This window comes from Acidobacteriaceae bacterium (assembly GCA_028283655.1).
Taxonomy (GTDB): Bacteria; Acidobacteriota; Terriglobia; order Terriglobales; family Acidobacteriaceae; genus Granulicella.
In genome coordinates, this window is the sequence record JAPWKE010000003.1 from 2762910 (window position 1) to 2820580 (window position 57671).

General features: G+C 58.3%; 31 protein-coding genes (1 of these 31 only partly in view). 8 read left to right on the forward strand and 23 right to left on the reverse strand.

Going from position 1 to position 57671, the window contains the following annotated elements; all coding sequences use genetic code 11:
• From PW792_14535 to PW792_14570, 8 genes are all read right to left on the reverse strand, one after another.
• Positions 1-2091: the 5' portion of a TonB-dependent receptor gene (locus PW792_14535; protein ID MDE1163137.1), read on the reverse strand. It extends 1035 nt beyond the left edge of the window; 2091 of the gene's 3126 nt are visible here — the first part of the coding sequence; the start codon lies at positions 2089-2091; its stop codon lies beyond the left edge, outside the window.
• A gap of 261 nt (positions 2092-2352) precedes the next feature.
• Positions 2353-3912, reverse strand: a complete 1560-nt coding sequence (locus tag PW792_14540) for a VWA domain-containing protein (protein MDE1163138.1) — start codon at positions 3910-3912, stop codon at positions 2353-2355.
• A gap of 94 nt (positions 3913-4006) precedes the next feature.
• Positions 4007-5470 (reverse strand): hypothetical protein, encoded by a 1464-nt coding sequence (locus tag PW792_14545; protein ID MDE1163139.1) that lies wholly within the window; start codon positions 5468-5470, stop codon positions 4007-4009.
• A gap of 213 nt (positions 5471-5683) precedes the next feature.
• Positions 5684-9640, reverse strand: coding sequence for a hypothetical protein (locus PW792_14550; protein ID MDE1163140.1), 3957 nt, complete (start codon positions 9638-9640; stop codon positions 5684-5686).
• 104 nt (positions 9641-9744) lie between these two features.
• Entirely contained in the window at positions 9745-12204 is a 2460-nt protein-coding gene (locus tag PW792_14555) for a glycoside hydrolase family 95 protein (GenBank protein MDE1163141.1), read from the reverse strand.
• 60 nt (positions 12205-12264) lie between these two features.
• Complete coding sequence (locus PW792_14560) at positions 12265-13638, reverse strand: RICIN domain-containing protein (protein ID MDE1163142.1); 1374 nt, start codon at positions 13636-13638, stop codon at positions 12265-12267.
• Between the two features lie 117 nt (positions 13639-13755).
• Positions 13756-15198 carry a hypothetical protein gene (locus tag PW792_14565; protein ID MDE1163143.1) on the reverse strand — a complete coding sequence of 481 codons (1443 nt, stop codon included), beginning with the start codon at positions 15196-15198 and terminating at the stop codon, positions 13756-13758.
• Positions 15199-15347: 149 nt separating this feature from the next.
• Positions 15348-18785 carry a TonB-dependent receptor gene (locus tag PW792_14570; GenBank protein ID MDE1163144.1) on the reverse strand — a complete coding sequence of 1146 codons (3438 nt, stop codon included), beginning with the start codon at positions 18783-18785 and terminating at the stop codon, positions 15348-15350.
• A gap of 878 nt (positions 18786-19663) precedes the next feature.
• Here PW792_14570 and PW792_14575 point away from each other — a divergent pair.
• Complete coding sequence (locus tag PW792_14575) at positions 19664-20632, forward strand: hypothetical protein (GenBank protein ID MDE1163145.1); 969 nt, start codon at positions 19664-19666, stop codon at positions 20630-20632.
• Positions 20633-20731: 99 nt separating this feature from the next.
• Here PW792_14575 and bglX read toward each other — a convergent pair whose 3' ends face one another.
• The 5 genes from bglX to PW792_14600 all read right to left on the reverse strand — a co-directional run bounded on the left by bglX (position 20732) and on the right by PW792_14600 (position 27223).
• Complete coding sequence (gene bglX / locus PW792_14580; protein ID MDE1163146.1) at positions 20732-22990, reverse strand: beta-glucosidase BglX; 2259 nt, start codon at positions 22988-22990, stop codon at positions 20732-20734.
• A 40-nt stretch (positions 22991-23030) separates the two neighbouring features.
• Positions 23031-23663, reverse strand: coding sequence for a response regulator transcription factor (locus tag PW792_14585; GenBank protein ID MDE1163147.1), 633 nt, complete (start codon positions 23661-23663; stop codon positions 23031-23033).
• Positions 23660-25138, reverse strand: coding sequence for an ATP-binding protein (locus PW792_14590; protein ID MDE1163148.1), 1479 nt, complete (start codon positions 25136-25138; stop codon positions 23660-23662). The genes PW792_14585 and PW792_14590 overlap by 4 nt, the downstream gene beginning before the upstream one ends.
• A gap of 125 nt (positions 25139-25263) precedes the next feature.
• Positions 25264-26199 carry a ribokinase gene (gene rbsK, locus PW792_14595; GenBank protein ID MDE1163149.1) on the reverse strand — a complete coding sequence of 312 codons (936 nt, stop codon included), beginning with the start codon at positions 26197-26199 and terminating at the stop codon, positions 25264-25266.
• A gap of 31 nt (positions 26200-26230) precedes the next feature.
• Complete coding sequence (locus PW792_14600) at positions 26231-27223, reverse strand: GRP family sugar transporter (GenBank protein MDE1163150.1); 993 nt, start codon at positions 27221-27223, stop codon at positions 26231-26233.
• A 427-nt stretch (positions 27224-27650) separates the two neighbouring features.
• Here PW792_14600 and PW792_14605 point away from each other — a divergent pair, with 427 nt between their 5' ends.
• The 3 genes from PW792_14605 (at position 27651) to PW792_14615 (ending at position 31519) form a co-directional block, all read left to right on the forward strand.
• On the forward strand, positions 27651-28691 hold the full coding sequence (locus PW792_14605; protein MDE1163151.1) for a LacI family DNA-binding transcriptional regulator: 1041 nt from the start codon (positions 27651-27653) through the stop codon (positions 28689-28691).
• Between the two features lie 100 nt (positions 28692-28791).
• Positions 28792-30354 carry a VWA domain-containing protein gene (locus PW792_14610; protein MDE1163152.1) on the forward strand — a complete coding sequence of 521 codons (1563 nt, stop codon included), beginning with the start codon at positions 28792-28794 and terminating at the stop codon, positions 30352-30354.
• Between the two features lie 91 nt (positions 30355-30445).
• Complete coding sequence (locus PW792_14615) at positions 30446-31519, forward strand: hypothetical protein (GenBank protein MDE1163153.1); 1074 nt, start codon at positions 30446-30448, stop codon at positions 31517-31519.
• 75 nt (positions 31520-31594) lie between these two features.
• Here PW792_14615 and PW792_14620 read toward each other — a convergent pair whose 3' ends face one another.
• Both PW792_14620 and PW792_14625 read right to left on the reverse strand, forming a co-directional pair.
• Positions 31595-32338 (reverse strand): hypothetical protein, encoded by a 744-nt coding sequence (locus PW792_14620; protein ID MDE1163154.1) that lies wholly within the window; start codon positions 32336-32338, stop codon positions 31595-31597.
• A 113-nt stretch (positions 32339-32451) separates the two neighbouring features.
• On the reverse strand, positions 32452-35532 hold the full coding sequence (locus PW792_14625) for a TonB-dependent receptor (protein ID MDE1163155.1): 3081 nt from the start codon (positions 35530-35532) through the stop codon (positions 32452-32454).
• A gap of 530 nt (positions 35533-36062) precedes the next feature.
• Between PW792_14625 and PW792_14630 the strand changes: the two genes are divergently transcribed.
• A complete protein-coding gene (locus PW792_14630) occupies positions 36063-39356 on the forward strand; it encodes an Ig-like domain repeat protein (protein ID MDE1163156.1) in 3294 nt (1097 codons plus the stop codon).
• 362 nt (positions 39357-39718) lie between these two features.
• Here PW792_14630 and galE read toward each other — a convergent pair whose 3' ends face one another.
• The 5 genes from galE to PW792_14655 form a co-directional block, all read right to left on the reverse strand.
• Entirely contained in the window at positions 39719-40696 is a 978-nt protein-coding gene (galE, locus tag PW792_14635) for a UDP-glucose 4-epimerase GalE (protein ID MDE1163157.1), read from the reverse strand.
• A gap of 159 nt (positions 40697-40855) precedes the next feature.
• Positions 40856-44854 (reverse strand): Ig-like domain repeat protein, encoded by a 3999-nt coding sequence (locus tag PW792_14640; GenBank protein MDE1163158.1) that lies wholly within the window; start codon positions 44852-44854, stop codon positions 40856-40858.
• A gap of 73 nt (positions 44855-44927) precedes the next feature.
• Complete coding sequence (locus PW792_14645; GenBank protein ID MDE1163159.1) at positions 44928-48494, reverse strand: carboxypeptidase regulatory-like domain-containing protein; 3567 nt, start codon at positions 48492-48494, stop codon at positions 44928-44930.
• 91 nt (positions 48495-48585) lie between these two features.
• Positions 48586-49638, reverse strand: coding sequence for an alginate lyase family protein (locus PW792_14650; protein ID MDE1163160.1), 1053 nt, complete (start codon positions 49636-49638; stop codon positions 48586-48588).
• A 168-nt stretch (positions 49639-49806) separates the two neighbouring features.
• Positions 49807-51807 carry a DUF4962 domain-containing protein gene (locus PW792_14655; protein ID MDE1163161.1) on the reverse strand — a complete coding sequence of 667 codons (2001 nt, stop codon included), beginning with the start codon at positions 51805-51807 and terminating at the stop codon, positions 49807-49809.
• A gap of 167 nt (positions 51808-51974) precedes the next feature.
• Here PW792_14655 and PW792_14660 point away from each other — a divergent pair, with 167 nt between their 5' ends.
• The 3 genes from PW792_14660 to PW792_14670 all read left to right on the forward strand — a co-directional run bounded on the left by PW792_14660 (position 51975) and on the right by PW792_14670 (position 55083).
• A complete protein-coding gene (locus PW792_14660; GenBank protein ID MDE1163162.1) occupies positions 51975-53264 on the forward strand; it encodes an MFS transporter in 1290 nt (429 codons plus the stop codon).
• 48 nt (positions 53265-53312) lie between these two features.
• Positions 53313-54062: an SDR family oxidoreductase gene (locus PW792_14665; protein MDE1163163.1), complete on the forward strand. Its 750-nt coding sequence runs from the start codon at positions 53313-53315 to the stop codon at positions 54060-54062.
• 61 nt (positions 54063-54123) lie between these two features.
• Positions 54124-55083 carry an alpha/beta hydrolase gene (locus PW792_14670; protein MDE1163164.1) on the forward strand — a complete coding sequence of 320 codons (960 nt, stop codon included), beginning with the start codon at positions 54124-54126 and terminating at the stop codon, positions 55081-55083.
• Between the two features lie 185 nt (positions 55084-55268).
• On the opposite strand, the gene PW792_14675 is transcribed toward PW792_14670, so the two are convergent.
• The 3 genes from PW792_14675 to PW792_14685 form a co-directional block, all read right to left on the reverse strand.
• Positions 55269-56381, reverse strand: a complete 1113-nt coding sequence (locus PW792_14675) for a LacI family DNA-binding transcriptional regulator (protein MDE1163165.1) — start codon at positions 56379-56381, stop codon at positions 55269-55271.
• 106 nt (positions 56382-56487) lie between these two features.
• Positions 56488-56748 carry a hypothetical protein gene (locus PW792_14680; GenBank protein ID MDE1163166.1) on the reverse strand — a complete coding sequence of 87 codons (261 nt, stop codon included), beginning with the start codon at positions 56746-56748 and terminating at the stop codon, positions 56488-56490.
• 135 nt (positions 56749-56883) lie between these two features.
• The gene (locus PW792_14685) at positions 56884-57624 is read right to left on the reverse strand and encodes a hypothetical protein (GenBank protein MDE1163167.1); all 741 of its coding nucleotides are present in this window, start codon (positions 57622-57624) and stop codon (positions 56884-56886) included.
• Positions 57625-57671 lie beyond the last annotated feature (47 nt).

The window sequence follows — 57671 nt, forward strand, 5'->3', positions numbered from 1 at the left end:
CGCTGCGTTCACTACCGTGCTGGTAGCCGAAGAGCCAAGGCCGCTGTAACCCTGCGAAGCGTTTGCCGGGCCGAGATCATAGAAGAGACCGCCGCCTGCACGGAGGACCGTTTCATGGCCAGGCGTTTCATGGACGCGATATGCCAGGCCGAAGCGCGGAGCGAAGTTGCCATAGCGCGTCTTCCACAACGCCGTGCCCTTCGGGGCAACAGCAGCCGTGCGCGGATCAGCCGTTGTGATGGCGTAAGGATCGTTGCCGGAGTCATCGTGCGGCGCAGGGTTTACATCCCAGCGCAGACCATACGACAAGCTTAACCGCGGGGTGACCGTCCACTCATCCTGCAGAAACGCGCCGTAGTTGTTGTACGTCGGACGCATGGAGCCGGAGTACTTCTGCGCAATCACTGCAGACATCGTGTTCGAACGAAGACCTGCTTCGGTCAACGTATAAGCGAACTCATAAAGTTCAGGACGCGACTCCGATGTAAGCAAGCGGCGGTAATCAAAGCCCGCGTGCAGCGTATGGCGACCGAGGGAAGCGGTGAACGTATCGATAGCGTTGATCTGGCGCTGGCGTGTTGCCGCAGGAGCAACGTAGGTCAACGCATGAAGGTCATAAAAAATGTTGAAGATCAGCGAGTCGTGCGCTGGGTCAGCAAAGCCAGGCAGCGTACCTAGATCCAGCGGCGTGGCACCACCAAAGTTCGTGAGTGAGGCTGCGTTGTCCGCATTGTTGGCCGTCAGGTTGAATCGCAGGTCGTTGGTCATGCGCGGCGTAAAGATGTTCGTTGCGCCAAGAGTGATGAGCTTCGTCGATCCCTTTACCTGGTTCAGCACAGCAACGTTGCCCGAGTTACGCGTTTGAATGTTCGACGACGTGTAGGCTGCGCGACCGAAGAGGTGGAAGTGGTCATTGATGTTGTGATCGAGACGCAGCGAGCTGGAATCAAGCTGGCTGGGGCTGGAGTACGAAATCGAACTTGTCGCCAGTCCGTTACCCCGGTCCGTACCCGCATCGGGTGTCGGATAGGCGTTCAGGATCTTCCGCAACGTGGGATCAATCGTCGTATCGACACGTACCGATGCGCTTGGAACGCCAAGCAAAGTCGCGGCTACTGGTGTGCGAAGGCGCAGGCCCTCATAGGAGTAGAAGAAGAACGACTTGGAGCGACCATCGTAAATACGGGGCAGCCAGATCGGGCCACCAATGGTTCCCCCAAAGTCGTTCTGCTTTTCAGCAACGCGTGGCTGATCAATTGCTTTGTTGAAGGTGTTGTTCGCATCGAGTGCTTCATTGCGAAGATACTCAAACGCTGTGCCGTGCAGGCTGTTCGTACCAGAGCGCGAAACAATGGAAAACTGTCCACCAGGAGTGCGGCCGTTTTCTGCCGAAAAGCTTGATGTCGTCGCGCGGAACTCCTGCAATGCATCGACGGAGAGCAGGCTCTGCGTCGTGCCGAGCACGGTCTCGTTCGGCGTCTGCCCGCCAAAACCTGCACCATAGCCAATCGCGGAGGGAGAAGCGCCTGTATTCGCGGCTACGCCGTCAACGATGAAGTAATTGCCTTCAGTGCGCTGGCCGTTCACAGTGATTTCGCCGCTCTCACCTTGCCCAGAACTCGGTACCAGCGTTACGCCCGGAACGGCGGTCAGCAAGGACTGAAAGCTGCGACCGTTCAGGGGAATGTTATTCACGAACTGACGATCAATTACCGTGCTGACCGTTGCGTCCGTAGTGTTGATCGCAAGGTCTGCCGTGCTGACCGTAACAGTCTGCGTATCCGAGCCCACATGCAGCGTCACATCGAGCGAAAGCTTTCCTGCGACCTGCACCCGAAGATGCTCAAAGCTACGCGGCTGGAAGCCCGGAGCCTGCACCGTCAGCGTGTACTCGCCCGGAGCAAGAGCCGGAGCAAGATACAGTCCGCTCTCATTTGTACTTCCCTGCCAACGTACATGCGTCGCTGCATTTTCAATGAGGACCGAGGCGTGAGGCACAACGCCCTGCGTCGTGTCTCGAACAAGCCCTGATAGCTGTGCGCTTTGCGCCGCACAGACTCCGGTTGAAACTAGAAGCAGATTCGAGAGCAAAGCCGCTCTCCGTGATGTGAACAGCATAGTGAGCTTTCCTTTATTTCAAAACGCAGTCGTGCGAGGCCGCGCAAGCGCGGGCCAGGTTGCAGCCTTGACTGATAGTGGTGAACGACGTGCCGCTCTCTAAGCGAAACGCAGTTCCTTAAAAGTATGGACCCAAGGCAACTATACACGACCACAACAGTCGCATTTCTAAATGCGACTGTTTTTCGCCCAAAAGAGCCTGCTCAGAACGGTGCGAACCAGCAGAGCGACCGCTTATCGAACCAACTGATCAGCCGTTCCGAGCTTCCCTGTTCGCTCGTCGCGTATGACGAAACGTACCCTCGCAGCTTTACTCGATACCAGGAAAGGAAGGTCATAAACGACCTCGGCGTTCTCTGTTGCAAGGGGAGGCTTCACCAGCGTCTTTCGAATGAACACATAGCTTTGCCCAGTAGCCTTTCCCTGGGCCGAGAAGCTCACGGCAAACAGCGAAGCATCATCAGTAAACGTGCCGTTATCTTGAAACGTCCAGCTCAGATCCGCAGCCCTGACGTAGACCCGGTATCCTCCTGCTTCGGCCTTCTCCGTTGATTCGATATGGATTGCGCTATACCTCATCCGATTCGTTGCCGCATTGGCCAAATCGGCAACTTGTGTTTTCTGTTCTGCCTCTGTGATCTGCGTCTCTGTTGGAGCTGGCTTGGCTGATGCAACCGCGTTCGGAGCGTAGTATCCCTGCCGAGTCTGCACATAGAGCCCCGGGCGCTTCAGCAGCACACGGATATGACGATAATCCGCATCGTTGCCGTCGCTGCTATGCGGCACGTAAGACAAGGTGTAATAACTTGCACCTTCCCGCAGGCTGCTTTCGATCTGTTGATCGATGTCATTGCGGTTGTAGATAAACCGGCCGCCAGTAAGCGCGGCCAGGCTCCCGAAACTAAGCACGCCTTGATCAGGCGCATCCCCTGAAGTCGTTACGCCTGCGAGTGCTGTTGGATCGGTGTCATCTCCTGACAGAATCGAGGTCGGCACCATGCCTCCACCGACTAAGCCTTCCGGAGCAATGACAGAGAGTGCAACACGCGCGCGCAACATAACGTCTGTTGCCATTTGAAGAGAATCCTTAAAAGACTCCAGGGCCTGCTCGGAGATGCCATCGCCAGTAGGGTCTACCGCCGGAAAGCCCTTTCCAATCCAAATGATGTTCTTGCGGCCGGGTACTCCTAACTGAGACTTCGCAATCTGCTCCAACGCACCTAGCGTCATGATGATGCGCCTGCCACTTCCTGCTCCCATCCCGCTGACCTGTGGATTGACAGGCTTATAGCTCTGGATCGCGTCGAGCAGCGACTTGCGGTCTTGCGTATAGTCCCGCAGCACCATGAATTTATCTGACCGCACAACAAGCAGCATTGTCGGTTGTGCCAATACATCGGACTGCAGTTTTAAATACTGCTCAATGCACTGCCTTGAGTACGCTACGTCCGAAAATTTTGGAATCATTTCATCAAGAACAAGAATTGTGACGGGCGCCGTTCCGATGCTGGCCAAATCGGTAGAAGACCGTACTACGATTTTTCCGGCGTCTCCTGGTAGCTTGTGAGACTGAATAGTCTCAAAGTTCTTGATGACTTGCGTTTGCTTATTTTCAAGCACCTCGAAGTCTTCTTTTCGCAGGTCCGTGACGATACTGCCATTCTTATCGGTTACCACCACATCCAGAGATACAAGCTTTGAGTACACCTGTAACGCCGTGGGAACGTCACCCGTCTGCCCGTACATCGGAATAGCCAGGGCACTACAAAGCAGCGCAACTACGAATGATTTCATCGATCCTCGTCAGTACCTTTATGAGCCGAGCGCGATTTCTGAACAGTATGAAGGCGCCGTGGCCGCTCCATCCATGTAAGCCACGAAAGATTCGCTACTCAGGAATAAGCCGAAACTCTTGATTCACAGATGAGTTGCATACGGAGGTTGTGAGTATCTGCTGAGCAAGCCCGACGGTTAGACACTCTTCGCTGTCCGTATTGCCGCTGGTGGAGTAATCGGCAAGCTTGATGAACTCGTAGTACCCGTTACCCAGAGACACAACCTGCCACTGCTGATTTGCGGTCGCGGTTCCCGACGACGTAAGTTGACTCAGCACAACAGTTCCGTTTGTCCCATCCCATACTTCGCTGATGCCAGTACTCGGATTTGCCTGTTGATAGCTAAAGCTCTTTACGGTGTACAGCCCAGTACCCAGCGAGCTAAACATCCATCCCTGGTTGAGCAAGGTATTACAGGCGTTTGCAGAGGGAACAGTACCGGCATTCGTATCGATACATAGAGGGCTTTGCGCGGCATCGACGATCTGGTAGATAACGTTAGGTGAGACCGTTGGAGATAGGACGACAGAAAGATTCTGGATCCAGCTTGAGGTCGAATCAAGATTTGCAGATGTCCCTTGAGTCCAGAGCACGCCTCCACTGACCGGGCTACACGCCGTGGCGCTGCCTGCAGCAGAACAACTACCGGCGGCAGGAGTCAGTGTCGACAGCACCGCTCCACACGCGCTACTGGTAGGAGCGTTGCAGCTCGCAAGATCGGCCAACTCCGCGTTCCACTCCAAATCCGTAAGCAACCCGTCCGCAGTCACCGCGCTGACATACGGTGAAATATAGGGATAGATAGGAAGGTTGATCCCATTAGCCTGATTGATGGCCGTGTCACTAATGATTGACTGCGCCAGATTCTGATCCCAAAGTGCGTGTGTCGTCCAGCGTTGGTACATCGTTGGGGCAAAGAAATCAAAGGACGCAGCACCCCCCTTGAAGAGTTGCGCACGGATGGCATTGAAGCCTGAGCTACTACTCGGGATGTAATTACTGTTCCAATCGTAGTCATACATGCCGATTTTGGCATTGGGGTAAATAGCACGGGTCCAGGCAATCATCTGCAAAAGCAATGTCACGGCATTATTTGCTGCTGCCGTCGACGCCTCTTTGCTAACAACAAGATTTTCGTAATCAAAGATAATTGTGCTGCTCGACCCAAACGCCTTGACGTACGTTTGCAGACTCGCCTGGAATACAGCCTGCGTGGGCGCATTAGGACATCCCGTAGCAGAGCACGTTCCGGGCCAAGCCGTCTGGCTATAAAGAACGGCTGCACGCATGGTTCCAAGCGTTTCTAACACAGCAGAAGAGTTGGGGTAGTTTGTATTGTCGTAGACGACAAAAGGAGATGGAGTCGCCACAGATGCGGGCGTTGTCACGGCAGTGACAGAAGTACGGCCCCCACCGCAACCGCCACAGAACAGCATGACAACCAGCATGAGCGAGAAGCCGCTCTCCCATACCGAAACCGCATTTCTTGCACGAACAAACTTTCTCGTGATCTTCATGGGCTACACCTTTTATGTTTCTCGTTGTGCGGCGAATAACGCGTGCTTGCAATACTCAGACAGCCAACAACCGAATCCTTGCGTAACCGATATAACCCTAGCTCTGATTCACGAACCAGAAATGAGCGCACTGACTACAGCAGCATCGGGCCGCTCAATTGAATTCTTCAAACAGAAAGAGTGTTCAATTGAGCTACCCGATGCTGCTCCCTATCAATTCGACGATATTTTGAGGCTCATCGGAATAGTATGCGTTGTGCCTCCTGACGATTTAGCGATCAAGCTGAAGGAGTAGGTTCCATTTGGCGTAACCATAGTCGGACCACTTCCGTTACAACCAGTCAGACACACCAGCACCCCAATACAAGCAACAGCCATCGCAATTCTTCGAAGCGTGGAACGACGACGGAAGAACAGGCAAGCCATTAGTGCGGCGAACGCAATTCCTTCGGGGGTTCTGCGCGTTAGTGGATCTTTATGCAAAGATGCTGCCGAGCTAATTGTCGTTACGGTCAACGTGACTGTTTGCGCCACACCAGAGAGTGTGAGCGACGAGCCAGAAGAGAATTGGCACGCGGAGTTCGCCGGTAGACCGCTGCAGCTCAACGCAACCGACGTTGTCCCAAAGTATGGAGTGATCACAAGGCTCGACACTCCGGAGTTTGCTTCTGTTACAGAAAGGCTTGTGGGTGTTGCGGTGAAGATGAAATCACCAGGCTCGGTCACCGTTGCCGACGTTGAGGAAGAGAAGTTTGTTGTGTCCGGCACGAACTCTGCACTCAGTGTGGCGCTCGGAATTCCCTGGCCGCTAAGCGTAAGAACGGCTGCTCCTTGGGCGTTGATCGTTACGGTTCCCAAGGTGGTCGTGCCACTCAGGAAATTCACCGATCCAGTGACACCTGCCACTGCAGAGCTCACCTGTGAACTCAAAGTAACCGTCGGTGTCGCTGCCGTTAGATCTGTGGCTACGGACAAGGTTGTCGTTGTTGCGGCCGGAGTAATTGTAAGACTTAGCGAACCATTGCTCGTGGCGTACTGCGAATCAGAGCTATAGACAGCCGAAATCGTGTCTGAGCCTGCAGTCTGAGGGAAGCTATAAGCCGCTACGCCCCCGACGATTGCTACCGTGGCCGGCGTCCCTCCATTCAGCGAAACCGCAACAGTACCCGTGGGAGTACCCGAACCAGTTACCGGCGCCACCGTGATGGAAACTGCGATTGGCGTCGTCCCTGTATATGCGGATGGATTACTCGTAGGCGATACAAGAGTAATCGTCGTGCTGGTCTGATTGAGCACCACACCGCTTCCTGTCAGGTTGACCGTTGCGGCACCGTTTGTGCCAGCATCCGACGGAAATACCAGTTGTGCCGAATAAGAGGTCGTCGCCACCGGAGTGAACGTCGCTAACAGACTGCAGTATGTTGCCGCTGGAAGGCTGGATACTGACAGCAAGCAACCGCTGCTGCTGCTTCCAGTCCCAACGGTAAAGGCACTGGATCCGGTCAAAGTATCGATGGGTGTCCCACTGAAGTTGATGGTTGCCGTTCCTGCATTCATAAGCTCAACATTCGCAGTTCCGGGCGTCGTACCTACGTCGAGCAAGCCGAAAGCAACTGCAGCTTGCTGTCTGTTGTAGACCTTCACATTTCCCGCCCCCATATCCGCGACATAGAGATTTGCACGGCTATCAAGAGCGAGAGCCGAGGGTGCAGTAAGCCCCGTGGTAACAGAGTAGGCCGCCCCTGAAGGTGTTACGACACCTGCCTGCAATCCGGCACTATCCAACACATAAAGGTTTCCGGCAGCATCCAAAGCCATATCTGCGGGTGTATATCCCGTCGTGGTGACGGTCGTTTGCGTACCTGAAGTTGAGGGAATTTCGACAACTCGATTATTTCCCGAGTCCAGAATGTACAAATTGTCTGCGGCATCAAAGCTGAGACGCGTAGGGCTGCTAACGCTCGTCGTCAGTGTGCGAATCACACCAACAGATGAGATTTGAACGATACGATTATTTCCCGTATCAGCTACATACACGTGCCCTTGGCTATCGACAGCAACACCTTTAGGCGCGCTGAATGAGCCGGTAAAATATGCCGTCGTATTTGCAGCCTTGCTGTACTCTGCGATTCGATTATTTCCCGTGTCAGCTACAAATACATTGCCCAGGTTGTCAATAGCCACCTCGCTCGGAGAAGACAACCCTGTGCTGAGTGTCGTCGCCGTGGATGAGCCACCGACATACTCGATCAGTGATGCGGAAGCCGTGTCAGAAACAAACACATTTCCTGCGGGATCTGCAGCAACTCCTCCCGCTGAAAGACTAGTACCGAGATTCGACTCTGTTCCTGGATCAACAACCAGTTCGGCACCTGTAGCAGTGCCGCTTACTACAAGCTGACTGATAACGCTCCCCGCGGCATTCTCCGTGCGAACAAATCCGCGAATTACTCCAGGAATCGTTGGTGAAAATTCTAGATTCAACGAGCACGTTGCTCCAACGACCAGACTCGCACCAGAGGTGCAGGTGCCTCCCGTTGCAGTCTGAAAGTCCGTTGTCGTGACACCTTCCGCACCTTCGCTGGTCGCTCCCAGCGTCTGGCTGGTGAGCGACGAGAACATTACGGTCTGCACCGCTGACACAGAACCCGTAGCAACTTGCGAGAATACAGGATGGAACGATAACTCGTGCAACACCCCGTATGTTCCATCTGTCACATACAGATTTCCTTGACTATCAAATGTGAGATTTTGCCCAAGCAGACCGAGCACCCCTTGGACTGCAGGGCACCCATCACCCAACTTGTCAGTGGTTTTGCTGCCGTTTGCATTCGTCGACGAACAAGCCACTCCAGAACTTGTTGCAGTCTGCCCTCCAGTAGACGTTAGGGGGCCACCAGCGATTACCGTGGCGATCTGCGTTGCGGCATCAATTTCCCAGATACGCCCTGTACGATCCGCGACATACAGATTCCCCGCTTGATCGAATCCAAGACCGAATGTCGCGTAGTTCGTTGTTGCCCCGCTCGGAATCGTAAATTTTGCAGATAAGGCAGTCGTTCCTGAGGTGGAGATCGTACCTCCTCCAGCAATGAGGTAGATGTACCCCACCTGAGGGTTGGTAATGCCAGGTAGCGTTCCGCTACCGTTATAGACCGCGCGAACCTCTCCTGACTCTTCCTCCCCGATGTAGAGATTTCCATTTGAGTCAAACGCCAGGGCGTAGGGCAGGTTCATCTCTGCGCCACTGATCGGTCCTGAGTTACCAACGTCGCCTGCGGTACAGCTGGCCTTCGTTCCTTCGACGCATCCTGCCGATCCAATATAGGTAGACAGCAGGCCTGTTGAGGCGGTGATCAATCGAATCGCATTGTTTGCACTATCGGCAATATAGATATTTTCATTTGCATCGATCGCAATCCCACGAGGGCTATTCGTCTCCGCCACGCTTGCAGCAACCCCAGGAGGTAAACCGTCACCCGAGTAGCCACCGGTACTCGGTACAATAATTGCATAGGAGTATCCTGGCTTCGGCGTGATGGCAGTAGTCGGGTTAGCCCACACGGCGTTGAGCATCTTGGTATATTTCCCCGACGCATTTGAAACAAAGAACGATCGAAGCCGAACATTATCGCCAAAGAAAACATTTCCATCGCTATCAAGCGCCAACCCAACCGCTGCGCTCACAAGCACCGAGTCACCAACCGCACCGTTGACACCATTACCAGTGGCCGTGCCGCTACCAACAAGAAGGTAGATATAACCCGGCTGGACGGTAGTGACACTGTAGGCTGCATTCGCTGCAATAATTGCAGCCGACAACGCCGCTCCCGACTTGTAGATAACGCGTAACTCTTTGTCAGTCGAATCCGCGATGTAGATATTGCCAGAGCTATCGACAATGCTGGACTGTACTGTCCCAAGAGTTGCCTGGCTCGCCGGGCATCCATCCCCATAAGCCGTATAGTGCGCAGCACATACAGCGGTCACGCTACCACCTGCAGGAAGTCCTGCAACCGTTGTCATTGTTGGAATGGAAAGCAACGTTGAACTCTGCGCGGAGGCAGAAACCAAGCCGGCGAAGCTAATGAGCCCCGCGCCTATAGAGGCGGCTCGCAACACAGGAGTAATTACACGTAGGATTCTGGAGCGTATTTCTGCGATGCCCATACGGAGTACCTCGATACTGGAAGATAGTTTGCAGAGATTTGTTACAACACAGTGGTTGGCTATACGGCCGTGTCTAGTTCTGAACAACTTGAAAGCAATGGATACTAAGGGATTGACGTAATAATGTACGTATCCCCCGCAGTTGTATCTATGCTGATGTTTTCTTCATCAATACGATGAACAGAGATGGCTTCCCCGCCTGGCGACAAAACTTTGGCCAGCGCAATTTTGGGGTAGCGCATTTTGAGCAGCCCTCCTACCTTGGAAAGCACCTCAAAACGCTTGGCATGGCCATTCTCCCAATCAGCAGAAACCTCGAACGCCCCGCGTGCGAGCAGCCCTCGGTAGCTTCCGTTAGGCCACGCATGTGGAAGCGCAGGCAAAGGAACAACAACTTCCTCGTTGCTTTGCAGCAACAACTCTGCAACACCAGCAGTTACACCTAAATTCGCATCAATCTGGAACACTTTTTTCTTAAAAGAGTCAGGGTGGTTGTTCCAAAGGTTATACATCGCGTGGTGTGAGAGCCAATACTCGTAGAACTCGTAAGCCCTATCCCCGTCACCTGTACGGGCCCATGTCGCAAGCCGCTGAGCATCTGCCCAACCAGGAATTCCATTACCGATTCCTCTTCCATTTAAAGAGACTTTTGCTGCATTCAGCCAGGCTGGCGTACTCGAGTTAATCAACTGGCCAGGATAGAGCCCAAGCAGTTGAGACATATGACGATGCTTGGGATCTCCAATGGATCCATACGTTGTTTCCTCGCGATACTCTTTGATTTGTCCTGAGTCGCCAATAAGGATAGGGTCAAGCCGTGGCAGATCAAATTTTAGCTGCGGAATTAAAGGGTCTTGAATGCCGAGAACGCGGGCAGCCTCGATCGTATCCCGAAAGTTTTCATAGATCATCTGCTGGTCGAACGTTGTGCCGATTGATTGCAAGTTACTCGCATTTTCCGGTGAAGACGAAGGGTTCGCCAACAACTTACCATCCACATCCTGTACAAAACGAGAGAGGAAATTTGTCTGCCCACGCATTGCTGGATAGACGACGTTTTGCAGAAGCTTTTTATTGCGTGTGAAGTCGTAGTCGTCCCAGAACAGCATCGCAGTCCATGGTCCAGTACCAAAGCCCGAGTGCGACGTTTTTCCACTTGGTTCAAGCGGGCGCATTCCGTTCCCCAGAGCCCAGCCATTGTCTCCATCGCGAGCAAGACCTGCAGGGTGATACTCCTTCAAGTACTTCGTTGCGAGAGCCTGATGATAAGGAAGATAAGCACGATAAAAATCGATGTAGCTATCGAATAGTTCGGGCAAATTAGTATTAAACGCAAGCCAATAGTTCATCTGCTCGTTGACATTGTGCCAATAGCCGGCAGTCCACGGCGGATCCTGGTAGACATTCCAGACACCCTGCAGATTCGGTGGAAGAGTGCCAGCCCGCGAGGAAGAGATCAAGAGATAACGTCCATACTGAAAGGCCAGTTCGTCCAGATATTTACTGGCTTTACCCGCTCGAGAATCTTCGATCAGTTCATTTGTGCTGAGGCCAGAGGCCTCAGTATCAAGGCTGAAATCGACACGGCCATAGAGCCTTCCATAGTCCTTTTCGTGCCTCTCCAGCAACTCGTCATAGCTATGCTCGCTAGCGGAGGCGATGATCTCGCTAACTTTACGATGAGGAACAGGAAACCCCTTGAGCTTAGCCAATCGGTTTTCTTCAGAGAAAACCTGTGGGTTTGCAATTGGATAGTTCGTCCCCACGGCAACAAGGATTACCGCGCGGTTAGCTCCTTTAACACTGATGGATGCGGCACTTCCGTCTGAACTATTTTCCGCCTTCAAGGTCCCGCCTTGGGGTATTACCTTGAACTGCCCTTCAAACTTGATGCCGTAGTACTCCATCGTGCCCGACAGGATAATCGTGTTTCCATCTGCTCTTACAGTGCCGTGCTTTCCGCGGTTATCACCCCTTACTTTACGAAAGTCAGCAATGTACGGAATGGTTGGTCTAAGCGTAAAATCCAGTGCCCCTTCTTTTGAAGCGGATAAGCGGACGACAAGCACCTTGTCTGGATAGCTTGTGAAGTAATCTCTCTCATAATGAACGCCGCTGTTTTCGTAACGAACATGCGCAACGGCGCTGTTTAGCACCAGATCTCGTGAATAGCCCTTTGGAGCTGTTTGCGGAAAATCTAGAAACACTTCAGCAAAATTGTTTAGTCCACCGATCTTGTCTGCTGGAGAGTCCACCAGGCTGTTTTCCGTGATCTGTAAGCGGTCTTGCTGAACACCGCCAAACAGGTTGACTCCCATATATCCATTGCCCAGCGGTAGCGACTGACTGACCCACCCGTCATTATCATTTGCCGCAGGCTTGTCATACCAGAGTCGGAGGGGGACCTCGGCATCAGAGCCTCTATTTAATGATTTTGAAGCTGCGCTCTTTGCCAACCGTGCCTTGCTCGATCCAGCACCAGAAGATCCTGCGCAAGCGGACCATGCACAATTAGCTTGCGAAGCAAGTAGACCAACAGCAAGCATTGAAACAACTAATCGCATTAGTGAGCATCTCCTGGCTGTTTGTAGCATTCATTCGGTGTCTTAGGCCCCACATTGGCGCTAAAGCCAGATACTTCGCCCCAGCGGCACATAGCTATACCAATGGAGCCATACACTGTCATCTTCCTGTGTAGCGGTGAACGTAACCGCTTCCTTCTGCACCACAGAAGCGGTCGCTGTCGGCGCAACTCGGATGGAGTAGAGCTGTGATGTTGAAGTCGTTGTGCAGCTATTTATCTGCATTTGCACACCTGTCACTGTCGAAGGGGCCAGAACGCATAGGTTACTGGCATCCCCAATGAAGGTGTAATACCCCGCACCACCAGAAACTACATGCCAGGTTTGTGAAGCATCTGGCGTTGTGGAGCTTGCTTCATCCAGCTCAAGTCCGGCCCCTACCACCGTACTGCCGCTAGCCACGCTCAGGTAGAGCGTAGGCTCGCTTACATTCACAAGGTAATACGTGTCCAGTGTGGTCCGCTGCAACTGCCACTGCTGTGCGGGCGTCGCTGTCGTTGCACAAGTCGCCTGCGTCACAACGGAGCCCTGGGCCGCAGCACAAAGACCATTGTGCTCATTTTTGATAGCGAATACTTGCGTAGTATCTATAGGCGTGGAAAGTACTGCAAGCAAATCCACATACCAGGAATCCGTACTACTGATGCTCGTGCCATTTGAGGCATATTGAGTCCAAAGAATTGCACCATTTACTGAACCAATAAGGTCGCTTAGCTCTGCACTCCAATCAGATTCAGCCACTAGACCTGAGCTGAACACAGCTCCAACATACGGAGAGATAAACGGATAGATGGGCAAGGTAGAACTAATTGCCCGATCATTGGTGACAGCCTCCTCCATGTAGGTATTCCACGTAGTGTGGTCAGCCCACCTCTGATAGAGGGTTGGAGCAAACACGTCAAATCCGCCAGACGCATACAAGGCTGCTCTAGTTGATTGGTATGTAGTGGAGTAATCGTAGTCATACAAGCCAACCTTTGCACTGGGGTAAGCATTATGAACCCATGAAGCAAACTGGAGCAAAGCCGCCTTGTCGAGATTTGCCTGTGCCTGTGACGTTGCTTTGTCTACAACAAGGTTTTCGAAGTCGAGAACAATAAGGAACGAGTTGCCCAAGCCACCTTCAGCCGTGCTCGACGTGTCCGTTAGGTACGCCGCTACCTGCGCAAGGAACGTTGCTTGATCCGGAAGATTCGTACAGGCGGTTGCCGAGCAACTCATACTCCACTCGTCGTAGACGGTAGTAGCTCTCATCGCGCCATCGGTATCGAGCAGCCTGCGGTTTGCAAATTGAGTTTGATTGAAGAATACGAAGGGCTTGGGAAGCGTGGTTGCCCCGGCCTGAAGTGACGCAAAAACCAAAAACGCGACAAATATTGAATCCAACAGAATGCAAGTGCGATAACGAAGGCTCATGAAAGACCTCTTTCGAAATACAAGCTGATGGAACGTTGGGTTTTGAGTCACTACTTATGAGCAATGGCTCGTTGAGAACGTGCGCTGTGCGACATAACAATCAGACCTGAAACCGGGTTAGGTCTTTTTGAATACGATCCTGCTAGCGCAGCCTGCTGGAAGATCAATGCTGTTGGAGTTGAGCTTCCGATCCTCTTGATGGATCACCGCGGAATCCAATGCAAGCGAGCTAAGGATGTGTGCTTGATCTGCACGAAATCCAGAACCAACATTGAGAACAAGCTGCACTGGTTCTCGAGACATATTGAATTGCAATACTTCCAGACCTGTGACTGTTTGCACTCCATAAGCTCGGATTCGAGGGTCCGTGCAAGCCGTTTCCAGCAGGGTGCAACCTGCTGCATGTGCCGCCATTGCCATGCCTTGAAAAATTGGCCGAACAGTGTAACCAAGAGCAGACGTACCAGCTATCGGGGTGTAATAAGAATCGTCCGCACCCTTCTTTGCGGAACTGTCACCTGGCAACACTCCTCCAAGCGAAGCTTTAATTTCCTTCGAGCTGCCGCCATGAAAGTTGACCCCGGAGAAGCCTTCAGAAATCAGCTTGAGGGTTAGATCCCCGCCCCATAGCGTCGAAGCAAATGTATCGCTAACTCCCGGCTGTCCACCCTGATAACAGGAATTAACTTCTGTCATTCGGTAAGGAAGGCGTGTACGCGTCCCGGCAGTTTTCATCACGTCGATTTCTTTTTCAACCTTTAGATTATGCAAAAGGTGATCGATGTCAGACGCCGGAATTCCAGGAGGGCCCTCGGCATAAAAATGGTCTGTCAACTCTACCAAGGATTTTCCAAATCCACTTGAAAACTTCTCGGCAAACGGATAAACCCAGGCAGGATCAGCAGCCATATCAGGGCCTCCCAGCTTCGCATGGGGAAGGCGAGCGAGAATGGCTTTCGCAAAATCCGACCATTGCTCCATGAAAATTTCCGGCCCCCAGGATGCAGGGCGAAGCTGATAGCGAACATAGTTATTCGCCTCATTTCCGATTTGCAGGTACTTCAGACGCGGACCAAGAATCCGGGATACTACTTCAGCTTCTTCCGCTGCTCGCTCCGGGGTGCCCAGCCCAAGGTTCAGCCCATAGATGCAGCTCCATCCCGTTTTTTCCAGGAACGCGCGCAAATGATGAAGTGCCTTCGGGGTGATAGCGGTCAAAGACTTTGGCTGCGTAGGCAATGGAGAATAGGCCGGCGGTCGCACACCCTCAGAGGAGGCAAAGTACGTAAACTCACTGGTATTACCACCAAGGCGGAGTACTCCGCTCGGCGAAAGAGTTTGAAACACGTGAATCAGCTCTTTGTTTTTTGCAGAGAAAAAATATGGATCGCCCAACTGGGTTATTTCATAACTCAGACCTATCATGTCGCGCGGAATGGTCGCAATAGCTTTGTTTGGATCGACTGTAATTTTTACAGTATTGCGGCTCTGTGCTCGAAGCGCAGACCGAAATAACGCGACGAACGCGGAAGATCTATAGATAAAACGGCGACGATTCATAGTGTTCCCCTTTTCGAGGCAGTTACAGGACGGCAGGATTACAAGTAACGTATTGACTTAGATCTTTGATCTGATCCGACAAGTTCGTGTGGCGAAGAGGATTTCTATGGGCTAATACTCTTCGCCACAATGCGCACGACTCGTGTTTGTTAGAACTTCAACGTAAGAGCTAACTGGAGATGACGTTCGGTCGTAGACGTCCCCGAAGAGCTGATCGCCCCGAAGCTGGAGTTGCTGATATTTGACTCCACTGCCGCCCAGCTAACGCCGTTGAAGACGTTATACGCATCGACTCGAAAACCGAGAACAACGCTTCCAGGAAGAGCGAAGTCCTTATTCATTGCAGCATTAAAGTTGTGATAGCCAGGATCGCGGAGAACACCGACATGCGACGTTCCGAAACCCGTTGAGAGCTCTTCACCAAAGGCTGCTACGCCATTATCATTCTTCGTGTAAATGACGTTGCTACTTGCCTTCTGGTTCATAGTGGGGTTCGCAGGAGAGGCAACTGTACTGTAGACCGCAGAGGTATTTGTAGTCTTATTTACAGCGGTATACCCAGCAGAAGGATCCGTTCCCAGCCAGTGAGCATACGACCGATTGACAATTTTCAGTGGCCGGTACTGGTTTGCACGAATAGGATTTGCGCTTGCTCCGTTGACCTTGTAATACGTGGTCGAATAAACCGACTGAGCAAAGCCTGTGTGATAGTTTCCCGTCATCGAGGTATTCCATCCACCGAGAAGAGCTTCCTCCAGACGGTTCCAGTGGCTTCCAATCAACTCGCCGCGACCGAACGGAAGCTTATAGGTAACGGCGAACGAAAGAAGATGGCGCGCATCGAAATAGGATGGGCCATAGTCGCCAGCAAGGTTCGTGCTGTCCTGCGGATAAGCATAGGTAGAGCCGAGCACACCACCTGAGCCATAGTAGCCACTGCTGTCCGTCATGGATTTGCTGAACGTGTAATTGAACAGATAGAAAATGTTGTGCGTTGTATTTTTGCGCAGGGTAACCTGCAGTGCGTTGTAGTTCATCACGCCTTCTGATTGCGTGTACTGAACATTATGATTTGCCAGAGCTGGAAGCTTGGTCGCCAAAGGAGAGTTGCAAGGCGTAGAGGTGGCCGAAGTGGCGAGGATAGAGCATGGTGCCTGATTCAGACCAATCAAGTTCGCCAGGTGGTCACCATCCTGTCCGACATACCCTGCCTGCAGTGCAAGCGTGTTCGATATCTGATACGCAAGTATCAGGTCGAACTGCTGAACCAGAGCAGGCTTCAAATGAACATCCCACCCAAGAAGATTCGAGTTGAGCGTCGCAGGGGTAACAGCAGTCAGAGCCGGGTAGCCTATGCTCATCTGCTCAGGCGTAGTTACAGCAGTACCTGCGGCACTATAGATAAAGAACGGGTTCTGTGTAAGCCGTTGGCCTGCTCCCATTCCTTCCATATAGTTGGTGATACCGTAACCGGCGCGAATAACCAGGCGATTGCTGCTGCCAGGCGTATACGCAAAACCAACCCGAGGCATAAAGCCTAGCCAGTACGAATTGTAGAGTGCACGGCTCGCACCGTTCACACCCGCAAAGGTGATGGCACCAGTTGAAGGGTCCGTATTGCTTTGGCGGTTATTCACTTCGTACATCGGCTGGTCGTACTCCCAGCGAACGCCAAGGTTGAAGGTAAGATTGGGAAGCGCCTTATAGTCATCCTGGAAGTAGATAGCCGGGCGCCATTGCCGTGCACCCCAACGGCCGGAGCTGCTTCCTACGCTAAAAGCACTGGCTTTATCTTCAAGGAAATCCGCCCATGCACTACCAGTCGAAATACTGCTATTCGTGGTGCTGCCAGTGAACGTCCAGGAGCCTAGCGGACCAATATTTCCGGAGTAATAACGGTTTTCCTGATAACGAACCGCCTGCGCACCAAATTTAATGGAGTTACGGCCGTGGAACCAGCTGATTTTATCTCCATAGGTAAAGGCATTCGTCATGCCGTCCGTTGCTCGTCCTCCGTTGGAAGGACCAAAACTACCAACGGCAGGCCCGGTACCAGAGAAAGTGACCGTGGGAACACCTGGAAATACTTGAGTCGGCCCCGGGATTCCGAGATTCTGCAACCCCGTCGTTCCAATCAACCCTGTAATGTCCACAGGATAGTTCGTATAACGTGACCGGCTATAACCCACACGAGCTTCATTCAGCAGGTTCGGAGAGATAGTATGCGTCCAGTTCACGACAAATCCGATATATGGATAATCGCCGCTAAGCGGTGTATCGACGGGCATTGCGACAGCGGTCGTCTTCGTTGAGTTCTGCACTCTTGTAAAGCGACCAGAGATCATATCCGACTCGCGAAGACGCCAGTCGAGCTTCACATCGCCCTGATTAATCAGCGTTCCGTTTCTGGTAAAACCTTCGTAGTTAGCACCTGAAGAGTTACGGACGCAACCAGTACCAACGGCCTGCCCAGGATTGTACTGATTGCAAACGGGGTACCACGTCGGATGCTGCAACAGGTATTCAGCCGCAGGGTTGCTGATCGGTACGGTAGTGTTCAAATACGGGTCGTAGGCCGTGCCCGTGCCCTTCAGCCCAGCCTGACCGGTCTCGTCATGCGCAGGATTATTCAAATACGCAGGGTCTGGCTGAGTGCTCAGATTCACGCCCGTCTGATGCTGCCGCACTCCACGGTAATCGACGAAGAAGAAGAGCTTGTTTTTCATCAGCGGTCCGCCCAACGTGCCGCCAAAGTAGGTGCGGTTCAGCGGCTGCCGAGGAGTGATCGTAGCCGTATGCTTCTGAAGCCAGGAGTTCGCATTGAGTAGCGTGTTCTGCATCTGGAAGAACGCGCTGCCATGGAATTGGTTGGTTCCGCTCTTGGTCGTCATCACCACCTGCCCGCCGTTCGCATTGCCATACTCAGCGGTGTTGTTTCCGGTGATCATCTGGTACTCCTGCAGCGAATTTCGCGACGGAGTGTAGGCCATCCAGTTGTCGATGGCGTCGTTAATATCGAGACCATCCAGGGTGAAGTTGTTGGACTGCTCGCGGTTGCCGTTCACATTGAAGCTCTGGTTCGAAAAACCCGTCGAGTGATAGATATTGTCGTAAGCGCCGGGGTTCGGCTGAATCGCGCCCGGAGTCAGCAACCCAAGCGTCATAATGTTGTCCGCCACCAGCGGCAGCTTGGAGATTTCGGTACTCCCAAGCGTCGTGCTGAGCGTTGCATCCTGCGTGTTCAGAATGGGTGCGGCAGAGCTAACGACAACTGTTGTGCTCGCCTCTCCAACGACCAGCTGAATATTGTAGTGAGCAGTCTGGGCACTCTCGAGAGCAAACTGCGGAACCGTGCTCTTTCCGTAGCCCTGCCCCGTAATGGCAAGCGTGTAGGGCCCTGGCGGAAGTGACGCCAGGTTATAGATGCCACTCTTGTTCGTCTTGGTCGGAAACGTCAGACCTGTCGCAGTATTACGCGCGACCACGGAGGCACCCACCACAAGGGCGCCGGACGAGTCGGTCACCACTCCTGTAACGCCGGAGGTAACGTTCTGTGCCAGCGCACCCAACGTTAACAGGCTGATCAATAAGACGCACAAAGCTAAATCGGAAAGACAGCGTTTTGCCCACATCCTGAACATCCTCCGAGTGAACTCCCCCTCTTCGCCTTGCCGTACAAGAACCTTCGGGCCTTGTCGGAGCAGAGTCTTTGCTTATTTGCGGGTGTAACCGAAAGGAGCGAAGAACGCGTTCAAAGTATTCAGGGGTGAATTCACTGTGTTTTATTGAAAATGTCATCACCGGAGAATACCCACAAGTTTGATAACGTATTGTTTACCTATCTACTCATTCCAGAAGACTTACGTGGAACGTTTAGAACAATCCCCTCGCTGCTGAGGAGCGCGAATGCTCCACATGGCTCCTGCCCACGAAGGAGATCAACCAGCGACAGCGATCAACTGTCATTTCCAGGAACTCATCCGGCACCTGCGAGACGCGACAAAGCGAAGCGGCCCCACCCACTTCGTAAAAGTCATATTGCGATTCGCGCGGGGCAGGATGTATACATTACCTATCTACCAGGGAGAAATTCTTAGGCCGCTCAAACCGTGAAAGGTTCGAGCGCTGTCACCTTCGCGATCCACTCCCAAGGCGCGATGCAGGCAAACGAACGTCATGTTGGACGCAGAACCCAATCCGCCTCTTTTTGACCCGCAGTCTGCAGCGGAACGCCGACTCGTTCTAGATGAACTCAGCAGCCTCCTCCGATCCCCCTACTTCAAGAGCAGCAAGCGCTATCCTGCGCTGCTGTCGTTTGTCGTTGAGGAACGCCTGAAAGGCCGCAACGAAAACCTGAAAGAACGAATCATCGGAATCCCAGGTCTTCGAACGGGCAGCCGACTATGACACCAACAACGACACGATCGTGCGCGTAACCGCTGGAGAAGTACGAAAGCGGCTGGCCTTGGCCAATTATGAGCGCCGCTCCACGGCCAAGGTGCAGATCTCGCTTCCCAGCGGATCCTACCGACCGGAGTTTTTTCTAGTATCCGCTGAAGCTCCGCAGGAAGCTCACGAGCCTGCAGTCCTCGGTGAGCCGGAGTCCACTCCAGACCCGTCCACCAGACTCAGCACGCCGACTCTGGAACCGCTCCCCCCGGCGACCTCACCGAAAACCCATCGCCAACGCTGGATCATTGCGGCTCTGGCTGCCTGCGGACTCTTCGCTACTGTCTTCCTCATGCAAAGAGAGAATCGGACACAGGCCAACACGTTCACCGCCGCTTTCTGGCAGCCGTTGTCGAGCAGCAATGATTCAGTATTGATCGTTCCCGGAGCACTCGTTCCCACCTCCGACGAGCGCGTCCCCATGGGGCCCGCAGAACAGAAAGACCTCTACCCCTATACGAGCTTCTCCACCGCCGTCGCCACCGCCAACGTGATCAAAACCCTCTCCGATCAACACAAGGCGTATGACATTCTTGGAGCGCAAAGCGTCTCGCTTGATGAGATGCGGCACCGCAACGTCGTACTCCTCGGCGCATACAACAACGTCTGGCTGAAGGAGCTCCAGAAGGATCTTCCGCTGCAGTTTCGCTTCGGTCTTGGTGCCAGAGGTGAGATCTACGAGGTAGCGGATGCAAAGCGCTCGTGGTCAAGGCAACTGGACACCCCTCTTGCCTATCGTGCGGATTATGCGCTCATCGCACGCTTCCGCAGCAGCGAAACAGGCAACTGGGTCTTTGCCATTGGCGGCATCGGGGCCAACGGAACAGAGGCCGCCTCCCAGTTCGTTTCTACCTCTCAGTATTTGGATACGGTCTCCCACACCCACAAGGACTGGACAGGGAAAAACGTTGAAGTGCTTCTAAAGCTGAATGTTGTCGATGGAAAAAGCGGAGCGCCCTCTGTAGAAGAAGTGCGGGTCTGGTAGGCGTTCGCCTCTGGCATCGCACAGACAGCCGCCCCACGGCAAACGGCACAAAGGGCCTGCACGCATTCGTGCAGGCCCTTTGTATCCTTGAAGACGTTCCTACTTCAGCAAAAACGTCGAGTGCATCGTGGCCTCGGAGCTATCTCCCACCCACACATCAAACGTTCCAGGCTCAAGCACCTGCTTGCGTAGAGACGGGCTCCAGTACGCGAGTTCAGAAGCGGGTACATCCAGCGTGACCTCTCGCTGCTGACCAGGCGCAAGCGTGAGTTTCGTAAACGCTTTGAGCTCGCGTACCGGGCGCGATGCGCTCCCCGCTCGCTGATGCGTATAAAGCTGCACGACCTCTGCACCTGCAACCGCGCCGGTATTACGCACCGTAACCGTCGCACGCAGCACACCGTTTGCAGACGCAACAGTTGCCTGCTGCAAGCGAAGGTTCTCCACTGCAAAATGCGTGTAGCTCAGCCCATAGCCAAACGAGAACTGCGGCGTCGACGGCATATCCCAATATCGGTTGCCAATCTGCGACGGGTCCTGCGTCAGGTAATGTTCGTAGAAGATCGGCACCTGCCCAACAGACCGCGGCCAGGTGATCGGCAGCTTGCCGCTCGGATTCGCCTCGCCCGTCAACAGGCTCGCCACCGCATGGCCACCTTCTGTGCCGGGATACCAGACATCCAGGATCGCCGGCACATGTTCTACAGCCCAGCCAATCTCCAATGGCCGAGCCGCCATCAGTACGAGCACCACAGGCTTGCCTGTCGCCACCGCAGCTTCCAGCAACTCCTGTTGTTTGCCCGGAAGCGTCAACGTCGCGCGACTGGCCTGCTCACCGCTCATGTTCATCGCCTCGCCCAGCACAAGCACGGCAACATCCGACCGCTTTACGTCTTCAATCGCCTGGTCAAACGCGCGCTTGCGATCAGCCTCAGTAAGCAGCGTAGGCTTCGGCTCGGGGGCCTGCCCATCAAAGATCGAGCTGGTCGGACGAACAATCTCAACGCCCTTGTCCACCAGCAGAGTCGCATTCGGAAGCTTCTCGCGAAGCCCCTGCGCAACCGTAATCGTGTCAGCAGGAACCGCATGCAGTGACCAAGAGCCAAGCGTATCGACCTTCGAATCAGCCAGCGGCCCAATCAGCGCAATCGTCTTCGCCGACTTCGCCAGCGGCAACACACCACCCTCATCTTTCAGCAGCACCGCTGTCTGCTCCGCCGCTTCGCGCGCCGAGCTCCGCTGCTCCGCCGACAGCGTCTCCCGCTTGTACGCATCCATGTCCACATACGGATTGCTAAACAGCCCCAGCCGATACTTCATCTCCAGGATCGGCAGCACCAGCGCATCCAGTTGCGCCATCGAAACCTTCCCCGAGCGCACAAGCTGCGGCAGGTTCTCGCGATACACCGAACTTGTCATCTCCATGTTGATGCCAGCGTCCACCGCGCGCAGCGCAGCATCCGCAGGGTCGGCAGCAAAGCCATGGGTCTGCAGATTTTGCACGGCAGCCCAGTCACTCACCACAAAGCCGCGGAAGCCCCACTCCTTGCGCAACACATCCTGCATCAGCCACTTGTTGCCCGTCGCCGGAACCGAGTTCAGGTCCATGTACGCCGACATCATCGTCGCCGCACCAGCCTTCACCGCCGCGCGATACGGCCGCAGATACACGTTGTGCAGCGCATCCTCGGAAAGATCCACGGAGTCATAATCGCGCCCGCCAAACGGCGCACCATAACCGCCAAAGTGCTTCACACTGGCCAGGATGTGGCCCGGTGTTCCAATCACCGGCCCTTGAAAACCAAGGACCTGCGCCGCAGCCATCTGTTCGCCAAGGTAAGGGTCTTCTCCGGCCCCTTCCATAATGCGGCCCCAGCGAGGATCGCGAGCAATGTCCACCATCGGCGAGAACGCCCAATCCACACCCGCCGCGCGGGCCTCGCGCGCCGCCATCGACTGCGCATGCTCCACCAGCGCCGGGTCCCACGACGCAGCCATCGCAAGCGGCACAGGATTGATCGTGCGGAAGCCGTGAATCACGTCATAGCCAAAGAGCAACGGAATCTTGTGCGGCCCTTCGGTCGTCGCAATTCGCTGTAGCTCATTGATGCGTGCCGGATCGGTAAGGAATAAAAAGGAGCCCACGCCCTTGCGTGCCAGAGCATCCGCCTCAGCAGGCTTGTAGTTCTGCCCGGCCGCCTGCTCCATCTGCTCAACCTTTTCCTCCACCGACATCTTCGCCAGCAACGCATTGGCAAACGTACTCGCCTTATCGTTTCCAGCCGCAGGCTTTGCTTGCGCATTCGCCAGTAATGCAAACATTCCTACAACCGCAAAACTCTTGATCGAACGCAACACGTGTCTTTCTCCTAAGCTGAAGCTCTTGCCATCACGGCAGCTAAATTTCGTTGCGATAGCGTTCAATCGCCAGCAACACCAACTGCGACCGCGTGCGCACACCTGCCTTTGAAAACAGCTGTTGCAACGTCGCCTTCACCGCACTCTCAGAGATCCCGAACTCCGCCGCAATCTCCTTGTTCGCCTTCCCCTGCAGCAACAGGCGCATCGTGGCTTTCTCTCGGTCCGTAAACTTCGGCACCGCTGGCGCCTGCGCCGCAGAAAGAATGGCCTGCAGATACTCCTGGTCGATCAGCACACGGCCTGAAGCCACATCCAGAATCGCCCGTTGCAAATCCTCCGTCGACTGCTGCTTATGGAAGATTCCCGACAGCCCCATTTGAATCAGCTTCAACGCATCTGCATCCGGCAGCCCCGCCGTTACCAGCAGCACCCGACCGGCAAACTTCGTCTGCCGCAACTCGGTCATAAACCCCAGCGCCGTCTGGCTGCCAAGGTCATAATCCAGAATCAGAACATCCGGCCCCGTACGCAGAATCTCCGCCACAGCCGTCGCAGGCACACCGCTCTGCCCCACGATGTTGAAGCGCATGTCCTGGCTCAACAACCGCAGCAAACCTTCGCGAAACAACGCGTGATCGTCCAGCAAAAACAACCGCACCGGGGCGCTCATCGAGCCACCTCCAGAGTCGCGGGATCGCCATATCTCATAAACGCAACCGCCCTCAACGTCAGCTCAAAGGTACATCCTGTCGCAGTGGGGACGTAATGCAGGTCACCACCAAAGCTCTTTGCAATCGCGCGCGAGATGTACAGCCCCAACCCATTGCCGTTCTCTTCATCACCCGTTTGAAACGGTTGAAACACGCGCTCCGGGTCGCCAAGTCCAGGCCCCGTATCGGACACGCGCAACACCGCGGCTCCTGCTCTCTCCTCTGCCTCCAGCAGAAACCGCCGTTCCGCACCTTCTGGTAGATCTTCCACCGCACGCAGGGAGTTTCGCGAAAGGTTCAACAACACACGCAGCAACGATTGACGCTCTGCCTGCACTGCCGGAAACGAAGCCGGAATTCGCCACTCCAGCACGCCGCCCGCGTCCTCCCAATCCTGCCCGATGATCACGCGGAACTCCGCCGAAAAATCCTGCAACGACAGGGGAGCAACATGAGCGCGGCTATTGTTGCGCAAGTCAAACGTTGAGATCTGCGAGAGTGCTGCCGTCATGCGAGACAACGCCTCAAAGTCTTCGTTTCCCTGCAGCGCTGTGCTCACAGCCAGGTTCCGATGTACCACCGCAATCGCCGCACACAGGTTTCGAATCTCATGCGAAACAGCTCCGGCCAGCACTCTTCCCTGTCGCACCAGATCATCGAAGTGGGCCTGCTCCCGCTCGCGCACCTCGGTCGATACGTCGACCAGAATGGCAGCAAGACGCTTGTCCTCGCCTTCGCCATAAATCGAGAACCACGTCGTTGCGGGAAACTGCTGACCATCCAGGCGATGCGCCCAGGCGCTCGCCTGCGTGCGCACGCCGGAGATGCCCTCCGGCAGACGCAACGCTTCCGCAAAGAGCGGCACAAGCTCGTCAATCGAACGCTTCCACAAAGCATTCGATTCAGCACCAAAGATCTCTTCTGCCGCCGTATTGGCAGCCAGCACTTCACCGCGCGAACTGATCGTCAAAATCGCCGCGGGGCTGCTCTGCGCCAGCAGGCGTAACTGCTCCTCGGCCCGCAGTCGAAGCCTCTGCTCAAAGCGAAGGCTCGCATAGTGCTTGAGCACATTGCGGCGCGACTCCGTAATCTGTCGAATCAGCAATCCGCAACCGATGTACGCCACCGCCGCCATACCGAACCGCAGCACATGCTCCAGCGGCGTCTCCAGGTTGATGAACACGCCACGCGTATACGCGCAGAGAATCGCGGCCAGCACAATCTCCCACGACGTCAGCACCGTGCCCGCAATCATCACCGGGAACACATACAAAATGCCCAGCGAGTAATCGATGTTGAGCTTCCACTCCAGCAGCACCAGCACCGCAACAAAGCCAACGCCCAGCCCCAGCATCTTTGGCTTGCTCGAAACAAAACGCCGCACCCGGCTGGAAAGCCGCAAACGACGGCGGCGACGGCTTGTCTCCAGACTCATCATGACCTCTTCAGCTTAGACGCAAAGCACTGTACCGCTAGCACGTTACTAGCCGAAAGATAGCCTCGTCCCAGGACTCCGTCCCTGAACTCCGCGCGGACATATTCCCCACCTCGCTACAGGCCTTAGCCTGCAGCGACAGCATCGTTCCGCAACGCATCCACTTCTTCCAACGTCGGCATCGACGGCTGCGCCCCAACCCGCGTCACCGAAACAGCAGCCACCGCACACGCAAACTGCGCAGCATCACGAGGAGCCATGCCCTGCGTCAGGGCAAAGGCAAAGCCTCCGTTAAATGCGTCACCGGCCGCTGTCGTATCAACAGCGTGAACACGATACGGCGGCACATAGCCGCGCTCGACATCCGCGCCTGCCAGATAGACTCCACGCTCTCCCATCTTCAAAATCACATTGCGCACCCCCGTAGACAGCAAACGGTCCGCCGCTTCGGCAGCAGCGTCACCGACAACAAACTCTCCCGAGGACGAGAGAAGAATCTGCGTCTCCGTCTCATTCGGCGTCAGCCACGTCACATGCTTTAGCGTCTCTGCCGAAAGCGCCTGTGCTGGCGCAGGGTCGAGTACCAGCGGTACGCCAAGCTCACCAGCAATCTGCGCCAGGCGCTCCACCGTGTCCAACGGAATTTCTAGCTGCGCGAGAATCACTCCCGCAGCTGCAAACAACTCGCGGTGCGCGTCCATATCTTCTGGCCGCAGCTTGGCATTCGCTCCGGGAATCACCACAATCGAGTTGCCTGCGGACTCCGTCACCAGGATCACCGCCGACCCCGAAGCGCCCTGCACGGTCTTAACAGCTTCTGTAGAAACTCCAGCGCCTTCCAGCGCTTTGCGCAATCGGTCTGCGAGCAGATCATCTCCCAGGCAGCCCACCATCACCGTCTTCGCGCCCAGCATTCCGGCTGCGACCGCCTGATTGGCTCCCTTGCCTCCGGGATACGTTGCAAAATCGGTTCCCGGGATCGTTTCGCCTTCCGCTGGCATTCGTGCAACGTTTGCAACAAGATCAAGATTGATGCTTCCCACGACCACAATGCTCTTCATGAAACAGGCCTACTTTCGTGTTGATGCGGTTTTACTTTGTCATAAGTGGGGCCACCGCTATGGCTCCCAGCCCTGCAAGGAAAAATAGAAACATCCAGGGGAGCAGCCGTCGCGACGCCGCCGAAGCCGACGCAAACTCACGCCACACAAACACTCCCCAAACCGCCGACACCATCGTCGCGCCTTGCCCGATCGCATACGACACCGCTGGTCCCACCACATTCGCCTTCGACGCGACAAAGCTTGCGACCGCGCCCGTACACCAGATCACGCCACCAATAACACCCCAGACATGCCACGATCCGCGCGCAGCAGCGTACTGCCCAAACGTCGTCACCGCATCCCCTGTCAGCGAACGCTTCATCAGGTAGGTGTTGAACGGAAGCGAACAAGCCGCCACACCCAGCGCAAACACAAACGCCACCGCATACGGCCCGAGCGCATGCTCGCCCAGCGTGGACTTGGCCACAAACGGATAAAACGTTCCCATCAACAGGCCGCTCACAACACTCAGCACAACGCCGCGCGTGCTGACGTTGCCGCTCGCTTCGCGACGTTTATAAGCCAGCGCATCCAGCACAATCGCGACAGCGACCAGCGCCACGCCCCCGAAGATCAGCAACGGGTTTCCAGCCGGATGAATGAAGTAATTCAGCAGCGTGCCGACGATCAGCGCCAACCCAATACCTACCGGAAACGCCACCGCCATCCCGGCAATATCGATCGCAGAAACCAGCAAAAGATTGGCAATATTGAAGATAACGCCGCCCAGCAACGCCCACGCGACGTGCGCCCCATCCGTTGAGCGCAGGTTTTTCAGGAAGGCCGAGGGGCCACCATGCAGGCTGCCCAACGTAAAGCCCCACAACATGCTGCCGATCACGATTCCGGCGACATAATCCCAGTAAAACAGGGAAAATGGGTATCCCGCCGTCAGTTTCCGCGTGTTTGCCCACGATCCCCAGCACAACATGCTCACAATCATGAGCAAAAGCACTTCTGCGTACGCTTCCGGCTGGAACATGGACGAATTACCTCGCAAAACAAGGATTGAAACGATGCTACGGGCTGATCACTCTCTGCGAAAGAGAAAGTATGTGAATCTTGAATGCCGTTTCCTGCAAGGGGAAAGCTCTAAAAATCAAAGAGAAAGACGGAAATCGAGTCTAACTCTTCGGCATGGAAATTGGCCATCCGGGTTGCGAAAGGCTGAATCGCCACCCGCAAAAAGTACCTTTCGAGCCCCGCATTATGAAAGCATTCATGACACGTTCCGGCACAAAAAGAAGCGGTTTGGCACACAACGTCCGAGCAGAAACTGGCGTACATCGCAGCATGTGACGGCAGCGTATACACTGTCCCACACAGCAGGTAACGACGCGCAGCACCAAAGATTGACCCAGTAGTCAGTTTCTGTTTCCGTCGTAGAGCACCGAAACACCGGAGGACCATTGGCAGACAACAAAGCTGAGAAAAAAGCTGCTTCCACCGGACGCGTCACGATGCACGACATCGCGCGCCGGGCAAATGTTTCACTTGGAACCGTGTCGCATGTCATCAATCGTAAGGTGACGGTTAGCGAGGACGTCCGGCAGCGTGTGCAAGAGGCGATCCGTGAGCTTGGCTATCAGCCGAACCACCTGTCGCGTGCGCTGCGGACCAATCGCACCAACATTATCGGGATGGTGATTCCTGACATTACCAACCCGTTCTTCCCTTCCGTGGTGAGAGGCGTCGAAGACGTTGCGTTTGCCGCGAACTACCGCCTGCTGCTTTGCAACGCAGATAACGATGCGGCCAAAGAGACGGCGTATTTGAATGATCTGCGAGCGTTTATGCCTGCAGGCATCATCCTGATTCCATCCAACGATCACAAAGTCACCTGGTCGGAGAGCTATCCGCTGGTGTGCATTGACCGGCCGCCGGCAGAGTGGCCGGGGGACAGCGTGACGGTCGAGAACTTTGAAGGCGGCTACGCTGCGGGCGCACATCTGGCGCAGTTGGGGCACAAGACGGTCGGAATCCTTCGCGGCCCGGCCAATGTGGTGACGTCGACCGAACGCGTCAAAGGATTTACAAAGGCGCTGGCAGAACGCGGAGTACAGATTTCGCCGGAGTACGTGCAGGAAAGTCACTTTGATCAGGAGAGCGGCTACCAGAGCGCGATGCGCTTGCTGCGACTGGTTCCGCGGCCGACGGCGATCTTTGCCGGCAATGATCTGATCGCAGTGGGTGCGCTTTCGGCGATCAAAGCCGCAAAGCTGCGCTGCCCGGAGGATGTGTCCCTGGTGAGCTTTGATGGACTATCGTTTGCAGACTTCACGGATCCGGCCCTGACGACGGTGGTGCAGCCTAGTTACCAGATCGGCCTTGCCGCCGGTCGGTTATTGCTGGAACGTATCAACGGCGACCAGAGCGCCCCCCGGAACGTGGTGATGAAGACCGAGTTGAAGATCCGGGACAGCACGCAGGCACCCTCGAGCAGTAACTGACGCTGAGCCAAAGGTAAGCGGCAGAAGCAGATACGAAACGGCGCGAAAATGCGAGCGATATTCGTCTCCGCAGGGTGTGGTTCACCGCTACAATCTAGGCGTGAACCGCACCACATCGTTACTTCTGCCTGCCCTTCTGCTGTCAGCCCTTTCGCCATTTTCCTACGCACAAGCTGCGCCTGATCAGCAGCCGGTGGGAGATGCTTCGCAGGGCTATCGTCTGAAGACGACAACCCGACTCGTCGTATTGGACGTAGTGGTTCTGGATAAAAAGGGCAATCCGGTGAAGGGGCTCGACAAGAGCCAGTTCACGGTGCTGGAAGATAAGAAGCCCCAGACGATCCGCAACTTCGAGTTGCATGAGCCCACACCGGCGGACCAGAAGCCGAAGGTGATCGTAAAGAGCACGGCTGATCTGAACAAGATTGGCACCGACCCGGTCGACATCCTTGTCTTCGACGAGTTGAACTCAAAGTTCGAAGACATGACGTATGCGCGCGACCGGATGCTGAAGTACCTGATGCGTCAGCCGGAGATTCTGCCGCGCCCGACGCAGTTGCTGGCTGCAGGCGACGCCCACTTTGTAGTGCTGCACGATTACACGCAGAACCGCCAGGAGTTGCTGGATGCGCTGAAGACACACCTGCCGCAGTATCCGTGGCAGATGATGCGGAACCAGGTGGGCGATGGCGCGCTGGAGCGCATGGCGCAGACGCTGGGAATTCTGTCGCAGATCGCGGACGCTTCCAGCGGAACGCGTGGCCGCAAGAACGTGGTGTGGATTGGCGCGGGTTATCCGTCGGTGGACACGTCGGCGATGGACCAGGAAGACCAGGACAAGATTATGGAGACGATCCGCGTGGTGACGTCGCGGATGCTGACCTCTCATGTGGTTCTGTATGTGATTGACCCGGCAGGCGTGCAGGCGATGCAGCAGGACACGGGCACGGATGACGAAGGCAACGCCACAAGCAGCAACCTGGCCAGCGGACTGGGGCCGTTCACCGACAAACTGGACTTTGCGACGTTTGCCCCGGCGACGGGCGGCGAGATCTTTGCCGAACGGAACGACATCGACCGCGAAGTCGACGACGGGTTGCGCGAGTCTTCGAGCTACTACACGCTGACCTACACGCCGACGAATACGGACGACGTGAGCACGGCGTTCCGCGATATCCGCGTCAAGATGAAGGACCCGTCGCTGCACGCGGTAACGCGCAAGGGATACTTTGGCGGGCCGATCCCGGTGGAAGTGGCTCCGAAGCAGGACACGAAGCCGAGCAACCAATTGAAGTGGGACATTGGCGCAGCCGCGCAGACGACGCTGCCGTACAACGGGCTGGATGTGCGCGCGGATGAGATCAGCGGCGGCTACAAGCTGAATGTGGTGGCCAAGGGGCTGACGTGGACGGACCTGGAAGATGGTTCGCGCACTGCAGAAGTCACGATCATGGCGGTTTGCACGACCGAAAAGGCGAAGTCTGTATGCCATGAGAGTCGCGAGATCAAAGACAAGATCAAGCCGACGGACGACATCGAGCGTGGCGAACGGGTGACGTTCCCGTTCAAGATGGATGTACCAGAGCGCACGACGCACCTGCGGTTTGTGGTGCGCGATGCAGGCAGTGGACGTATCGGCACGACCGATGTCGACATGAAGTAAGTACGTTGCGGGAGGGGCTGATGCCCTTCCCGTTTCCTTCGAAGGGCAACGGTGAGTCGCCTTTCTTCCTAAAACTTCCTCAGGAGGATGTATGACGTTTCTTCGCAGTGCAGGCGGCGCTTTGGCGCTGGCCGCAGTCACGATGGCAGGCCTGTCCGCACGAGCCGGCGCGCAGGTAAAGCCTGCCGACAAGCCGATCTTTCCTGCCGGTACGCCGGTGGTCAATGTGCCGTTCGCGGATGACAATCTGAACTTCCAGAAGCTGGGCTCGCTGCACATGCGGCTGTCGTTCAACGGCGGTCCGGACAAGCGGTTCCAGGTCGACACGGGATCGACGGGCATTATGGTGCCGGCGAGCATGATTCCGAATTATCAGGGCAAGGGTGAGCCGGGAGAGATTACGTATTCCAGCTCGGGCGTTCACCTGACGGGCACCTGGGAGACGGTGGATGTGACGTTTGAAGACGCAAGGATGCCGGACGGATCACCTGTGGTGGCGCACATGCCGGTGCTGGCGGTGACGCAGAAGGAGTGCCTTGCGCTGGGCGTGAACGCGACCAAGTGCAGCCCCGGACCGTGGGGCGGCGGCATGATGGGTGTCGGGTTTGGCCGCGGCAAGGACGAAGACTGGAACACACAGCAACGGAACCCCTGGCTGATGCTGAACGCGATGCAGGAAGGCCGGATGCGGCGAGGCTATGTGATCACGCCCAAGGGCGTGCAGCTGGGGCTGAATGCGGAGACGATCAGCGGCGACTGGAAGTGGCAGAAGCTGCTGCCACGCACGGCGACAGTGCCGAGCAGTTATCCAGGGCCGAAGGATTGGACGACAGCCGCGGGAACGGTTGAGGTAAAAGGCACACGGCTGCCGATGGGCACCGTGCTGATTGATACGGGTCTGACGAACATGATGCTGTCGTCGCCGGGCGCACCGGATAGCGGCGACGTGCCGGATGGCGTACCGATCAAGGTATGGCTGCTGGGTGGACAGTTGAGCTATGAGTTCACGACCGGCGGAATGCATGATCCAGAGACGCCGCGCAAGGTGAGCTGGCGCAAGCCGCACGAGACCACGTTTGTGAATACGGGGCTGCGGGCGATTGCGCACTTTGACTACTGCTATGACTCGGACGGTGGGTTCCTGGGGCTGAAGTTTCGGCCGTAGGGAGTTGCTGGAACGCGAAAAGGCCTGCCGGTTGGCAGGCCTTTTCTATTGCTGCTTCTATTGCTGGTGGAGGAGCTACTTCTGCTTTGCCATCGTCTGCCACTTGGCGATGAGGGTGGGCCAGTCGATGGGGTGGGCGTAGTAGCGGACCTCGTCGGGCCATGCGCCTTTGTGCTTGGCAAACGAGATGCGAGCGACGCCGCTGGAGAAGTTCCTGGCACCAGCCTGGGCGGTCTGCACACCGTTTTCGAGCAGGTCGCCGTTGGTTTTGGCGATGGGACGAACGATGGCGATGTGGCCCGGACGGTGCGGGTCGGGGCTTTCGTAGACGACGGTGACGAGCTCACCCGCATTGGCGAGGCTCTGCGCTTCTGCTGCCGTGGCGACTGGCTCCCAGCCCTGGCTGCCGCTGGACTTCGAATTGAACCACTGCGCCTGCGCACTGGCGAGGAGCTGCTGCGGATGGTCAGGCGGACGCAGCATGTAGATGTCGAGCTTGTAGCCAAGGGCGGCGGTGAACGACGAGCAGTGCGTGGCGCGGTCGGGGCCGGTGGAGGAGGCGGGCTCGTCCTGCTGGCCGGTGAGCCAGTTGATGTGCACCTGCGGCTGCCAGAGGGCGTCGACGTGCATGGAGTCGATGACGCGGTCGAGAAGCTGGCCGGGCTTGGAGACCTCGCCACAGCAGAGGGCGTTGGGGTCAATGGCGGCGGTGGTGAGCGGGGTGCGAGCCGCGGGGGCGGCTTCCTGCGCGTGCGAGACGGCGGGCAGGCTCCACAGCGAGAACGCGAGTAGAGCTGTCGCGATGGAATGCTTTTTCAACACGAGTGATTCTCCCTGACGGTTCGGCCTTGCAAAAGGCAAGGGCTAAAGAAAGGATAAAGGCGCGGACCTGAATGCTGTCCGCGCCTTTGTTGTTTTGAGTGGTGCTCCGGTTAGAACTGGAAGCGGCCGCCGAGTTGAACGGTTCGTCCGCTTGCGGCGGAGGTGGCACTGTTCGCGTTGAGAGCCGGAATGGTGTTGTAAACGTATACGCCGGTCGTCACATCGTAGCCGGTGAAGTTTACGCGGTTGAGAGCGTTGAAGACTTCTGCCGAAGCCGACAAGCGCATGCCGTGACGGAAGCGGATTTCCTTCTGACCGCGAAGGTTGAGGCTCGCGATCATGGATGGCAGGCCCGCGTTACGGCCGAGCATGACACCGTTGATGAAGGGACGATCCGTTGAGGTATTACCGTCGTAGTTCATGTCCGAACCGACGGTGATATTACGCGGCGTACCCGAGTTGGCGATGTACGTTCCTGAGACCGTCCAGTTACCGAAGATCTGGCGTGTCCAGTCGTTGTGATGACGGCGGAAGGTGAGGTACGGAATCTTCCAGACGACAGCACTGGTGAAGCGATGACGGACGTCTTCGTTCGAGACAGACTTTTCTGCGCGCGGATCGAACGGGTTGTTCGGATATGCGCCGTTGAGGAAGTCAGGAGCGTCGTCGAGAGCCTTCGAATAGACGTAGCCTACGCGGTAGCTGAGGCCATGCCACGACTTCTGCTGCAGGGTGACGCGGAGACCAGAGTAGTTGGAGTGGCCCCACGGGCCGGTGATGGTGATGTCGTTGAAGGCATCGTTGATGCGAGCCTTATGGATGAGATCGCCGGTCGCAGTGTCCGTCTCGTCGAGATAGATCGGGCGGTTGTACTGCTGGGGGCAAGGCTGATAGGTCGCGCGCCCCGTGTTGCCGTTGTTCGAGCTGGAAGGGCTGAGGCAGGTATTGCCAGGCACGTAGGGGATATAGGTGGGGTTGAAGCCGAAGCTGCCCTGGTTCTGAGGCGTCAGGATGACGGGCGCATTCAGGTTGGCGTTGGAGACCTTGAGAAGGTTCTGCCCCTGAACGTGCACGCCTGTCACAGAGAGGATGAGCTTGTTTGTGATGGCACGGTCGATTCCGATATCGAACTGGTGGATCATCGGAATTTTCAGACCGGGGTAGGCCACCTGAATCGTCGGAGCAATGCCTGTACCAGTCGGGTAGTTGGCGCTGGCTGCGTACGATCCGCTCTTCCAGAGAGCATCCAGGGTTGCGGTGCTGGAGTTGTAATAGTTGTAGATAAGGGACTTCTTGCTCTGCAACGTGTTGCGGGCGAGGATGAGCAGGTTCTTGTCATAGAACATGCCGTATCCAGCGCGCAGAACCGTCTTGCCCTTGCTATCAAGCGAGTAAGCCAGGCCGACGCGGGGAGCAACGTTGTTGAAGTCGCGGTTCATGCCCGTTGAGAGACCGGACTGGATCGGGTTGGACTGGTCGAGATTGTAGCCCTGCGGCTGGAAGTCGATGTCGTAGCGCACGCCCAGGTTCGCGGTGAGGCGACGAGACACCTTCCAGGAGTCTTCGAGGTACATGCCAAGCTGCGTGTCCGGCAGAGAGATATCCGACGTACCGAAGTTCTGAGCGTAGCGGTATGGGATACCCGAAGCGAAGTTGCCCGAGGTGTAGAAGTTCCAGAAGCCCGAGAAGCCGCCCTGGTAGTTGCTGTTGGCGCGGATGTAGTTGAGCTGTACGCCGGCCTTGAAGAGGTGTTTGCCGATCGTGTAGCTCAAAGCGTCGTCCGCTTCGTAGTGATCTTCGTTGAGCGTTACGGGGAAGTCCGTCGTGGGGCCAACGTAGACCGAACCAGCGATGTCAGCCCCTGGGCCGTAGGTGTTCGGGAGCTGCTTCATGCGCTGCGGAGCCACCATGAAGTGAGCTTCGTTGATCAGGCGCGGAGTGAAGATGTGCGTCCACTCGGTGAAGTAGTTCTGCGTGCGGGTGTACGTTCCAGTCGCAGTCGAGAGATCGTAGTAGTAGCCCGCGTTGGTGCTGTTGGCCTGGATGTACTGCACGTAGAGGACGCGCGCAATGATGGTGTTGCGATCGTTGATGCGGTGATCTACGCGAAGAGAATAAAGCCCCTGGGCGCTGGACTTCGGGATGTAGCGATCAAAATCAAGCCCCTTGACCGGGGAGTTGATAAAAAAGCCTGTCGCCAGTGCAGTGTTGATCGTGTCGTAGGTCGTCGAAGTACAACCTGACGTTCCCAAGTGGCAGAAGTTCGAGCGGTTTGAGGTGTTTAGACCGATGTACTCTGCTGCGCCAAAGAAGTAGGTGCGGTTCTGCTTGAGCGGGCCGCCGAGCGTCGCACCGACGTCGTTACGAGAGTATGTGCCGGGGTCGGCGCTCGTGAAGTAGTTCGGCGTTGTGAACATATTGTCACGGTTGAAGTAGTACGCCGTGCCGTGGAAGTTGTCCGTGCCGCCGCGGGTGACTACGTTGACGAAGCCGCCGCCTGCGCCGCCGAACTCGGCGGGCATCTGCTCGGTGAGGACCTGAAACTGGGCGATAGCGTCCTGCGAAAGCGTCTGGCGGACGTTGCCGTTCAGCGCACCGTTGTTCTCCACGCCGTCGATCATGATCGAGTTCGAACGCGAACGCTGACCGTTGACGGAGAAGCCGGAGTTCTGACCGGTGGTCTGGGTGTCGGTAACGCCCGGAACCGTGACCGCGAAGTCGAGGAAGTTACGGCCGTCCGAGGGCAGGTTGTCGATTTCGACCTGCGAGATCGTTTCGCCGATGCTGGTGCGGTCGGGATCGATGGCAGAGACGTCGGAGTCCACCTGAACGACGGTGTCCGAGTTCGCCATGGTGAGGCCGACGTTGAGCGTCGAGCCCTGGCCGACAGCCAGTGTGATGCCGGTCTGCTTGCGCGTGGCGAAGCCGGAACGCTCGACCGTCAGGGTGTATCCGCCGGGCTTGAGGGCCGTGAAACGAAAGACGCCGTGACTGTCCGAGACGCCGACGCGGATGTCATGCGTCGTCTCATTGGTGAGGGTGAGCGTGGAGCCACCAACCAGCGCGCCGCTGGGGTCATGGACATCCACTTCAAGACCAGCCGTATCGACAGACTGAGCAAATCCGGCTGCGGTGCCTGCGGTAAGCACAGCAGACAATGACAGGGAAAAGAACAAACGAGCCAAACGCATGCCTGGGTCAAACTCCTTCGCGAAACAAAGCGCCTGCATCGACTGCGATGACAGTGATTTAGCAGGCTGGCTCTCGAGTGAAGTCACAGCATAAAAGAGGCCGACACGCGATGATGCGGCGGATGCGTTACGAAAGTGCGAACGCGCTGTGCTCCTGCTACGAGCGGAAACGTTGTTGAGGACCGATGAGCCATACCGTAACACCGCAGACACGGTGCAGCAACCACCGATCTTTCCCGCTGTGCGATGTTCGATTCATAGAATTTTTACCTATCTTGCCCGGCGACGAAAACGCCAGTATGCTCGGAGGCAATCCAACGAATTCGCTGCTGTGATGCGTGCCCGGAGGTACGTGTTGCGGCTCAATCAGGCATCACTCGCGGCTCACCGGAGCCAATCAGGATCCAAGTTCCTCGCTTCCCTTTTTTCAAGCTGAGGACAACGCCTCGGACTGTTCCACGGCCTCAATCCCCGTGTGTCCGCTTATGTGCTCCGGAATGAATCGCCCGATAAGAAGGGATCTTCTCAGGATGGCCGGTCGTTCGCTCGTCAAACGTTTAGCGCTTTCAATCGCTGTCAGCGCGGCATCACTGCTGCCCATGGCGGCTCAAGCCCAACTCCAGGCGTTTAGCCTGGCCAGCACCACAACGACTACGTTCCCGACGACTACGTTGGGGGCGACGTCCGCGTCTCAGACGATTCAGCTGACGACCAGCCGCGCGGTGACGATCACAGGCGTGGCCGTGGCTCCTTCGGCGAACAGCCACCAGGAGTTTACGGTCGGCACGATGAGCGGCTGCGCGGTGAACTCTGCGGCGGCGGCGGGCACGACGTGCTCGATCCCGGTAACGTTCTCGCCGTTCTATGCCGGTACGCGTGCTGGACAGCTTACAGTGACCGATTCGACCGGCGCGGTGTATACCGTGGGTCTGACGGGCCTGGGCGATGGACCGCAGACGCTGCTGACTCCGACGGACATTACGACGGCGATCGGCGCTTCCGGCGGTGTGTACTACTCTGGCGACGGCGGCGTGGCGACGAGCGCACGCATTGGCTATCCCTACGGTGTGTCGACGGATGCGTACAAAAACATCTACATCGCGGATTACTCGACGCAGAACATTCGCGTGATCTACCAGGCGGGCGCAGCCCTGGCCTGCGTGATCGAGATCGAGAACCCGACGCTGTTTGGGCTGACGGCAGGAACGACCTCGTGCACGGGCGCGAACGCCGCACCGGTTGCCGGAAACGTCTACACGCTTGCGGGCAATACGACGCTGTACTCCACGACGGTGACGTCGCACACAGCGGGCACCACCGTAAGCACGCTGGCGGCAAGCCCAACAGCAACGACGATGGACGATCCGTTCCAGGTGACGGTGGATAGCGAAGGCAACGTGCTGGTGTCTTCGTATCTGACGTATGACCTGCGCGTGATCTATGTCGGCGGCGACAAGATGGGCTGCCTGATCGAACTGGAAAACCCCTCGCTCTTCGGCCTCGCCACGGGAGCGACCTCCTGCACGGGCGCTACTTCGGCTCCGATTCCGGGCTACCTCTATCGCATTGGAGGCACCAGCTCACCGGGTGCTTCGGGTGATGGCGGCATCGCGACCTCGGCGCTGATGGCCTACGGCTACGGCATCACGACTTCGCCGGACGGCGACATCTTCTTCCTCGATGTATCGACGAACTCCGCACGTACGACACGCATCCGCGTGATCTATAACGGCGGTGCAGCAGCAGCAGCCCTCATCCAGGCGACCAACCAGGGTGTGACGCCGCAGCGCGGGTACGTTTACAAGGTTGCTGGCGGTGTCTTCGGAACATCAGGCGATGGAGCCATTGCAACTTCGGCAGGCATCACCTACTCCAAGGGGCTGAAGGTGGATGCCTACGGCAACATCATCTTCACCGACTACAACACGTCCGCAACCATCACGACCTTGCCGCTGGAAGCACGAGTCCGTGTGATCTATAACGCCGGTACTCGCATGGCTTCGCTGATCCAGAAGGAGACGGGCAGCACAGCGGTTGCGGGCTACGTTTACACGCTGGCGGGCAGCACGGCGCCGGGCGCGACGAGCGGCAACGGCGGTGCGGCTTCGGCAGCGAACTTCGTGACGCCGTACGGTGTCACGGTTGACCCGGCAGGAGATATCTTCGTCGTCGATTACGGCGACAAGACGATCCGCCGCATCAGTGTGGCTGACGGCAATATCTATGCGTATGCCGGTATCAGCGGCACGTCTTCGGTGACAAACGGCAACTCGCTGACGACCGGTGGCCTGTGGCTTCCGATCGGTCTGGCCGTGGCTCCCGATGGCGGCATCGACGTTGCCGATTACGGCATCTACCGCGTTCGCGTCGTTGGCGCTTCCGCTTCGGCGATTGCGTATGCAAGCGCAGTTCCAGTGGGCACCACGGGGACGCCTACCTTTGTGTATCTGCAGAACCTGGGCACGGAGCCGGTAACGGTTGCGAGCACGGTGGCTTCCGCGAACTTCGCCGTGGTGGCGGGGACGACGGGTGCACTCTACGCGACCGATTGCAGCACACTGCCTACACTGCAGCCGGGTGATAGCTGCTCCGCTGGCGTGGCCCTGGCTCCGACGGCGCTGGGAGCTGCGACCGGAACGCTGACGATCACGGACAACTCGAACGGCGTGAGCACGCAGCATGTTGTCACGCTGACGGGTACGGCTTCCTACCAGAGCGCCGTAACGTTGACCTCTTCAACGAACCCGACGTTTGCCGGTGACACGGTGACGCTGACGGCTAATGTTGCCGCCGCCGCAGGGCAGGACACCACAACGGCTCCGGCGCTGATCGGTACGGTGAAGTTCACCGACGGCACCGCGACGCTGGCGACGGTCTCCATTGACTCCAGCGGCAACGCGACGACAACGGATGGCCCGCTGACCGGAGGGACGCACTCCATCAAGGCAACGTTCACGCCGGACAGCACGATCGCGGCGCAGTGGGCGGGAGCCTCTGCATCGCTGTCGCAGGTGGCTACCGCCATCACAACGACAACGACACTGACCAGCTCGGCGGCTAACGCAAACCAGAACGCCAATGTAACGTTCACCGCAGTGGTCGCCGCTGCAGGCACCATACCGACGAGCGCTCCGGCGATCGCAGGTACGGTGGCCTTCACGGTAGATGGTGTGGCCATTACCGGCTCGCCCGTAACGGTTGATGCCACAGGAACGGCGACGATCTCCACAAGCACGATGACTGTAGCCAGCCACACGATTGTGGCTACGTTCACACCGTCGTCGGTCTACTACGCAACGTCCACGGCAACGATTACGCAGGTAGTTTCTTCACCGTCGTACTCGGTACTCTCGAGCAATACGGGTGTGGCTGTGGCAACGGGAACGGCGACGGTGGTTCCCTTCTCGGTGACCTCGGTGGGCGGCTACACGGGTACGGTGTCGGCGAGCTGCGGAACGCTGCCTTCTTACATGACGTGCTCGTTCTCGCCGAAGAGCGTGGCGTTCACCGGAACGAACACGACGCAGACGATCAACCTGTCGATCGGTACGACTGGCGGCTCGGCTGCGCTGGCTACGCATAGCAACGGCATCACCTTTGCGGCTCTGTTTGGCGCAGGGTTGCTGGCGCTGCTCGCGGGTAAGCGTCGCAAGCTTCCCGCGGTGCTGATGATCGTGCTCGGCCTGGCGGCTGCGGCGACGATTACAGGCTGCGGCAAGACGGCGACCGCGAGCCGCGGGACGCAGAACATCAACGTCACGTTCACCGACGGAACGACCTCGTACACGGTGGTCGAGACGGTTTCGGTGATCGGCAACCCCTAGGCTGTAGCAGAACGAATGCAAGAAAGGCCCGCCGGTTGGCGGGCCTTTCTGCGTTTGTCCGGATTACGTTTGTGGCGGAGAGAAGAAATTGAACCCGGTGTTTCTTCGCGAAAGGCAAAGGCGAACACGGAGAGCACGGTGCGTGCGGAGGAACACGGAGGGATTCTGAGGTGAGGTTGGGTTCGTGGCTCCGCGGGCGACAAGCGGGGCTCTCACTGCGTTCGAGATGACAAGCAGATGTGGAGATAGGCAAATATGCCTACTTCGAGATAAGCGGACGTGGAGATAAGGAAACATGTAGACGTGGCAAAGCCTGAGCAGATGGCTCAGGCTTTGCTGTTTCGAGGCTTGGTTGAGAGCGCTTAGCGGCTGCCGAAGCGGTGCTGGTGCCACTTCCAGGCGCTGGCCAGGATCTCGTCGAGGTCTGCGTGTTGAGGTTGCCAGCCGAGGACCTCGCGAGCGCGGTCGGAGCTTGCGACGAGGCGGGCTGGGTCGCCAGCGCGGCGCGGCTTCAACTCTGCCGGGATGGCAGCGCCGGTGACGCGGCGGGCAGACTCGATGACCTGCTTGACGGAGAAGCCCTGGCCGTTGCCGAGGTTGACGAGGATGCGGCCCTGCTCGTCGAGCTTGCTGAGCGCAAGGATGTGCGCTTCGGCGAGGTCGCGGACGTGGATGTAGTCGCGGATGCAGGTGCCGTCGGGAGTGTCGTAGTCGTCGCCGTAGATGAAGATCGATTTGCGAAGGCCGAGGACGGTGTCGAGGATGAGGGGGATGACGTGCGTTTCGGGCTCGTGCTGCTCACCGCGCGCGTCCAGCGCACCGGCTACGTTGAAGTAGCGGAGCGTTGCGGTCTTGAAGCCGTGAACGCGATGGAACCAGGAGAGCATCTGCTCGACGAGCAGCTTGGATTCGCCGTAGGCGTTGGTCGGGGAGAGCTTGGCTGTCTCGGGGATTGGGACGGCGTCGGGTTCGCCGTAAACGGCGGCGGTGGAGGAGAAGACGAGGCGGCGGACGCCGGTGGCGTGCATGGCTTCGAGCAGAGAGAGCGTAGAGGCGGTGTTGTTGCGGAAGTAGATTTCGGGCTTCTGCATGGACTCGCCGGCTTCGATGAGAGCAGCGAAGTGCAGGACGCCGTCGGGCTGCAGGTCACGCAGGAGGGCCTCGACGCGGGGGCGGTCGGCGATATCGGCCTGGACGAACTCGACGCCTTCGGGGACGGACTCGCGGCGGGCGTGCGAGAGATTATCGAGGACGGTGACGCGGAAGCCGCGGTCGCGCAGAAGGCTGGCAACTGTGCCGCCGATATAGCCTGCGCCACCTGTGACAAGAACGTTGTTCAAAGCGTTTCTCTCCGTGGCTGGCTCTGCGAGATTGAAGTGGATGGGAGCAGAGCAGCACCCTCCGAAGAGCCTATCAGTTTGGGTGCGACGAGGGCTTTAGCGACCAAAGAAAACGGCTGCGGAGAGGGCTCCGCAGCCGCTTGTTTGCTGAACTGTTGTTTAGCTGGAGTAGGGAGCTAAGACGGTGAGCGCAACCGTTATAGAGTGCGTGACGCCGGCGGAGTCTTTGAACGTGATGACCACGCTGGAGGTTCCCTGTGGCGTGACGTACTGCCCGGCAGAGCCTTCCGGCAAGGAGCCGCTGCTGCATCCGGTGACACCGAAGGAGAGCGCGAGAAAGGCGATGGCGAGCGTGGTGTGCAACCATGCCCGGCGGCGCGTGGCGAAGAAGGCGAGGCCAAGGAGAGGCAATGCGCAGGCGAGGGTAAGCCAGCGAGAGCTGCCGCCGAACGGTGTGAGCAACGAGGCAAGCTGAGGGTTGGTATTGGTGTAGACGTAGACGGAGAAGAGCTGCGTGGTGCCTCCGCTGAGGCTCATGCTGGTGGGGCTGAAGCGGCAGACGCTGTTGGCCGGGAGCCCGGCGCACGAGGCCGTGATGGTGCCGGAGTAGTTGAAGAGCGGGGTGAGGTTGGCGGTCCAGGTGGCGACGCCGCCCTGCGGGGTGGAGGTGGTGCTGGCGATGGGGATGACGAGGAAGTCGCCGGGGGCAGTGGTGCTGGACGAGGTGGAGGTGCTGAAGTTGGTGTCGCCGCTGTAGACCGCGGTGAAGGCGTACGAGCTGTAGATGAGCGTTGTGGTGGTGTAGGCTGCGGTGGCGTTGGTGCCGAGAGCGACGGTGCCGAGCAGCGTGGAGCCGGCGTAGAAGGAGACCGTGCCGGTCTCTCCTGTAGCGGTCGTGGAGGCGACGGTGGCGGTGAGGGTAAGCGTGGGAGTTTGCCCGCTGGCGGTGGGGGTGATAGCGAGCTTCGTGGTGGTGCTGGCCTGCTGCACGGTGAAGCTGGTGGAGCTGCTGCTGGAGGCGTAGACCGTGTCGCCGGAGTACTGCACGGAGATGGCGTGCGTGCCGACTGCAGGGCTGAGCGCCAGGGTGACGATACCGTTTGCCGGGACGGTTTGCGCGGTTTGCTTTTTGCCGTCGACGGAGAAGGTAATGGTGCCGGACGGTGCGGCTCCTGAGACAGAAGCGGGTGTGACCGTGGCCTGCACCGTCACACTTTGCGCATAGCTGATGGTGGACGTCGTGGGCTGCGTGATGACAAGCGCGGTGGTGGTGTTGACCAGCGAGACGCCGGAGCCGGTGAGCGTTACGGACGCAGCGTTGAGTGCGTTGGTGGTGAAGTTTTCGGTTGCCGTGTAGCTGGTCGTGGCGGTGGGGGTGAAGGTCGCGTCGAGCGAGCACTCCGACGCGATGGCGAGGCCTGTGGCGAGAGAGCAACCGTTGGTGGAGGACGGCGCGAGGGTGAAGGCAGCGGTGCTGCCGGTCGCGTTGGCGAAGGTGCTACCGGTGAAGGAGAGCGCTGCGTTGCCTGTGTTCGCGAGCACCAGCGGCGTGGTGTTGGAGGTGTTGAGGTTGGTGCCGGGGAAGGTTTCGGTCGGGGTGTTGCGGTTGGCCACGATGACGCTGCTGGCGCTGGCGTCCGCGAGATAAAGGCTGCCGTTGAGATCGAGGGCGAGGCCTTTGGGACCGCTGAGTGCGGTGATGAGCGCGGTCGGGTTGGTGATGCCGGGAGCGTAGGAAAGGACCTGGCCGCTGACGCTGTCGGCGATGTAGAGGGTTCCGGCGGCATCGACGGCGAGGCCGAGTGGAGTGACGGTGGCAGTGCCGAGGTTGATGGTGGTCTGCTCGGAGAGGACGGGCAGCTCGACGATGCGATTGTTGCCGGTGTCTGCGATGTAGAGGTTGCCGGTGGCGTCGAGGGCGAGGCGCGTGGGCGAAGAGAGGCCGGTGGTGGTGAGGGCGATCTGGTTGCCGAGCGGAGAGATCTCGACGATGCGGTTGTTACCGGTGTCCGCGACGTAGAGGTTGCCGGTGGCGTCGGCGACGAGGCCCTGCGGCTTGTTGAAGCCGGTGCCGATGGTGGTGGCCGTGGTGGAGGACGCAGCGGCTGCGCGGACGGCGATGCGGCTGGCGTTGGTGTCGGCGACGTAGACGTTGCCAGCGCCGTCGACCGCGACCTGGCCGGGAGAGCTGAGGCCGGTGAGCAGGGTGGTTGAGGTGCTGCTGCCAGCGGCGAACTTCAGGAGCTGGTTGCTGGCAGAGTCTGCGACGTAGACGTTGCCGCTGGCGTCGGTGGCGAGGCCGCTGGGAGTGAGGCTGCTGCCGAGATTCGTAACGGTAGCTGGATCTACGGAGAGGTTTGCCGCAATGCCAGTGCCGCCGATAGGTTCGGTAACGAGCGTTGCCGCTGCGCTGGACAGGGAGATGGAGCCACGACGAAGGCCTGCGCGTTTGGGAGCGAAGGCTACGTTGAAGACGCAGGTGGTGGCTGCAGAGAGAGCACTGTTGAGCGAGCAGTTGCCGCTGCCTGCATCCATGAAGTCGACGGCTGCGGATGTTTCGTTGGTGAAGGATTCCGTCGCGAGAGTTTGTGCGGGGACGGAGAGGAACGCGAGCGGCTGCGTGGCGCTTGCCGTGGCGAGCGTGGCAGGAAACTGCGTGTTGAAGTTGTACTGGCGAACGACGGCGTTGCCGTTCTCGGTCTCATAGTAGTTGCCGAAGCGGTCGAAGGGGATCTTGCCACTAGGGACAAAGGTCAGTTGTGTGGCGGGGCAGCCGTCACCGATCTTGTCGGTCGCGGTGAGAGTGCTGCCTGTCGCACAGACGGTGCCTGCGGTGGTGGAGGACTTGCCGCCCGCCACGACGATGGCTTTGCCGGTGGTGGCGTCGATGCGCCAGACGAGCTTCGAGGTACCGTCCGCCATGTAGATATTGCCGCCGCCGTCGATGCCTGCGCTGTAGACCGTACCGAAGGTGTAGCTGGTGGCTGCGGCGTTCTGGTTGGCGACGGTGGAAGCGGTGCTGCCGCCACCGGCGACGGTATAGACGTAGCCTGCGGTGAGGTTGCTGAGGCCGGGAATGGAGCCTGCTTTGTAGACGACGCGCAGCTTCGCGTTGTTGTAGTCGGTGATGTAGAGGTTGTCGTACTTGTCGAAGAAGATGGTGTACGGCGAAGCGAAGAGCGCGGCGGTGGCTGCGCCGCCATCGCCGGTGGAGCCGGAGGTGCAACCTGCGGAACCGGAAGCGCAGCCCGCAGAGCCCGCGTAGGTGGTGATGATACCGGTGACGCCGTCGATGCGGCGGACGTCGTTGTTAGTGGAAGCGCCGCCGGTGTTGCCGTCAGAGAGATAGATGTTTCGCGCAGAATCGAGTGCGACATCGCGCATGGAGTAGAGGCGCACGGAGCTATCGGTGGCGAGTGCGCCGTCGCCGGCGTAGCCGTTGGAGGCAGACTTGGCGAGGGAGTAGATGTAGCCAACCTGCGCGACAGCGCCGCTGTTGAGCGTGGAGATGAGGTTGGCCATGAAGGTGCCACCGAGGTAGACCACGCGTGCCGGGCCACCGCTGCCGGAGTTAAAGAGGATGTTGCCGTCTGGGTCGATGACCATGCTGCGCGGCTTCACGTAGCCGTAGGTGGCGGGGCAGCCGTCACCATTGGATCCAATGCCTGCGATGCCGCTGCCAGCGCCGTTGCAGTAGTAGGCGCTGTGTCCGGCGGAGTCTTTGGTTTGTGCGAGTGCGGCTTGTCGTCCGCCTGCGATGGTGTAGACGTAGCCAACTTGCGGCGTGAAGGTTTGCGTTGGGTTCGCTGCCTGAATGGCAGCCGCGAGTGCGGTGCCGCCTTTGTAGAGAACACGCAGCGAGAAGGTGTTGTAGTCGGCGATGTAGAGGTTGCCGAAGTTGTCGACGTTGACACCGTAAGGAGCGTTCAACGTAGCCTGGGTGCCGAGGCATCCGTCACCCGGAACGGTGTTGCCACTGGCTGTGGGCAGCGTGGTGGAGCAGGCTGTTGCGGTGCCTCCGGGAGCGATGCCAACCTGCACATTGCCGAAGGCGAGAGGAAGAGTCTGCGCTGAAGCAGAAGCAGCGGCGAGTGCTGCTGCCAGCATGAAGTGAGAGCGCATAGAGCGTGTTGCCGTGCGAAGGAGAGGCGTAAGCATCGGTGGTGTTTCCTTCCGGGTGTTCCGTTGGCCCGCGTCGCGGTTGCCGAGAGATGAGTTACTGCGACGTGTCCTAATAGCGAGCGATGAAACCGAACTGCAGACGACGACCGTTCGAACCGAGAGCGTTGTTCGTGCCAACCGTGCTGTTGACCGCGCCAAAGACGTTGGTCGCCAGGTTGCTGCTGGAAGACGCAAGCGAGGCGTACGGCGTGGCGAGGTTCGGATGGTTGAAGACGTTGAAGGAATCAACGCGAAGCTCGATGGAGCGGCCGTGCGCGAAGTTGAAGAACTTCTGCGCGTTCATGTTCGTGTTGATGTAGCCGGGGCCGATGAGCGCGTTGCGACGCAGGTTGCTGAACGTGCCACCTACAGGCGAAACGAACGCTGCGGTGTTGAACCACTGCGCGGCTTTGGACGCGCGTGAACGGTTGTTCGGCAAGTAAGGGTTCTGACCGGGGACGAGCGATGGGCGCTGCGTGCGCTCGTTGGTATAGCTACGATCGCCGGAGACGGTGACGTTGATGGGGTAGCCGGTACGCGCGTTGAAGATACCGCCCCAGGCCCAGCCGTTGAGGAGCGTGCCGGTGAAGCCATTTCTGCGGGTCTTCGGCAGCTTCCATGTCCAGCCTGCGTTGAAGATGTGCGTAGCGTTGTAGTCAGAGGCGGCGTACTCAAGCTCAAGATGGTTGGGCTGAGGGATGCGCGCGATGTTTGTGGCGCTGTTGGAGCTGATATCGAGCGAGCGTGAGTACGAGTACGAAACGTAGGTGTTGATGCCCTTCACGGCGCGCTGCGAGTAGATGATTTGCAGGCCGCTGTAGCTCGACGCACCGATGCTGGCGACGTCGACGATACCTTGTCCGCCGTAGTTGTAGCCGGGGTACTTGACGCGTGCGGTGTAGCTTGCGGTCGCGTCGGTAGAAGAGGCCGGGCAGTAGATGCTGCTGACCATGTAGTACGGGCCGGAGCAGTCATAGATAGCCGGGTTCTGGTCGTAAGCCACCAGCTGATGCCGACCGAACTTGCCGACGTAGTTCATCTCCAACGTTGAGCCTTTGAAGAGACGCTTCTGGAAGCCGATGTTTGCGGCCTCGGTGTACGGGATGGTGATGTGACGGTCGGCGTAGTTGATGGTGTAGGGCAGGACGAACTGGGGGGTCTGGCCCTTGTAGTAATCGTTAGGGATAGCAGGTTGGCCCTGCAGCGGTTGCGAGAGGCCACCTGCCGGGCTTTGGTAAAACGCCGAGTAGTGGAAGGGCTGGCCGACGCCGACGACGTTGGCGTTGATGGTGTCGTAGAAGAGACCGAAACCACCGCGGATGGCGAAGGAGCCATTGCCGTAGACATCGTACGAGAAGCCGATGCGCGGAGCGATGGCGTGATATTTAGTGGCAGGCTCCGGGCTGCCGATCTGCGGGTCTCCCTGGTAGGCAACGCCTGCGGGGGCTGCGCTGAAGACCTGCGATTGATAGCCGGGGATGAAGGTGGTTCCCTGCCCGTCGCTCTCCTTCCAGGAGAACGGCAGTTCGTAACGCACGCCGAGGTTGAGCGTGAGCCGCGAGGTGGCGCGCCAGTCATCCTGCGCGTACAGATACATGGCTGGCTGCGAGGCAGCGAGATTGGTGAGGTTGCCGACGGTTGCGGTATAGAGCAGGCCGCTGGCGAAGTCAGAGATTGCAACGCCGGTGTTCTGCTGCTCGGAGACGAACTTGGGTTCGGTGTAGAAGCGGTGCAGGTAGTTCGACTGAAGGAACTGGCCGCCGAACATGACGTTGTGGTTGCCGTGCTGCCAGCTCATGCTGTCATCGAGTTCGAGGTTCGCGGTGACGGTGTTAGAGTCCGGTGTGTTGGTGCTGCCGACCGTGAAGCGGTTGGTGGCTTCGAAGAGCGGAAGGAAGGATGGGCCGGGCTGCGTGTAGCTGCCGCCGAGGTCGGCGAGCGTGGTGCGCGTCTGCGGAACGATGATGTAGGTGTAACGCTTGTAGCCTGCGCGGAAGACATTGAGCAGGTTTGCAGAGAGCACCCAGGTGTCGCCGATGTTGCCGGAGTAAATGCCAGCAATGTTGCGGTCCTGCGACGCGGTGGGAATGCCGACGCCGTTCGAGACGCTGTTTGAGGTGATGTCGTTGACATTGGTGACGTAGAAGCGAGCGTCGACGGTGTGACGGCCGAGGTTGAGATCGACGCGAGCGAGGCCGTTCTGGTCGTTCTTCGGCTGCGGCGCGGTGAGGTGCGCGACGGGGACAACGCCGGGCGAGACGGTGGTCGATTGCTGCACGGGAAGGAAGCGGTTGATGAAGTTCATCGCAACCTGATCGAAGCACTCGACGGGATACTCCAGCGTGGGCAGGTAACGCTGCGTGCTGGAGGTTGTCTGGCGGTTGTAGTAGTTCTGCAGGTCGGTAACGCAGGGCGAGTTGCCGGTGGTGGTGGGGTTGGCGATGCGATACGAGGTGTTCAGGCTGGTGATGGCCGCGGTGCCGCCGTTGGCGGGTGCGACGGGGTTACGCATGAGGCCTGCGGTCGCAAGCGTGGAGCCTGCAAAGTCCTGCACGAAGGTCGCGCACTGTTTGCCCTGGAACTCGGTGGGTGCGCTGGCCGAGCAGATGTGGGGGACACCGGGAGCGTCGAAACCAAGCTCCTGAATGGTGGGCGGATAGCTGTTGGCGATGAAGCCGTCGACGAGACGAAGGGCACCGTAGGAGACGAAGAAGAAGGCCTTGTCGCGCAGGATGGGGCCGCCGAGTGTGGCGCCGAACTGGTTGGAGATAAGGTGGGGGTTGAGCTGCGTGATGTAGTCGGTCGCGTTGAAGTAGCTGTTCTGGTAGTACTCCCAGACCGAGCCGTGGAACTGGTTGGAGCCACGACGGGAGAGCACGTTGAAGATCGAGCCGGAGTTACGACCGTACTGCGCTTTGTAGTTGTTCAGCAGTACAGAAACTTCTTCTGAAGCCAGGCGTGGCGGGTAGTTCAGGCCGGTGTTGTAGAAGACGTTGTTCCAGATGAGCCCATCGAAGAGGAAGAGGTTCTGGTTGCCGCGCGAGCCGCTGACAGAGTACGTGGGGCCGCCGGTATCCGAAGTGAACGTCGTGGGTGCGTTGACGTTTGTGACGCCAGGAAGCAACGCCGCCAGCGAGACGAGATTTTCGCCGTCGATGGGGAGGCTTTCGACGAGGTTGCGGTCGAGCATGGTGCCGATGGTGGCAGAGCGCGTGTCGATGGTTGTGCCCGCGGCTTCTACCGTGACGGTAGCTTCAACGTTACCGTTGGTGAGGCGAGCGTCTTCGCGAACGTTGGTCTCAGCGTCTACATGGATGCCGTTGACGATGAAGCTTTCAAAGGTGGGCGCGGTGACCTTCAACGTGTAGTTGCCAACGGGAACCTGCGTGAAGAGGTACTCGCCTTTGGCGTTGGTGGTGACCTGGACGACGCGACCGAGGGACGACTCAGTGAGCGTGATGCTGGCGCCGCGAACGACGCTGCCGCTTACATCCAGCACGTTGCCCGCGACGGTACCTGTGTTCTGCCCTTGCGCGTAGGCGGCGCTGGTCTGACCAAAGCAGACGACCAGCAGAAGCGCGCTAAGGACGAGTGAAGGGACGAGTGAAGCAATATTCGATTTGCGACCGAAACTCATGTACGACCTCGCGAAAGAAGCGACCATCTTGTGTTGACTTATGTGTTGCGTAGAACGGATCGAACGACCAATGCCTCAAGCAGCGCTGGACTTACTCCGGCGGAAGGCCACCGATGTATCCAAATGGCTTGATGCCCGCAGAGTGGAGAACCTCGGCGACTTTAGGATCGGGGAAGCGACGCTGAAATGGGCGCGCCCACTCTACATCAGAGGACTTGATTCCGTCTTTATCCGGCGTGTCCTGCGGGATGCCTGTCTTCTGCGAGAAGAACGAGTTGTCGATCTCTCCCGCGAGCGAGCGCATGACGAGCAGGTGAAGCTTGTTGTGGTTGTAGCTGTAGAGGTCCTGCCCGTTGACGGTGGCGAACTCCGCCATGAGCGTGAGCGGAGCGAGGGCGAAGAGGTGGTAGTGCAGTGCGCGTTGACCACGTGCCATTTCGAGCGGCAGCGTGCCATCGTCTGTCACGCGGTCAAGGCCGTCCTTGTAGGTCGAGATGCCCCAGTCGAAGAGCGAATGATCGTCGACGGCGATGCCCGCAGACATGGCCGCGAAGCCTGCCCAGTAAAGATGGTTGTTCTGGCCGTCGGTCTTCTTCTTTTCGCGACGCTCCTGGAAGTAGGCCTCGACCTGGCGTCCGACCTTCTGCAGCCACGGCTGAATAACAGCAAGCTGTTCAGAGGTTGCAGGCTGCGCCTGACGCACTTTGAGCCAGGACACGGCGAGTGCGCCGAGCGTCCAGTTCTGCACGTACTGCGCCTGATTGGAAGACATCTTGCCCGTCATGGCAGAGGCTTTGGCCTGCGTGGTGAGCAGTTGCGCAACGCACTCCGCGGCGGCTTTGTTGCCGGTGCGCTGGAAGTTGTCAGCAGCGGCGGCGGCCTTGGTGCTTAGCTCGGCGAAGGGCTCTTTGGCTGCGTCGTACGCGGCCTTCTTCGTATCGTCCGCGACAGACTTTTTGGCGTCGGAGTAGTAGCTGTAGGCTTCGATGTCTGCAGGCAGCGCGGCGAGAGCGGGACAGGTGTAGGGCGCGGTGGTGATCTTTACCGTGCGCTCGTCCCACGGCGAACGCAGCGGCGCTGCAGAGGCAAAGAGCGGGGTGGCGAGGGAGAGCGTGAGGAGTGCCGTTGCGGAGAGAAGCTTCATGCGCGCGTTGCCTTTCGGTCTGACAGGAAAGGCAACGAAGCGGAACGAGGACAGCCGGAGGCTGGCAACGTTCACATGCTAACGATAACTTCCTAGCAGAACGCGCGAATTATAAGCACGCACATAAGGAACTGGCAATCCTCCTGTGCGTGCTTTCTTGAGTGCTTTCTAGAAAGAGAGATTCCAGCGGAAAGAGGAAGACTCCGCTGCGCTGGGGGTGGAAACGAGCACGCGCTCGCCACGCTGCTCAGGCGTGCCCTTGTCGACGGAGCCGGGGCGCCCAGGGCCCATGACGATGTTGGGCTCGACCTTTGCCGCGGCATCGGACGGCGCGAGCACGGAGACATGGAGCGCGGCGTCTTTCGCCGGAATGACGAAGCGCAGCTTCCCTGCTTCCCCGATGGTCGTGTCGGAGTGCAGCACTTCGGTGTAGACGACAGGCTTGCTGGAGAGGAGGTTGTCGCTCACCTTCAGCGTGGAGTCTTTGAGTTCAAGCGTGCGCTCGAAGCGAGTGAGGCCGAGGTCTTTGTTGTAAGCAGGTGCGCCTTCGCCGACGAGCGTGAAGCCCCTGGCGGAGAGCTCTGCACGAGTGAGGCGAATGCCGTTGAGTTGCGCGTAGGGGATGGCTCCCCAGGCGTCGTGCGTGCCTTCCTTGCCCTGGCCGTGGCCGTCGACAAGCAGCGTATTGTGCTCGATGGTTTTCGGCACGCCTGCGTAGCCGGAGTCGCCGGTGAGGTACTTGCCATGCGCGAAGAGGATGAAGCTGTTGACGTCGGGATGGACGTGGCCATCTTCGAGACGCCAGTCAGGGAACTTCTGCACGAGTGCCGCCGTATCGTGGCCTTCGGGCGGGCCGCACTTGAAGGCGACTGCGGTGGCGTCTGCGCTCCAGCTTGAGCGCCAGAAGGCGACGTCCATGTCCGGGAAGCGGTGATAGGTGGGCAGGCTGGCGATGGGTGCGGATTTCAGCTTTGTGTCGCGCCAGACGAAGCTCCACCACTCTTCGGCGTTGACGTGGTGCAGCGAGTCGCGCATCCAGTCAGCGACGCCCTGCGTTTTGGGGTCGTGGAACTCGCGGGCGAGGTCGTAGAGCACGTTGTAGTTGGTGAGGAACTTGCCGTCAGGGTGTGAGCGCTCGTAATCCTCGCCGATCTTTGCGCGTGACTTGGGGCCTTCGTAGACGTCGCCGAAGTCGAACATCTGCTGGCCGCCTGGGAGCAGATCGTGCGCGGCGTAGAGGTACATATCGTGCAGGCCGGGCTGGTTGAAAAGGTCTTCTCCGGCGGCGTGCTTCTGCGCGTCGAGGTAGTGGATGATCCACGGCGTGGCGAAGATCCAGTACTCATAGCCTTCGAAGTAGTAGCCGTCGTGCGAATAGGTCTGGAGCACGCGCTGATAGATGCCGCGCGCAAGCTTTGCCCACTCGGCGGCTTCGGGGACTTCGCCGTAGACGGCGTAGGCAGCGATGCCGAGGCCTGCCATCGGGATGAAGGTGTGGTTCTGGCTGTAGGCGTAGACGCGGCCGGGTTTGCTCTTGAACGCTTCGTACAGGAGATGCCCCTGGCGAGCGAGCTTGTTGCGATACTTGTCGCGTTGCGCAGGAGTGAGCTCGTTGTAGAGAAGATCGTAGCCAACGCTGAGGCCGTAGAGCAGATGCCCAGCAGCGAGGTCAGTGTTGGGCTTCGAGAAACTGTATCCCCAGATGTCATAGCTGACGGCCGCGTCCATGTAACGCAGAGCGGCCTCCTTCAGCTTTGGATCGCCTTCGATGCGGTAGGCGAAGGCCGCTTCGGCAATGCCCATGGCGACTTCGTTCTGTGCACGGCGCAGTTCAGCAGGCGGCGGAGGAGGCGGTGTTTTCAACGCACGAATGTCGCTGAGCACGAGCTTCCACTCAGCGGCCTTGGCACCATGTGCTTCTGTCTTCAGCCCGGCGAGCTCTGCGTCAGTGAAGTACACACGCGGGTGAATGCCAGCGAGAGAAGGTTTGACGGACGAAGGCAGCGTGCGCATTTCTTCCAGCAGAGGAGCGGGGCCTTTGGCGTTTTTGCGGACGCTTGCACCGAGCGATTCGTGAGCGTCCTGCGCGCAGGCAGAGCCGACAAAGGCCACGCCGAGCAGCGACGCGAGAGCCGTAGTGAACAAGCGGGAAGAGATCGAACGGACCAAAGCAGTCTCCTTACGAAACACCAGCGTAAAACGTGAGATTGAGGACGATTTTAGATTCCGCTGTATCCGTGTGCGCGAAATCTGTTATCGTTAGCACCCGATGACACTACCACAGCATGGGAACGGTCGAAAAGCCGTCCGCCGCCGCTGAGGATCGAGGAACGCTGATGAGTTTCGCCACAAGCACGCGCCCTTCAGGACGAGCAACGATTCGCGGGCTGCGCTGGTGGATTGTGGGCATGGTGTTCGTCATCACGTGCATCAACTACATCGACCGTACGAGCATCGGACTGTTGTTTACGCGCTTCGGACCGGAGATCAATATCTCGGCGGAGCGTTATAGCTGGGTGGGTGCGATCCTGCTGTTTGCGTACACGCTGTCGCAGGCGCTTTCCGGTCGACTCTACGACCGCTACGGTGCGAGGATCGGCTTCACGGTTTCGGTGATTGTGTGGTGCCTGTCGGCGATGGCGCACTCGCTGATTGCTGGCTTCGCTTCGTTTGCGGCGTGCTCGTTCTTCCTCGGGCTGGGCGAGGCGGGCAACTGGCCCGGAGCGGCGAAGGTTGTTGGCGAGTGGTTTCCCGAGAGCGAACGTGCGCTGGGCATGGCGATCTTCAACGGCGGCGCGTCGATGGGTGGCGTGATTGGACCGCTGCTGGTCGCGACCGTGATTGAGCCGCGTGTGGGTTGGCGGTGGACGTTTGCCATCATTGGCTCACTGGGTTTTCTGTGGCTGGCGGCGTGGCTGTTTCTCTATCGCCCGGTGAACAAGCACCCAAGCCTTTCTGCCGAAGAGATGGACCTGATCCTGAACGGGCAGCGCAAGGCGATCCTGGGGCCGCCGCTGAACGTGCGCGAGCTGCTTAGCTACAAGCAGACGTGGGCGATTCTGCTGGCACGCTTCTTCGTCGATCCGATCTGGTGGCTCTACATGCTTTGGCTGCCTTCGTATTTGAAGGCCGTCCATCACTTCAATTTGAAAGAGATTGGCGCGTTCCAGTGGGCACCCTATGTGCTGGCAGCGTGCGGGAGCTTGTTTGGCGGCTATCTTTCCGGACGCCTGATTCGCGCAGGCAAGAGCATCAACTTTTCGCGCAAGCTGACGATTGCGATCGCTGCGTGCATGATGCCGTTCGGCATCTTTGCGGCGCACTCGCACAACATTTATGCGGCGATGATCTTCATCGGCATCGTGCTCTTCGGCTTTCAGATGTGGATCTCGAACGTGCAGACGCTACCCAGCGACTACTTCCCGAAGGAGTCAATCGGTACGGTGGCGGGCATGGGCGGCATGGCCGCCGGTATTTCGAGCCTCTTCTTCAACCTCGGCACGGGCTGGGTGGTGACGCACTTTGGATACTCTTCGGTGCTGACCCTGGCTGGCGTGCTTGCTCCGATCGGCCTGCTTTGCCTGTTTTTGCTTGGCGGCCGCATTCATCGACTTGGCGACGCGTAGACGCCGCACAACCACAACACTCGTACACACAGGAAGGACATACTCCCCATGCCTCACTTCGACAACACACTGGCGATCGTCTTTGGCGGTGGCCGCGATATCGGCGCCGCGATTTCTGTTGCTCTGGCCAAGGCCGGATGCAAGGTTGCCCTCAGCTACAACAGCTCAAACCCGGAGAAGGTGCTGAGCGAAGTGAAGGCTGCCGGCACGGAAGCCTTCTCCGCAAAGGTGGATGCGATGGATACTGCGGCTGTTCGCAAGTTCGTGGAAGACGCGCAGAAGCACTTCAACCAGCCGGTGGGTGTGCTGGTGAACGTGGTTGGCGGACTTGTGGCACGCAAGAAGATGGAAGAGATGGACGATGCGTTCTGGGATTACGTGTTGAACCTGAACCTGAAGAGCATCTTCGCCTCCACGCAGGCGGCGCTGCCGCTGATGAGCGATGGTGGCGCGATTGTGAACGTGGCGTCGCAGGCTGGACGCGATGGCGGCGGGCCTGGCGGCATCGCATATGGAGCGTCGAAGGGCGCGTTGATGGCGATGACTCGCGGGCTGGCGAAAGAGCTTGGAGGACGCAAGATCCGCGTGAATGCGGTGTGCCCCGGCATGATCGCGACAAAGTTCCACGATGACTTTACGAAGCCGGAAGTGCGCGAGCGTGTTGCGGGGATGACTCCGCTGGGACGCCAGGGCGATGCGAGCGAAGTGGCCGATCTGGTGACATATCTTGCTTCCAGTGAAGCGTCGTTCGTGAACGGAACGAACGTCGACATCAACGGCGGTATTCTCTTCAGCTAGACGAAGCAGCAGCGCGTGCGCGGCGATACGGTCGCGCACGCGCATACTCTTTTTGAGGCACATGATGACGATCTTCAAGCGTTCTCTTCTCTGCGCAACTCTGTGCGTCAGCACGGTTGCGTTTGCCCAGGAGCCAGCAAAGCCGGTGCCGTCGAATGATGAGACGGCCGCGAGCGAACACGTTGACACAACGCCGCCGGGGCTTCCGCACATCAAGGCGATTGAGCACAAGGAGATCGTGTATCACCATGGCTCGGGCGTTGACCAGGTGCTGGATGTGTATGAGCAGCCGGGCGGCAAGGCTGCACCGGTGATCGTGTACTGGCACGGAGGAGCGTGGTGGAAGGGACAGCGCCCGCAGTCGCAGGGCGGGTTTCGGCCGCTGATCAACATGGGCTTCAGCGTGGTGAGCGTGGACTACCGGTTGACCGGTGTAGCGAAGGCTCCCGCAGCGGTGGAAGATGTTCGCTGCTCGCTGGCGTGGGTGGCGAAGAACGCGGCACAGTATCACTTCGACACGTCGCGCATCGTGGCGTATGGCACATCGGCAGGTGGGCATCTGGCGTTGATGGCGGGGTATCTGCCTGCGAGCAAGGAGCTTGATCCGCCGGAGTGCGGACCGGTGCCGAAAGTGGCGGCGGTGCTGGACTTCTACGGTATCCCGGATGTGTATGGCGTCGTGGCGAGCGGCATTCCGTTGTCGAAGTCCACGGTGCGATGGGTGGGCGGCGAAGGCGCGAAGGACCCTGACAGCCTGAAGATGGCGAAGGCGATGTCTCCCAATACGTATCTGCGGGCGGGGTTGCCGCCGACGTTCATCGCGCATGGCGATGCTGATCCGGTGGTCCCCTATACACAGTCGACGACGTTGAAGGCAGACCTCACAAAGCTGAACGTTCCAGTGGAGATGCACACGGTGGCTGGTGCCGGGCATGGCAAGTGGACTCCTCCGGAGATGGCTGCGGTGTGGGTGGATGTGCTGGCGTTTCTGCAAGCGCAGCATATTGTGACGAGTAAGTAAGCGCAGACGTAAGAATGGCCGGGGCCTTGTTGAGGCTCCGGCCATTGTTTTGGTACGGCGGGAGAGATCGTCCCGCCGGGGCTGAAGCCCCTTTTTAGGTTGGGCGTCATGTCGCGGCTAAAGCCGCGACCTATCGTTCGTGGCCACCTCACGGGCGAGGGAGGCTTTTCTTGCGGATGAGAATCCTAGCTCTTCTTCTTCTTCCCTGCTGAGTTCTTCGCGTCGGTCGATCCGCGGACGACGAGTTGGCAGGCCATGCGCTGGAGCTGGTGAGGGCCTTTCAGCTTGCCTTCGATGCGGTCGACAAGCATCTGCGCGCCAAGCTTGCCCTGCTCGCGGATGGGCTGCTGCACGGTGGTGAGCGGTGGTGTGCTGTACGCCGCGAGCGGGATGTTGTCGAAGCCCGCGATGGCGATGTCTTCAGGGATGCGAAGGCCGAGTTCATGCGCGGCGCGCAGGGCGCCGATGGCGGCGAAATCGTTGCGCGCGAAGACAGCGGTGGGCGGGTTCTTCAGCGCGGCGAGGCGCTGCATGCCTTCGTAGCCGTCCTCCTGCGTGGCAAACGCGGGCGCGTTGGCCGGGCCGACGGTGTACTCCGGGCGAAAGGTGAGGCCAGCCTGCTTGAGCGCGGCGGCGTAGCCTTCGTGGCGACGCAGAGTGTGGGAATCCTCCGGCGCGATGCCGATGAAGCCGATGCGTTTGTGGCCGAGCTTGATGAGATGCGAGACGACGTCGAAGGCGCCCTGGTAGTGGTCGCCTGCGATGCAGTCGACGGGGACGTTTTCGATCGGGCGACCGATGGTGACGATGGGGATGCCCTGCTGGGCGAGCGTCTTGATGGCTTCGTTGCCGATAAGCGTGCCGCGTGTGGCGACGATGAGGCCGTCGACGCGATGGTCGACGAGAGCCTGCAGGCCTGCGCGTTCCTGCTCAACGCCACGGCCCGCAGTGGTAAGAAACGCGGTGTAGCCAAGCGGGTCGAGCACCTGCTTCATGCCTTCGATGAGCTCGCTGGCGAAGGGGTTTGCGATGTCCGGCAGCATAACACCGATGGCGTTCAAGCGGCGGCCCTTGAGCTGCCGCGCCAGCATGTTGGGGCGATATTGCAGCTTCTGTGCAGCCTTCTGCACCTTGGCGCGGACGGCCTCGCTGACGTAGCCGGTGCCGTTGATGGCGCGGGACGCAGTCATGGCGACAACGCCTGCCTCGCGCGCTACGTCGGCCAGAGTGGCGGGGCGCTTTGCCCTGGAGATTGCTTTCGACGGAGAAGAGGGCGTGGAACGCACCGGTTTGCTCATTGCCCCATGATGGTAACGCAAACATTCGACTTCGACAGAGCGAAGTTGGCGAGCGTGTTATCGATAACGCTTAGCCGTTGCGCCCCATCGAAAAACGGAGCGAACGTTAGAGCTTAATGGACCAGCCGAGCTGCTCGAGTTCAACCTCGATGGTGGCGAGCGCCTGCTCAAGAGCGGTGCGGCGATGAGCACTGGAGGTGCGCTCGCTGAGAACGCGTTCCCGCTGCAGTTCCAGGGCCTGGATGCGACGCTTGAGGTCTGCGTCGGCGAGCCGTTCGGCTGTTTTGTCTTCTGGTCGATCGGCACGGGGTGTTGCCGCCTCAGCCTGCTGCTCTTCTACGCTCTTGGATTCCGAACCGTTGGACATACCCCTATCTTACGCCCCGAAGTCTGGTGAGCTGATTACGGCGGTGTGCAAGAGTGGGCAAACGAAAGAGCGGTAAGGAGAAACTCTCCTTACCGCTCGATATCCGGGGATGCCGCAGGCTTTGCGGCCAGAGGTCTAGTGGCTGCCGAAGCGGTAAACCACACCCATGTTGAAGCCCATGTTGTTCTGCACCTTGGTGCCCGAGGTTGCGTCGGCGAAGGTGGTGCCAACGTAGGTCGGGGTCACGCGGAAGGCGAGGTTGGGGTAGAAGTTATAGTCCAGGTTCAGGCCAACGGAGAAGGCCGGGCGGACGCCGTCCTGCCAGAGGCCAACCTGTGTACCGGAGAGGCCCTTTGCGCCGCCGGAGAAGAGTCCCCAGCCTGCGCCAGCGAGACCTTCGATGCTGAGAGCGAGCTTTTCCTTGCCATAGAAGCGGTAGTTTCCGCCCCCCATGAAGGTGTACTCGTTGATCTGCGGGTTCGGAATCTGCTGCAGATCGTTGAACTTGAGCGCGTGGGCGCGACCAAAGGAACCACGAACGTCGCCGACGACGGCAAACTTCGGGTTCAGGTAGCGGTGTACAGCTACAGCCCAGCTGACTTCGTTGTTCTTCTGGGTGCTTTCCCCAGAGCGGAAGCGCAGGTAACCGCCGCCGCCGAAGACTTCCCACGGGTGAGCGTATGTAGCGTTAATGGTGCGCTGAATACGGGCTTCACGGCTGGCGTTGGTCTCGCGGCGGGCGCGACGAACGGGCGTCTTCTTCAGCGGCTTGAATTCCTGCACATCCTGCGCGGAAAGAGCGCCGGCCGTGGCCAGCAACATCACACTACCTGCTACCAAAGACCGCACGACATGCTTCGCAACTACGAACTTCACCAGACGAACTCCTTGCAGGCAAAACGAGCCCGCTCCTGTTCTCCATT

Coding starts and splice junctions, on each gene's coding strand:
- PW792_14540 (MDE1163138.1), bottom strand. CDS start 3,912: ATGAAATCATTCGTAGTTGCGCTGCTTTGTAGTGCCCTGGCTATTCCG.
- PW792_14545 (MDE1163139.1), bottom strand. CDS start 5,470: ATGAAGATCACGAGAAAGTTTGTTCGTGCAAGAAATGCGGTTTCGGTA.
- PW792_14550 (MDE1163140.1), bottom strand. CDS start 9,640: ATGGGCATCGCAGAAATACGCTCCAGAATCCTACGTGTAATTACTCCT.
- PW792_14555 (MDE1163141.1), bottom strand. CDS start 12,204: ATGCGATTAGTTGTTTCAATGCTTGCTGTTGGTCTACTTGCTTCGCAA.
- PW792_14560 (MDE1163142.1), bottom strand. CDS start 13,638: ATGAGCCTTCGTTATCGCACTTGCATTCTGTTGGATTCAATATTTGTC.
- PW792_14565 (MDE1163143.1), bottom strand. CDS start 15,198: ATGAATCGTCGCCGTTTTATCTATAGATCTTCCGCGTTCGTCGCGTTA.
- PW792_14585 (MDE1163147.1), bottom strand. CDS start 23,663: ATGAGCGCCCCGGTGCGGTTGTTTTTGCTGGACGATCACGCGTTGTTT.
- PW792_14590 (MDE1163148.1), bottom strand. CDS start 25,138: ATGAGTCTGGAGACAAGCCGTCGCCGCCGTCGTTTGCGGCTTTCCAGC.
- rbsK (MDE1163149.1), bottom strand. CDS start 26,199: ATGAAGAGCATTGTGGTCGTGGGAAGCATCAATCTTGATCTTGTTGCA.
- PW792_14600 (MDE1163150.1), bottom strand. CDS start 27,223: ATGTTCCAGCCGGAAGCGTACGCAGAAGTGCTTTTGCTCATGATTGTG.
- PW792_14615 (MDE1163153.1), top strand. CDS start 30,446: ATGACGTTTCTTCGCAGTGCAGGCGGCGCTTTGGCGCTGGCCGCAGTC.
- PW792_14625 (MDE1163155.1), bottom strand. CDS start 35,532: ATGCGTTTGGCTCGTTTGTTCTTTTCCCTGTCATTGTCTGCTGTGCTT.
- PW792_14630 (MDE1163156.1), top strand. CDS start 36,063: ATGGCCGGTCGTTCGCTCGTCAAACGTTTAGCGCTTTCAATCGCTGTC.
- PW792_14640 (MDE1163158.1), bottom strand. CDS start 44,854: ATGCTTACGCCTCTCCTTCGCACGGCAACACGCTCTATGCGCTCTCAC.
- PW792_14645 (MDE1163159.1), bottom strand. CDS start 48,494: ATGAGTTTCGGTCGCAAATCGAATATTGCTTCACTCGTCCCTTCACTC.
- PW792_14650 (MDE1163160.1), bottom strand. CDS start 49,638: ATGAAGCTTCTCTCCGCAACGGCACTCCTCACGCTCTCCCTCGCCACC.
- PW792_14660 (MDE1163162.1), top strand. CDS start 51,975: ATGAGTTTCGCCACAAGCACGCGCCCTTCAGGACGAGCAACGATTCGC.
- PW792_14665 (MDE1163163.1), top strand. CDS start 53,313: ATGCCTCACTTCGACAACACACTGGCGATCGTCTTTGGCGGTGGCCGC.
- PW792_14670 (MDE1163164.1), top strand. CDS start 54,124: ATGATGACGATCTTCAAGCGTTCTCTTCTCTGCGCAACTCTGTGCGTC.
- PW792_14675 (MDE1163165.1), bottom strand. CDS start 56,381: ATGAGCAAACCGGTGCGTTCCACGCCCTCTTCTCCGTCGAAAGCAATC.
- PW792_14680 (MDE1163166.1), bottom strand. CDS start 56,748: ATGTCCAACGGTTCGGAATCCAAGAGCGTAGAAGAGCAGCAGGCTGAG.